Genomic DNA, 50836 nt, shown 5'->3' on the forward strand with positions numbered 1-50836 from the left:
CCACCACCGCCCTTCTGGGCCTCGGCGCCGCCCCGGCGCTGTCCCAGACCGTCGGCATCTCGATCCCCGCCGCCACGCATGGCTGGGCGGGCGCGCTGAACTTCCATGCCGAGCGCACCGTCGCCCGGCTGCAGGAGGCCAACCCCGACATGCAGTTCGTGCTGACCACCACCTCGGATCCCGGCCAGCAGGTCTCGGATCTCGAGGACATGGTCGCCACCCGCGGCATCGACGCGCTGGTCGTGCTGCCCTTCGAATCCGAGCCGCTGACCGGCCCGATCCAGCGCATCGCCGACAGCGGGGTCTGGGTCACGGTCGTCGATCGCGGCCTGGCGCAGGAGGGGATCGAGGACCTCTACGTCGCGGGCGACAATGACAGCTTCGGGCGCACCGCCGGCGGCTACTTCGCCGAGACCCTGGACGAGGGCGCGCAGGTCGTGGTGATGCGCGGCATCGCCTCGACCGTCGACAACGAGCGCGTGGCCGGCTTCGAGGCCGCGCTGGAGGGCTCGGGCGTCGAGATCGCCGCGATGGATCACGGCAACTGGAACCGCGACACCGCCTTCAACCTGATGCAGGACTGGCTGTCGCGCTTCCCCGAAATCGACGCGGTCTGGGCCGCCGACGACGACATGGCCGTGGGCGCGCTGGCCGCCATCGACCAGGCCGGCCGCACCGACGAGATGTTCGTCGTGGGCGGCGCCGGAATGAAGGAGATGGTCGACCGGATCCGCAACAGCGATCCCACCGTCCCGGTCAACGTCACCTACCCCCCCTCGATGATCTCCACCGCCATCGAGATGACCGTCCTCGGCCTCACCGCAGGCGCCCCCATGAGCGGAGACTTCATCATCGCCTCCGAACTCATCACGCCCGAAAACGCCGAAGACTTCTACTTCGAAGACAGCCCGTATTGAGAGAAAAAGCGCGCGGGGGGGGATACCCCCCGCGCGCGGGACCACCCGGCCCGGAGGAGGGTCGGTCCGCCCTGAGATGTCAACGGTTTCAGCCGTGATCCCGGGGCACGAGCATGAGGGAGGATACCATGACCGATTTGTCGGACCGGATGACTGCGGGCCAAGATCCTGCGGACCCGACGTCCAGGGGCCTGACGCGGCGAAGCCTGTTCCAGGGCGCGGGCGGGCTGGCGGTGGCCGGTGCCGGACTGGGCGCAGGCCTGTCAGGCCCCGCGATGGCGCAGGAGGCGCAGGGCGCCGGGCTGCGCGGCAACATCAACCATTCCGTCGCGCGCTGGACCTTCGGCGACATGGCCCTGGCCGATCTCTGCGTGCTGGGCACCAGCGTCGGGCTGCGGGCCATCGACCTCTGCGGTCCCGACGACTGGCCTACCTTGCGCGAGCACGGGATGGACAGCTCGATGTGCAACGGCGCCGAGATCAGCCTGGAGGATGGCTGGGCGGATCCCGCTAATCACGCCACGCTGATCGAGAACTATACCCGCCACATCGCGCTGGTGGCCGAGGCGGGCTACACGAACCTGATCTGCTTCAGCGGCAACCGGCGCGGCATGAGTGACGAGGAGGGCCTAGCCAACTGCGCCGAGGGCCTGGCGCATATCCTGCCGCTCGCGTCGGAGGCGGGCGTGGTCCTGCAGATGGAGCTGCTGAACAGCCGGGTGAACCACCCCGACTATCTGTGCGACCGCAGCGCATGGGGCGTCGCCCTGTGCGAACGCCTGGACAGCGAGAATTTCAAGCTGCTCTACGACATCTATCACATGCAGATCATGGAAGGCGACGTGATCCGCACGATCACCGAGCACAACCAATGGTTCGGCCATTACCATACGGCCGGAAACCCCGGTCGCAACGAACCGGACGACAGTCAGGAATTGAACTATCCGGCGATCTGCCGCGCGATCCGCGACACCGGCTATCAGGGCTGGCTGGCGCAGGAATTCGTGCCGCGCGATCCCAGCCCGGACGCCGCCGCGCAATCGCTGCGCGACGCGGTCCTGACCTGCGACGTCTGACAACGCCCCCAGCAAGACACCTGAGAAAAGGAACGCCAGATGGCAGAGAACATGCATTACGACGCGATCGTCGTCGGATCCGGCATCAGCGGCGGTTGGGCCGCCAAGGAGCTGACCGAGCGGGGCCTGAAGGTCCTGATGCTGGAACGCGGCCGCAACATCGAGCATCTGACCGATTACGTCCATGCCGAGAACGAGGCCTGGAACTATCCTCATCGCGGCACCGCGACGGTCGAGATGAAGGACAACTATCCGGTCCTGTCGCGCGACTATCCGCTGAACGAACAGACCTTCGGCATGTGGGCGAACGAGCAGGAGAACCCCTATACCGAGGCCAAGCGCTTCGACTGGTTCCGGGGCTATCATGTCGGCGGGCGGTCCCTGATGTGGGGGCGCCAGAGCTATCGCCTGTCCGACACCGATTTCGGCGCCAACGAGCGCGAGGGGATCGCGACCGACTGGCCGATCCGCTATGCCGACATCGCGCCGTGGTACGACCATGTGGAACGCTTCGCGGGCATCTCGGGCACGAACGAGGGGCTGGACATCCTGCCCGACGGGCAGTTCCTGCCGCCCATTCCGCTGAACATCGTGGAAAAGGACGTGGCCGCGCGCCTGCGCAATGCCTTCGGCGGCAAGCGCTATCTGATCAACAGCCGCGTCGCCAACATCACCGAGGCGCTGCCCGACCAGAATCGTGTGGCCTGCCAGTATCGCAACAAGTGCTGGCTGGGCTGCCCCTATGGCGCCTATTTCAGCACGCAATCGGCGACCCTGCCTGCGGCCATCGCCACCGGCAACCTGACGCTGCGCCCCTTCTCGATCGTCAAGGAGGTGCTGTACGACAAGGACAGCAAGCGCGCGACCGGCGTCGAGATCATCGATGCCGAGACGAACATGACCTATGAATACACCGCGAATGTGGTGTTCCTGAACGCGTCGAGCTTCAATTCCACCTGGGTGCTCATGAACTCGGCCACCGATGTGTGGGAAGGCGGGCTTGGGTCATCCTCGGGCGAGCTGGGCCATAACGTCATGGACCACCATTTCCGCGTCGGCGCCGAGGGCCGGGTCGAAGGATACGACGACAAGTACTATTTCGGGCGCCGCCCGGCGGGCTTCTACATCCCGCGCTTCCGCAACACGGATGGCGAGGAGCGGCCCTATACCCGCGGCTTCGGCTATCAGGGCTCGGCCAGCCGCCAGGGCTGGCGCCGCGACATCGCGGAACTGAACATCGGCGCCGACATGAAGGAGGCCCTGTCCAAGCCCGGCGACTGGACCATCGGCATGACCGGCTTTGGCGAGATGCTGCCCTATCATGACAACTTCATCGCGCTGGACCGGGGCACGACCGACAAATGGGGCCTGCCGGTCCTGTCGATCAGCGTGGACCTGCGCGAGAACGAGATGCGCATGCGCGAGGACATGAAGCAGGACGCGGTCGAGATCTTCGAGGCCGCCGGCGTCGTCGACGTGAAGCCCACCGAAAGCGACTATGCCCCCGGCATGGGCATCCACGAGATGGGCACGGCGCGCATGGGCCGCGACGCCGCGACCTCGGTCCTGAACGGCAACAACCAGGTCTGGGACGCGCCCAACGTCTATGTGACGGACGGGGCCTGCATGACCTCGGCGGCCTGCGTGAACCCCTCGCTGACCTATATGGCGCTGACCGCGCGGGCGGCGGAACATGCCGTCAACGCCCTCAAGAACGGAGATCTGTGATGAACCGCCGCCAGCTTCTGACGATGATCGCCGCCGTCACCGGCACGGCCATGATGGGCGGGCAGCGCGCCCTGGCCTATCTGCCGACCGAGGTGGGGACGAACATCTTCACCCCCGAGGATGCCGCCTTCCTGGACGAGGTGGCCGAGACGATCATCCCCGCCACCGACACGCCCGGCGCGAAGGAGGCGGGCGTGGGCGCCTTCATCACCCAGTTCGTCAGCGACTGCTATACCGACGAGGAGCAGGCGGCCTTCCGCGACGGCATGGAGACGCTGAAGGCGCAGGCGCAGGACCGGTTCGACCGGCCGTTCGAGGATCTGGACCCCGAGGAGCGCCGCGAGATGCTGCAGGCGGCCTCGGACGAGGCCCGCGACCAGGCCGCCGTCCTGGCCGAGGCCGAGGAGCGGCGCGAGCAGTCGCTGGACATCCAGCCCTCTGCCGACACCGCCGCCGACGAGCAGCCGGAAGAGGCGGCCGAGCCGGAGCTGCACTGGTTCACACCGATCCAGCAGCTGGTGCTGTTCGGCTTCTTCACCTCGGAGGTCGGCGCCACGCAGGTGCTGCGCTACGAGCCGGTGCCGGGCGAGTATATCGGCGATCTGGACTATGACGGCGGCCCGGCCTGGGCCACCTGAGATCCCGCAGGCCCCCGGTCCCGACCGGGCCGGGGGCCTTTTTGTATTTTGCACAAGGCTGATCCGTCATGACCCTGACTTCCCAAAAACTGACCCCCCTGATTGCCGCCGGCCTGATGCTGGCCACCCCCGCCTTCGCGCAGGATGCCGCGCCCGAGCCTACGCAGGAGGAACGCCAGGCCCAGTCCCGCGTGACCGAGGTGCAAGGCCCCGAGCCGCGCCTGGTCCAGACCCCCGAGGGCCAGCCCCCTTCTGATGCGACCGTCCTGTTCGACGGCTCCACCCTTGAGGGCTGGGAATCCGTCGATGGCGGCGAGGCAGAGTGGACCATCGAGGACGGCTCCCTGCATGTCGGGCGCGGCAGCGGCGACATCCGCACGACCGAGAATTTCTGCGACGTGCAGTTGCATGTCGAATGGCGCTCGCCCCCCAATGACGAGGGCCATGACAGCCAGGATCGCGGCAACAGCGGCGTCTTCCTGCAGGAACGCTACGAGGTGCAGGTTCTGGACAGCCATGAGAACCCGACCTATGCGAACGGTCAGGCGGGCTCGATCTACAAGCAGCACCTGCCGCTGGTGAACGCCTCGCGCGAGCCGGGCGAATGGCAGAGCTATGACATCATCTTCCAGGCGCCGATCTTTGCCGAGGATGGCGCGCTGCGCCGTCCTGCGCATCTGACGGTCCTGCACAATGGCGTCGTGGTGCAGAACCATGCGCAGCTGCAGGGCGCGACGGAATGGATCGGCTATCCCAGCTACGAGGCGCATGACTGCGCGCCGATCCGGCTGCAGGACCATGATGCCGATGTCAGCTTCCGCAACATCTGGGTCCGCCCGATGTAGGCTGCGGCCACCCATCTGCAGATGAAAAAAGGGCCGCGATGGATGTCGCGGCCCCAGTCACCTGTCCGGCAGGGAGGAGAATCAGCGCGTTGCGCTGTCCGGCAGGTTTTCGGTGAGGAAGGTAGCGCCGGTCATCACGACCTCGGCCGCGTCGATCGGCTGGTCATGCTCGATGATGTACCACTGCGCGCCGGCCTCTTCGGCGGCGGGCAGGATCGCATCCCAGTCCAGCGTGCCCTCGCCCAAAGCCTTGAAGCCGCGCTCGTCCTCGGCCTCGCCCTCGGGGGCGTTGTCCTTGGCATGGATCGCGAAGACGCGTCCGTCGAAGCGGCCCAGATATTCGACCGGGTCCAGGCCCCCGCGCGCGACCCAGGCCAGATCCAGCTCGGCCATCACGTCCTCGCCGGCGGCCTCCATCATGATCTCCAGCGCGGTGCGGCCGTCGAACTCGACCATCTCGAAATCATGGTTGTGATAGGCCAGCGTCATGTCCTCGGCCTGCAGCGTCTCGCTGAGCGCGGCCAGCTCCTCGCCAAGCGCGGTCCAGCCGGCGGCATCGGTCGGACGCGCCTCCTCGGCCAGATAGGGCACGGTGATCACATCGTTGCCGATGGCCTTGTTGAAGTCGATGACCGCCTGCGCATCGGCGCGCAGGTCGTCCAGCTGGGCATGGGTCGAGATCGCCTCGACGCCGTATTCGGCCATCATTGCGGACAGGTCCTCGGCGGTGCTGTCCTGCATGCCGACCGTCTCGACGGCGGTGATGCCGGCGGCCTGCACGGCGGCGAACTGCTCGTCCAGCGTGCCGTGATCGCGCAGCGTGTACATCTGCACGGCAATCGGCAGATCGGCGGTGGTGCGGGCATCCTGGGCGAAGGCGCCCGATGCCGTCATCGTCACGGCCACCAGTCCGCCCAGAACGGCGGGGGTTGCGAAAGTCATGTAAAGATCCTCCTCGGTCAGCACCCCGCTCCACCGGGGGCCTTGAGGAAAATGTAATGGGTTTCATTGGCCATGAAAAGGATTACATCGGCCCCTCTGCGGTTTTTGGCCGCAGCGGAAGGGTCAGGCGCCGTGGCGTCCGTCAGGCGGCGCCCAGATGGTCGCGGATGACCTGGCTGCGCTGCCGGAAGACCTCGGTGTCGGTGAAGGGGGCGCCGTCCGCCGCCGCGCGGGCGATCAGCTGCGCCAGGCGCGGGCGGTCGGCCTCCAGCCCGGCGATCACCTCGGCAAGCGCCGCCGTGTCGCCGCGCGGGACCAGCGCGCCGCCGCCATGGGTGGCGATCAGGTCCGAGGAATAGGCGCTGGCATAGCCCGCCAGCGGACAGCCCGAGGCCAGCGCCTCGATCAGGCAGCGCGGCGATTCGGGCGTCAGGTGGCAGAAGAGGAACAGATGCGCGTCGCGCAGCTCTTCCAGCACGGCCTCGCGGTCCACCAGAAAGCCCGGCATCTCGACCCGCGAGGTCAGCCCCGAGGCCTCCAGCCGCGCGATCATCGCGGGCCGGTCGGTGCCGTCCCCCAGCCAGCGGGCGCGGAAGTCCACCCCCCGGCGGTCCAGCTGTTCCAGCACCTCGATCCAGTCGAAGGGGCCCTTCATCGGATCGGCGCGCCCGGCATAGACGAGGCGCAGCGGACCGGTCAGCACCCCGGCCGTCTTGGCCGCCAGCCGGTCGGGGTCGATATGGTCGCCGGCCGAGATATGGATGTCATGCACGATCTCGGCGGGGCCGCGCGCATGGGGGGCATAGGTCTCGAAGGTCTCGCGCCCGTGAAAGAGGCCAAGCGAGGCGCGGCGCACGACGGCGCGTTCCAGCATCGCCATGGGCCGGTGCGTCAGACGGGCGCGCAGGGTCGTGCGCCAATGGCCGGTGCCGATCTCCTGCCGCACGACCTGCGATTCGACGCGGTCGGTCCAGGCGGCGAAGGGCCGGCCCATCCGGTGCGCGGTCAGCGCGGCCACCGCGCCCCAATCCCCGAACAGCCCGCCGATCGCGAAGCTGAGCCAGTCCGCCTCCGAGATCAGCTTGCGGATCCGGCGCTGCGTGGCGGGCAGATGGCGCAGGAACTGGTCGGGGCGATAGGCCATCGGAAGGGGTTCGAAGACCACCCGGTCCAGCCGGGGATCGTCGGGCAGGGCCGGCACCCAGCCCGGCGGCACCGGCCCGGGATCCAGCGGCATCATCACCACCACGCGCGAGAAATTGCGTGCCCAGAGCTGCAGGCCGTTGAGGGCCTGCGATTCGACGAACAACCCCCCCTCCGCGTCCTGATGCAGCGGGACGGGCGCATAAAGCAGCAGCGTGTCGTTCAAGGGCCGGCCCCGCGTCATTGGTAAACTTCCACGTTCAGGGGATATGTCAAAACGACCTGCAAGGCCATGTATACATATGACTATGCATGACTTGCCGCTGTGACCGAAGGCCGCACCGGGCCGGTCAGGCGGGAACGGCGACCGGAGGACCGTCGGGGCGGGTCAGCACCTCCATGCGCAGGCCATAGATCCGGTGCAGCGTCTCGGGGCGCATCAGGTCGGCGGGGCTGCCCTGCAGCACCACGCGACCGCCCTTCAGCGCGACGATATGGTCGCAGAAGCGGGCGGCCATGTTGACCTCGTGCAGCACGATGACGGCGCTGCGGCCCCCCTGGTGGCACATGCGGCGGACGAGGGCCAGAACCTCGACCTGATGGGCGATGTCCAGCGCGCTGATCGGCTCGTCCAGCAGCAGGGTCCCGGCCTGTTGCGCGACCATCATCGCCAGCCAGACGCGCTGGCGCTCTCCGCCCGACAGGCTGTCAACCAGCCGGTCGGCAAAGGCCTCGACGCCGCATTCGGCCATGGCGCGGGCGATGGCGTTGCGGTCGGCGGGGGTGACGCGGCCAAGCGCGCCGTGCCAGGGATAGCGGCCCAGGGCCACCAGCTCGCGCACCAGCATGCCTTCCGCCGGGGGCAGGGTCTGGGGCAGGAAGGCCAGCCTGCGGGCATGGTCGCGCGCGCGCCAGTCGGACAGGGGGCGGCCCTCGAAGCTGACCTGCCCCGTGGCCGCGCCTTGGCGCGCCAGCACCTTCAGCAGCGTCGACTTGCCCGAGCCGTTATGCCCGATCAGCGCGATCATCCGGCCCTGCGGCAGGTCCAGAGAGATGTCGTCCAGAAGGCGGCGCCCGGGCACGTCCACGGAGAGGTTGCGCAGGGAGAACAGGGTCATCGCGGCGTCCTCGTCATCAGCCAGATCAGCCAGGGCGCCCCGATCAGCGTCGCAAACAGGCCCAAGGGCAGCTCGTAGGGGAAACCCGCCATGCGCGCGCCGAAATCGGCGGCCAGCATCAGGCCCGCGCCGATCAGCGCGCTGCCGGTCAGGTGGTCGGCGGGCCGGGCCAGTCCGATCCGCCGGGCCAGATGCGGCGCCATCAGCCCCACGAAGCTCAGCGGCCCGGTGATCAGCGTCGCGGCCCCGGTGGCCAGCCCCGCCATGGCGACCAGCGCCAGCCGCACGCGCGGCAGGTTCAGCCCGGCGCCCACAGCCACGCCCGCGCCCAGGGGCAGCAGCGCCAGCCAGCGGCCCGCCGCCAGGGCCGCCAGCCAGACCACGCCCGCCAGCCCGGCCAGCGCCAGCGCGCCGGTCATCGTGACCGTGCCCGTCGCGCCGCTGAGCCAGGTCAGCACCGCCCAGGCCCGCGCGTCACCCACGGCCATCATCGCCGACAGCACCGCCGAGGCCAGCGCCGAGACGGCGATGCCCGCCAGCAGCACCCGCTCGGGCGGCATGTCGCGCCGGGTGGTGAAGGCGATGACGATGGCCAAGGCCAGCGCGCCGCCCGCCATGCTGCCAAGCGTCAAGGCCAAGGCTGCGGGGGCGGCCACCCCGAAAGTCACGGCGGCAAAGCCCAAAGCCGCGCCGCCCGAGACGCCCAGCACCTCGGGCGAGGCCAGCGGGTTCGCGGTCAGCCGCTGCAGGATCGCCCCCGCGAGGGCCAGCGCCGCCCCCGAGGCCCCCGCCGCGATCAGGCGCGGCAGCCGCATCGGCAAGAAGGCCGCCAGGCTGCCCGCGTCCAGCACCGCCCATCCGCCCGGCACGCGTCCGATCCACAGCAGTGCCAGCGCCATCACCAGCAGCCCCCCGGCCAGCGCCGCCAGCAGGCGCCGGGGGCGGGCGCGGCGCGGCGCCGGGCCCTCGCCCCGCTCGCGGCCCGGAGGGGTTGATCCGCGCAGGCGCGGCAGCAGCCAGATCAGCAGCGGCCCGCCGACCAGCCCGGTCAGGGCGCCGGTGGGGAAGGTCTCGCCCCCCAGACCGGCCACGGCCAGAACCAGCCCGTCGCAGAGCGACAGGATCAGCGCGCCGAGGACCGGCGACCAGACCAGCAGCGCCGGGATGCTTCTGGCGCCAAGGCTGCGGGCCAGCGCGGGCGCGGCCAGACCGACAAAGGCGATCAGGCCCAGTTCCGCCGCCACGCTGGCCGCGATCCAGACCGCCAGCACCACGGCAGCCAGCCGCATGGCGGCGACGTTCAGCCCCAGCCCCGCCGCGCCCTCGGCGCCCAGGGACAGCACCCGCAAGGGGCGCGCCAGCGCCGCCGCCGCCAGCCCGGCCAGCGTCAGGACAAGGGCCAGATTGCGCACCCCGCTCCAATCCTGCTGGACCAGCGAGCCGCCGTTCCAGATCACCAGCGACAGCAGGTACTGCCCCTGCGCCAGCGTCACCGCCGTCGCCACCGCCGAGGCGGTCAGCCCGACCAGCATCCCCGCGATCACCATCGTCACGGGCGCGAAGGCCCGCGCCGCGCCGATGGCCAGCACGACCGCCGCCGCCGCCAGACCTCCCGCCATGGCGATGGGCCAGCGCCCGCCCTCCAGCACCCCGGGCGCGAAGATCGTCGTCAGCACCAGCGCCAGCTGCGCCCCGGCGGAAATGCCAAGCGTGGTCGGATCGGCCACCGGGTTGCGCAGCACCACCTGCAGGATCGCGCCGGACAGGCCTAGCGCCGCCCCGGCCAGAGGCGCGATCACCCCGCGCGGCATCAGCCCGTATCCCATGCGGATCTGATCGAGGCTCATCGCCGCCGGGTCCAGCGGCCAGCCGGGCCAGGGCAGGCTGCGCGCCGCCATCATCCACAGGGCCAGCGCGACCAGCGCGCCCAAGGGCAGGACCATGCGGGCGGCGGGGCTCATCCTTGCGCCCCGCGCCCGTCCAGCGCCTCGGCCAGCAGCCCCGCGAAGCGCCGCGCCGAGGGGACGGCGCCGAAGGCATTGACCCGCGGCAGGTGATGGACCCGGCCCGCTGCCACCTGCGGCAGCGCCTGCCACAGCACGCTGCGCGCCAGCCCGCGCCGGGCCTCGGGCGGGACCGGGCCGATGATGATCAGCCGGGCCTCGGGCATCTCGGCCAGCCGCTCGAGGGGCACCGGGGCCATGAAGCTGAAGGCGGTGCGGCCCGTCCAGGCATTCGCCAGCCCAAGCCGGTCCAGCGTGCTGCCGAACAGGCTGTCAGGGCCGAAGGCGCGCAGATGGCGGGCATCGCCGATGTCGATCAGCGCCAGGGGCCGGTCGGCATGGGGGGCCAGCCGCACGGCCCACCGGTCCAGATCCGCCTCGGCCCGCCGTTGTGCCCCGGCGCCCGCGCGGGGATCGCCGATGCGATCCGCCAACACGGTCAGCGCGGACATCGCCTTTGGCAGGGGCGGTTCACCGGGCAGGTAGAAGGGCAGCGACAGGACCGGCGCGATCTGCGCCAGCCGCGCCTCGTAGCGCGTGTAATAGGGAGAGCTGAGGATCAGCATGGGCCGGACCAGCTGCAGCAGCTCGAAATTGGGCGCACCGCGCAGGCCCAGATCGGTCACCTCGGGCGGAATCTCGGGCGTGACGGCATCGGCGCGGAACCGGATCAGCTCGGCGGCGGCGACCGGCATGTGGCCCAGGGCCACGGCGGTCTCCAGCATCGCCCAATCGATCGCCGCCAGCCGGGGCGCGGCGGCCCCGGACGCCGCAGAGGCCCCCCATGCGGACGACGCCGCCAGCATCGCGCCGGCGGCGGTCAGAAAGCGGCGACGCGAGGGCCCGCGGGATGCGGCCCCGCCGCCTACCACCGGTAGGCCACCTTGGCGGCCAGCGTGCGGCCTTCACCGTAATAGCAGCCGAAGGCGCCGCAATTGGCCAGATAGACCTCGTCGGTCAGGTTCGCCAGATTGACCGAGGCCTCGACATTGCCGCGCGTATAGCTGGCGCCCAGATCGACCAGCGTGACGCTGTCCAGATCGAAGCTATTGCTGAAATCGCCCTTGCGCGAGCCGATATGGCGCAGGCCGCCCCCGGCGCGGATGCCATTGCCGAAATCGCGGTCCACCCACAGGCTGGCCAGATGGCGGGGGGCGTTGGGCATCTCCAGCCCGTCCTCGGGGCCGCCGACCTGTTCGGTGCGGTTATAGGCATAGCCCGCGCGGACGGCCCATCCCTCGGTCAGCTCGGCCGTGGCCTCCAGTTCCAGACCCCGGGAGGTGATCTCGCCCACCTGCCGGTTCACCCCGGCCCCCAGATTGCGGACCAGGTTCTCCTGCGTCAGATCATAGATCGCGGCGGTGAAGAGGGCGTCGATGGCGGCGGGCTGGTATTTCACGCCCAGCTCCCATTGCTTGCCGGTGGTGGGCTCCAGCGTCTCGCCGGTCGTGTCGTCCAGCCCGATCTCGGGGTCGAACGAGGTCGAATAGCTGACATAGGGCATCACGCCATTGGCCATCACATAGGACAGGCCCGCCCGCCCGGTCAGCGCGTCGTCGGACTGGTCCAACGTCGTTTCGCCGGTCGTGACCTCGGTGCCGGTCTGCTCGGTCCAGTCCTGGCGCAGGGCCAGCGATCCGCGCCAGTTGCCGACCGAGATCTCGTCCTGCAGATAGATGCCGACCTGCTTCAGCGTCACGTCGCTGCGGCTGACATACCATGCCGGCTGCAGGGGCAGGGCGCCATAGTCCGGCGCCCGCCAGTCCAACGGCTGGCCGAAGAAGAACTCGGTCGTGGTGTCGGCATCGTATTGGCGGATGTCCAGCCCGACCAGCAGATCATGGGTCACCGCGCCCGTGGTGATCCGGTTCGACAGCCGCGTGTCGAGGTTCAGCCCCGAGGTGCTTTCCTGCTGCCGGTTGGCGCCGCGCGTGACCGACAGCCCGTCCTCGGTCAGCCCATTGACGTAATGGCCGGTATAGTCCCAATCGAACCGCTCGGCGCGGAAGCCCTGCGACAGGGTCCAGCCATTGTCCAACTCCTGGCTGATCTCGATGCCGATATTGGCCATCTCGCGGTCGCTGTCGTCGAAGGAGGGCTCGCCATAGTAATCGTCGCGCAGATCCTCGCCCTCGCCGATCCGGGTCAGCGCGAAGGGCACACCCGGGGGCGAGATCGGCGCGTCCTTGGTGTAGGAGGCGATCAGGTCCACCGTGGTCAGCGCGTCGGGGGCATAGCGCAGCGCCGCGCCCAGATAGCCGCGCTGGTTGGTCAGCTCGTCGATCTGGGTCTGGCTGTCCCGGGCGATCCCGGTCAGGCGCCAGGACAGCACCTCGGACGGCGCGCGGTTCACGTCGAAGAACAGCTGGCTGCTGTCATTGCCGTCATAGCCCGCGCCGATCTCGGTGAAGTCGACAGCCTGCGCGCGCTTCTGGATCTGGTTGATGATCCCCGAGGGCGATCCGGCGCCATAGAGCGACGAGTTTGGGCCCTTGAGGACCTCGACCTGCTGGATGCCGTAGGTTTCCGAGGCCGGGGCGCCCAGATAGCGCAGCTGCCGCAGCCCGTTCACATATTGCGAGCTGCGCGCCTCGAAGCCGCGCACCGTGGGGCTGTCGAAGCGCGGATCGGCGCCGAAGGGCTCGCCCAGCACGCCGGCGGTATAGTTCAGCGCCTGTCCCAGGGTCTGGGCGTTCTGGTCCTCGATCTGCTGGCCGGTCACGACCGAGATCGACTGCTGCGTCTCGGCCAGCGGCGTGTCGGACTTGGTCGCCACCTGCCCATAGCCCGCGACATAGCCATCCGTCTGCGCGGCGGTGTCGGTCGTGGCCGTCAGGACGATCTCGTCCAGCAGGATGGGCGCGGGGCCGTCCTGCGACAGGGCGGGCGCGGTCGAGAGGGCCAGAAGACTTGCCCCGGCGAGGCAGGTCGAACGAAGGGAGGGGGACATGGGGACCTGCTGATTGACGAGGATGCGGGTAACTGACTAGTTTACTCGGATTCGTCAATCGGGGAAATGAGGACCCTGTCCTTTCAGGTCAGGTCCGGCGGCACCTGTCCCGTCAGCCGCGCGCGCAGCAGGCTGACGGCGCTGTCGGGAGTCGTCAGCACGGGGCGGTCCTGGGCCGCGCGCAGCGCCGGGGCGGCGCGGGCCAGGCTGAACTGGCCCAGCAGCAGCAGGTCCTGCGGGCCCAGATCGCGGCAGGCGGCGACCACCGCCCGATCATGGCCCGGCCCGTCGCCCGCCTGCAGCGCGGCCAGCGCGCCCTCGGCCAGCACAGGGGTGATCCGCACCGGCCGCCCCGCCGCATCGGCCATCTGCTGCAGCTCCACCGTCAGCGCCGGCAGGGACGGAGGGAACGTCACCACCAGCGCCACGTGCGGGCCCATCTGCAGGGCGCGGGCGAAGGCGGCCTCGTTGGGGCGCAGGACGGGAAGGGGCAGGTCGGCGCGCACCGCCTCGATGGCCGGCCCGAAGGCCGAGCAGGTGAACAGCACCGCCTGCGCGGGCACGGCGCCGCTGCCCGCCGCCGCATAGCGCCCAAGCGTCAGGAAGCGCGCGGTCATCGCCGCATCCAGCCGCCCCGCCGCCGCCAGATCCGCCGAGAGCGAGGCATCCAGCAGATCGGCGGTCCGCGCCTCGGGCCAGAGCCGGGCAAAGGCCTCGCGGATCGGCGCCACCGATTCGGGCAGGGCGTGGATCAGGGCGATGCGCGGGGCAGGGGTCATGCGGGAACCTTCGGGGCGTGAGGGGACCCGCCTCGGCGGATCAGGGGATCAGCGCAGGACCTCGGTCCAGATGCGGGTGTAGATGTCCTGCGTCGCAGGCTCGCAGAGCCGCGCGGTCTGCGCCGAGCCCTGCAGATCCTCGGGGATCACCAGTTCGGGCGCATCGGTCAGGTCGGGATCCATGAACGCCTCGGACCCCGCGATCGCATTGGCATAGCGCAGGTAGTTCGAGATGATCGCCGCATTCTCGGGGTCCATCACGAAGTTCTGGAACAGCTTCGCATTGTCGGGATTGCGGGCATCGGCCAGCACCGCGACATTCTCCATCCAGATCGGAAAGCCCTCGCGCGGATAGCCATAGGCAAACTCGGGGTTGGCCGCGCGAATGCGCCCCGAGGCGCCGTTCCAGAAGGTCGAGGCCAGGATGTCCTCGTTGATCAGCGTCTCGAAGGGGGGATAGTCGATGCCGGTCCAGAAGGGCTTGGCGGCCAGCATCCCGTCGCGGACCTGGCGCAGGATGTCCATGTCGGCGCTGCAGATCTCGCCGCCGTAATACATGACGGCCAGGTTCATGATGTCCTGCATCTCGGGGACGACATTGATGCGGCCGCGCAATTCCTCGGGCGGGTCGAGGAAGATGGCCGAGCTGTTGATGTCGCCCGCATAGCTGCCGGTATGGACCAGGATGCCGGTCGTGCCCCATTGCCAGGGCGCGGTATAGACGCGGCCCGGGTCCCATTCGGGATCGGCCCATTCGGGCAGGATGTTGGCGGCATTCTCCATCTGGCCCGGGTTGGTCTGCATCAGCAGGTCCTGCGCGATCCAGATCGGCAGGAAGCTGGAGGTCGGCACCACGATGTCGAAGCCGTGCCCGCCCGCGCGGATCTTGGCCAAAGCCGCGTCGTTGCTGTCATATTCGGTGACGGTCACGCGGACGTCGTAGGTGTCCTGGAACTTCTCGATCAGCTCGGGGGGCGTGTAATTGCCCCAGTTGAAGATGTGCAGCTCTCCCTCGGCCAAGGCCGGGGTGGCGGTCAGGGCGGCGAGGCCGGCAAGGAGCGGTTTCATCGGATTTCCTTCGGGCTGGGGCGGTCAGGGCCGCGTGCGGTTCACAAGAAAGGACAGGGTCAGGATCAGCAGGCTGAGGCCCACCAGCATCGTGGACACGGCATAGATCTCGGCCGAGATGCCGCGCCGCAGCTGGCCCAGCATGTAGGTGGGCAGCGTTTCCTGCCCGGCCGTCTTGATGAATTGCGAGATGACGACGTTGTCCAGCGAGATGACGAAGGCCAGCATGAAGCCCGCCAGGATGCCCGGGGCCAGCAGGGGCAGGGTGATGCGGCGAAAGACCGTCAGCGGGCTGGCGTACAGATCGGCGGCGGCGCGTTCGAGGTTCGCATCCATCCCCTCCAGCCGGGCGCGGACCGGCAGATAGGCGAAGGGGATGCAGAAGGTGACGTGGGCGGCCAGCAGATAGCCCATGCCCGACAGCCCGGTGGCCTGCCGCAGCATCGAGAAGAGCAGCAGCAGCGCCACCGCCATGACGATCTCGGGCACGACCAGCGGCTGGTTGATGACCGCGGCGATGGCATGGCGGGGGCGGAACTGGTCGGCCCGCGTCGTGGCCAGCGCGGCCAGCACCGCCAGCGCGGTCGACAGCGCCGCCGCGACCAGCGCCAGCACCAGCGAGCGCAGGGCCGCGTCCTGAATGGCGGCGTTGCTCAGCGCCTGCGCGTACCAGCGCCACGACAGCCCCTCCCACCGGCCGATCAGGTCGCCCGCGTTGAAGGAATAGGTGACCAGCACGATCAGCGGCAGATAGAGCAGGGCGAAGGCCAGCGCGGCGATGGCGCCGAAGCCCGGCAGGGTCTGGGGATCGAAGCGTCTAGCCATGGGGTGCCGCCTTTCCGCGCAGCAGCCGCGCGCAGGGGATCAGCGCCAGCCCGATCAGGATCATCAGCGTCAGGGCCAGCGCCGCGCCCAGGGGCCAGTTGCGGCCCTGCCCGAACTGCAGCTCGATCAGGTTGCCGATCATCAGGTTCGACCCGCCGCCCAGCACGCGCGGCGTGACGTAATCGCCAAGGGAGGGGATGAAGACCAGCAGCGATCCGGCGATCACCCCGGGCCGGATCAGCGGCAGGATCACCCGCCAGAAGGTCCGCGCCCGCGAGGCATAAAGGTCATAGGCGGCCTCCATCAGGCGCGGGTCCAGCCGCTGCACGGCGGCATAGACCGGCAGCACCATCAGCGGCAGATAGACATAGGTCATCCCCAGCCCGATGGCGAAATCGGTGAACAGCATCTGCAGCGGCTCGTCGATCAGCCCCATCTGCAGCAGCGCCGCGTTCACCAGCCCGTCGCGGCGGATCAGCTCTCCGATGGCGATGATGCGGATCAGCAGCGAGGTCCAGAAGGGCACGGTGATCGCGAACAGCCACAGGTTGCGGGTGTGGGCGGGCCGGGTGCCGATGAAATAGGCGGTGGGCACCCCGATCAGCAGCGTCAGCCCGGTGGTGATCAGCGCCAGCCGGATCGACCGCCACAGGATCGCCAGATGCGCGCCGGCCGGGGCGAGGGTGCCCTCGAAGATGTCGCGCTGGAAGAAGACCTCGATCCAGGCCTCGCCCGAGAGCGCCCACAGGATGCCGCCATAGCTGTCGCGCTCCAGCACCGAATAGAGGATGACAATGCACAGAGGCAGCAGCGACAGCGCCGCGATGGTCAGCAGCGCGGGCGTGGCCAGCCACCAGCGGGTGCGGGCCTCGCGGCGGGACTTGCGGGCCTCGGCCTGGCGGGCAGGGGGCGCCGCAAGGTCGGCGGGGCGGGCGTCGGCCAGGCTCATGCGGGCACCAGGCGCAACGCGTCGGAGGGCACCGCCAGCGCCGCGCGGGCGCCGGGCGCCAGACCCTGCAGGTGCGGGTCGCCATTGCCGATCCGGGCGGTGATCTGCGCGCCATCGGGCAGGCGCAGATGCAGATGCGTGTCGGTGCCGATATAAACCAGGTTCTCGACCACCCCCGACAGGTGCAGCCCGCCCGTCCCCCCGGCGGGGGCCAGCACGATCCGCTCGGGCCGCACCAGCGCCTGCATCTCTCCGGCCGGCAGGGTCTCGGCGGGCAGGGTCAGATCGGCGCCGGCGATGGTCACGCGGGCCAGGGCCCCGTCGCGCGACCGGACATGGACGGGCAGGAAATTCCCCTCGCCGATGAAGCCCGCGACGAAGCGGTTGGCGGGGCGGTCGTACAGATCGCGGGGGCTGGCCACCTGATGCAGCAGGCCCGCGCCCATGACCGCGATGCGGTCGGACATGGTCAGCGCCTCTTCCTGATCATGGGTCACGAAGACGAAGGTGATGCCGGTCTCGGCCTGCAGGCGCTTCAGCTCGATCTGCATCTGCCGGCGCAGCTTCAGGTCCAGCGCCGACAGCGGCTCGTCCAGCAGCAGGATGCGCGGCGCCGGCGCCAGCGCCCGGGCCAGCGCCACCCGCTGCTGCTGGCCGCCCGACATGGCGGCGATCTTGCGGTCCGCCAGATGCTCCATCGCGACCAGCGCCAGCATCTCGGCCACCCGGGCCTTGATGGCGGCGCGGGGCCGGCCAAGCGATTGCAGCCCGAAGGCGATGTTCTGGGCCACCGTCATGTGCGGAAACAGCGCGTAGTTCTGGAACACCGTGTTGATGGGGCGCCTGTTGGGCGGCAGATCGGCGATGTCGCGCCCGTCCAGCACGATGGCGCCCCGGCTTGGCACCTCGAACCCGGCCAGCATCCGCAAGAGCGTGGTCTTGCCGCAGCCCGAGGGGCCCAGCAGCGTGAAGAACTCGTTCTCGGCGATGGTCAGGCTGACATCGGACAGGGCGGTCACCGCCCCGGCGCCGGCGCCATAGATCTTGGACACGGAATGAAGCTGGATCATCGTCTGGCCTTTTCGCGACAGGCGGTCTGGTCCCAGATTGGTATTGACACAGAAATTTTAGTCAATAAAAAAGTTTACAGTGACAAATAATTTGATGGAGATGCCGGTGCAGCAGGCAACGGACAGGACCCCCCCGCCGGGCCTGCGCGACCGCAAGAAGGCCCATCGCCGCGCGCAGATTTTGCGCCATGCCGCGCGGCTGTTCGGCCAGAACGGCATCGACGCCACGACCATGGCCGAACTGGCCGAGGCCACGCAGGTCTCGCCGCCGACGCTGTTCAATTATTTCGGCACCAAGGACGGCATCCTGATCGCGATGATCGCCGAAGGCTCCCACCAGTTCCGCGAGACGGACACGGCCATGCATCCGCGCACGGATGCCGATTTCGGCACCATCCTGGTCGAGATGCTGGGCCAGGTGACAACGCGCACGCTGGAGATCGCCGGCAAGCGGGTCTGGCGCTATGCCGAGGCCTCGGTCATCCGGCACCCCGACACCGAGCTGTCGCGCGAATATTCGACCATCAACGACCAGCTGATCGGCGCGGTCGCCACCTTCATGGGGCAGTACGACCTGCGCCTGCGCTGCGGCGACGATCCCGATCCGGCGCAGCTGGGGCGGCTGGTCTTCGATGTCTGGAACGCCGCCTTCCTGGACCTGATCCGCACCGAGGACATGACGCTGGAGGCGCATCGGCAGACGCTGCAGGCGCGGATCGCCCCCCTGGCGCGGCAGCTCTTCGAGGACGGCTTTCTGGCCGCCCCCGCCCTGAAACACCGCTCTCCGTGACACATCCCCTGTGACCCCTCCCCTGTGAAAGATCCGATCATGGACAAGACCACCCTGGTGATCCGCAATGCGCGGGTGCTGACGATGGACCCCGACACCCCGCGCGCGCAGGCCGTCGCGGTGGCGGGCAACCGCATCGCGGCCCTGGGCACGGATGAGGAGATGCTGGCGCTGGCCGGCCCGGACACGCGCATCATCGACGCCGAAGGGGGCACGCTGCTGCCCGGCTTCGTCGAATCGCATCTGCACCTGTTCAGCGGCGGCGCCGGGCTGACGATGCTGCAGCTGGCCGAGGTCTCGGGGCGCGCGGCGCTGACCCGCGCCATCCGGGACTATGCCGCCGAGAAGCCCGACGAGGGGCTGCTGATCTGCCAAGGCGCGCCCTATGACATTCTGGGCGGTGACGCCGAACCCGACCGGCATGTGCTGGATCAGATCCTGGCCGATCGCCCGCTGATCGTCATGGCCTTCGATTTCCACACGGCCTGGGCCAACACGGTCGCCCTGGACAAGGCCGGCCTGCTGGACGGGGCCGAGATGGAGGACGGCAACGAGGTCGTCATGGGCGAGGACGGTCGCGCGACCGGCGCCCTGCACGAGAAGGGCGCCATCGGCCCGGTGCTGGACCTGCGCACCAGCGGCGGGCGCGAGATGCTGGGCATGTCGGGGCGCGAGCCTGCCAGCCCGCCCACGCCCGAGGAGCGCGCCGAGGACATTCAGATGATCCGCGCCGGCCTGCGCCATTGCGCGGCGGCCGGGATCACCTCGATCCAGAACATGGACGGCAACCATTACACGCTGGACCTGCTGCGCGAGATCCGCGCGGCGGGCGACCTGACCGCGCGGGTCGAGGTCCCCTATCACCTGACCGCCGACAAGCCCCTGTCCGCCCTGGACGAGGCCAGCGCCATGAGCGCCGAGTTCAATGACGAGATGCTGTGCTCGGGGCGGGTCAAGATCTTCGTCGACGGGGTCATCGAAAGCGGCACGGCGGTCTTCGTGCGGGATTACGCCACCCGCCCCGGCCACAAGGGCACGCCGCTGTTCTCGGCCCGGGCCTTTTGCGACGCCGCGATCGAGGCCGACCGGCGCGGGCTGCAGATCAGCGTCCACGCGATCGGCGACGGCGCGGTGCGCATCACGCTGGACGGCTATCAGGCCGCGGCCGAGGCCAATGGCCCGCGCGACAGCCGCCACCGGATCGAGCATATCGAGCTGATCACCGAGGAGGACCTGCCGCGCCTGGCGCAGCTGGGCGTGATCGCCTCGCTGCAGCCGCTGCATCCGCCCGGCGTGCGCGGCGAGGGGATCGAGCCCGCCGCCTCGGCCATCGGCAAGGACCGCTGGCCCCTGGCCTATGCCTGGCGGCGGATCCTCGATACCGGCGCGGATTACTGCTTTGCCTCGGACTGGCCGATCGTGCCGGTCGAGCCGCTGCTGTCCATCGGCACCGCCCTGCAGCGCAAGCCCTGGGGGCCCGACATGCCCGACCAGCGGGTCATGCTGGACGAGCTGCTAGAGGGCTATACTTGGCGCGGCGCCCGCGCGGGCTTTGCCGAGGACCGCGTGGGGCGCATCCGGCCCGGCATGCTGGCCGATCTGGTGCTGCTGCCCGAGGACCCCCATGACATGGCGCCCGAGGACATCGCGCGGATGACCCCGCGCCTGACCCTCTGCGACGGGCGCGTCACCCATGAGGCCGATGCCTGATTCTTGTGCGGGCGGTCTAGAGGACCGCCCGCCACAGCTCGATCCACACGTGATCGTCGTCATCCGCCGCCGCATGGGCGGTGCCGAACATGACCGCGTCGGTCAGCCAGGCCAGCGGACCCTCGGGCGCCTGCAGCTCGGCCCGCGTGCGCCCGTCGAAGGACCCGTCGGGCTGCGCCCACATCCGCCCGGCATTCAGGACCGACAGGGTGATCCCGTCCTCGGTCCGGGCGAAATAGCGCGCCTCGATCGCATAGCTGCCATCGGGCAGGCGGGTGGCGAAATCGGCGCCCCCGGGCAGGATGACGGCGCGCCAGCCCTCGCCCGCCACCTCGCCCCCGGTGATCGGGAACATGGCGCGGGTGATGCCGTGCGAGGTCGTGAACTCGACCGCCGGCCCCAGATCGGCCCGGATCGACAGGGCAAACTCCAGCCGGGGCTGCGGCAGATCCGCCTTGGCCCCGAGAGAGGTGATGCGCATGAGTAGGTCCCCTACAGCGCCAGCATCTCGGGCGTGGCGGCCTCCAGCGCCCTTGCATAGCGGGTGGTGGCCTCGTCGATCTGGCCCTCGGTGATCGACAGGGGCGGCGACATCGAGGTGACGGGCAGGAAGGGCAGGGCGCGGGTCAGCACGCCTTGGTTCATCGCATGAGCCGCCACCAGCTTGTGCGCGCCGACGGGCAGGCGGGCGCGGGTGGCGCGGTCGGCCACGAACTCGACCGCCGCCATCAGGCCCACGCCGCGGATGTCGCCCACCAGCGGGTGATCGCCGACCTTGGACCGCAGCGCCTCCAGCAGCACCGGCCCGAGGCGCGCGGCATTGGCGGGCATGTCCTCGGCCTCCATCAGGTCCAGGTTCGCCATGGCGATGGCCGCGCCGACCGGATGGCCGGAATAGGTGAAGCCGTGCATCAGGGCCCCCATCTTGGCCGAGGCGCCCTCCAGCACCTCCCAGATGCGGCGCGACACGATCGAGGCCGACATCGGGAAATAGGCCGAGGTCAGCCCCTTGGCCAGCGACACGATGTCGGGGCGGATGCCGTAGGTCTCGGAGCCGAACCACGCGCCGGTGCGGCCGAAGCCGGTGATGACCTCATCCGCGATCAAGAGGATGTCATGGCGGTCCAGCACCTGCTGCACCCGGTCGAAATAGCCCGCCGGCGGCAGGAAGACCCCGCCGGTGCCCATCACCGGCTCGGCGATGAAGGCGGCGACCGTGTCGGCCCCCTCGCGGGCGATCATCTCCTCCAGCTCGACGATCAGGCGGTCGGTGAAGGCGGCCTCGGTCTCTCCGTCCTGGGCGAAGGCGTAATGATGCGGGCAGCTGGTGTGCAGCACGCCCGGCATGGGCAGGTCGAAGGCGGTGTGATAGCCCTCGATGCCCGTCAGGCTGGCCGCCGCATAGGTCAGCCCGTGATAGGCCCCCTTGCGCGAGATCACCTTCTTCTTGGCGGGCAGACCGCGCAGGTTGTTGTAATAGATCACCAGCTTCAGCGCCGTGTCATTGGCGTCCGAGCCCGAGCAGCCGAAGAACACCCGCGCCATGTCGGCGCCTGGCACCGTCTCGTTGAAGAGGCCCAGCAGCCGGTCGGCCAGCCGGATCGTGGGTTCCGCCGAGGCGCCGCCGAAGAAGTGCTGAAAGCTCAGATCCTGCATGGCCTGCGCGCCCGCCGCCACCAGTTCCGGGCGGCCATAGCCCACGTTCACGCACCACAGGCCCGCGCCCATGTCGATCAGCGTCTGGCCCCCCTCGCGGGTGACCTCGACGCCCTGCGCGCCGGTATAGATCACCGGCCCCTTGGTCTGCAGGTCGTGGATCGAGGAGACGGGGTGGAACAGCGCCTCCCGGTCCAGGTCGGCAAGCGAGATATTGGCGCGGTCGTCCATGATGGCGGTCCTTTACAGATGTCCGGAGGAGGTGCGGGCCCTCAGCACGGCGATCAGCGCCGCGTCGCGGGTGTGTTCCAGGGTGGGGATGTCGCGGCCATCGGCCTCGGCCGCGATCCCGGCGGTCAGGGCGGCGCGGACCCCGGGCGTCAGCGAGGGCGTGCCCAGATCGGCCCAACGGCGTTCCTGGCTGGGGCCGAGATGGTCCAGATAGGCCGCCATGCCGCCGGGGCCTCCGCCCAGATGATAGGCCATATGCGCGCCCATCACCGACCAGCGCAGCCCCGGCCCATGGACAAGCGCCGCATCAACGGCGGGCACATCGGCGATGCCTTCGGCCACAAGATGCACCGCCTCGCGCCACAGCGCCGAGGCGAGGCGGTTGGCGATATGGCCGGTGGCGGGCTTTGTCAGCCGCACCGGCACGCGACCGGCGGCACGATAGATCGCCTCGGCCCCGTTCAGACGCGCGGGATCGGTGCCATAGGACTCGACCAGCGGCACCAGATGCGGCGGGTTGAAGGGATGCGCGGTGATCAGCTGCGCGGGGTCGCGCAGGGACGGCGCCAGATCGGTCCAGCAGAGGGCCGAGGCCGAGGAGGCGATGGTGGTGGCCTCCGTCAGCGCCTCGATCTGCGCATAAAGCGCCTGCTTCAGCGGGATGCTTTCGGGGGCGTTCTCCTGGATCAGCGCGGCGCCGTCCAGCGCGGCGGCAAGATCGCCGGTGACCGTCAGCCTGCCGCGCGCAGGCTGCCCGGTGATCTGTTCCAGTTGGCGCAGCGGCGTCGCCATGCGGTCGGCCAGCCCCTCGCGCGCCGCCGCCTCGGGGTCCCAGGCCGCGACCTGCGCGCCGTGATGGACGAACAGCGCCGCCCATGCGGCGCCGATCAGCCCCAGCCCCAGAATGGCGATCTTGGTGTCCTGCATCGGCACGTCCTGTCTGATGTGATCGCAGAATTGCAGCCCTTGAACCGGCAAATCAAGTGCTATTATGCGAATCCTCAAAGATCAATCTTGATTGCGATCGCAAAAAATGCGAGATCGGTCGCAAGACAGGGGGACATGATCGATGCAGCGAGGACATGCGGACAGGACTGCCGGGCAGGCGGAGCGGCCGGCAGCGCCCGGGCAGCCCGGCGCTGCCGGCCCGACGGCCCCGCTCACCCTCGGGCGGGCTGCCCGATGAGCGCGCGGCCCATGCCCCTCGGTCTGGACGCGCTGGAAACGGTGCCGGTCCATGAGCAGGTCTATCGCCAGCTGACCAGGGCGCTGATGGCCGGGCGCATCCCGCCGGGGCGCAAGCTGACCTCGCGCAAGGTCGCGGCCGAACTGGGCTGTTCCGACATGCCGGTGCGCGCGGCCCTGGCCCGGCTGCAATCGCTGCGCGCGCTCGAGGCGCTGCCCAACGGCTCGATGATCCTGCCGCGCATGGACCGGGCGCGCTTCGCCGACCTGATGGCCGCGCGCGTGACCTGCGAGGGGCGGGCGGCGGAACTGGCCGCAGGGGCGGCATCCGAGGCGCATCTGCGCGCCATCCGGCAGGCCGGTGCGGCGCTGACGCAGGCCGCGCTGGATCAGGACATCGACAGCTATCTGGAACAGAACTACGAGTTCAAGTTCCTCGTCCATCGCGCCTCGGGCTCGGACGCGTTGATCTTCCTGATCGAGACGTTGTGGCTGCAGGTCGGCCCCTTCCTGCGCCAGTTCGGCGGCAGGTTCGAAGGCGCGCTGTCGGGCATCCTGGAGATCGACTATCACGAGGAGCTGGCCGCCGCCCTGTCGCGCGGCGACGCGGCAGCGGCGGGCGACGCCATGCGCCGCGACATCGCGGCAGGGGCCGCGTTCCTGCTGGCCCATGGCGAATTCGAGGATGCGCCATGAGCGTCACCATCCTGACCGGCGCGAGTTCGGGCATCGGCGCGGCCCTCGCGGCGCTGCTGCCGGGGCCCCTGCTGCTGGTGGCGCGCCGCGCGCCCGCGCAGGACGCGGCCAACGCGCGGTTCCTGTCCGCCGACCTGTCCGATCCGTCCTCCGCCGACCGCATCCTGGCTGCGGCAGAGGCGATGGGCCCGGTGACCGGGCTGGTCAATGCGGCGGGCGTGCTGGGGCGGGGGCGGGCCGACCAGACCTTGGACGAAGATTGGGCGCGGGTAATCGACCTGAATCTGGGCGCGACGTTCCGCATGTCGCGCGCGGTGCTGGCGCCGATGCGCCGCGCGGGGGGCGGAGCGATCGTCAACATCGCCTCGGACTGGGGGCTGATCGCGGCGCCCGGCGCGGTGGCCTACGGCGTCGCCAAGGCGGGCGTCGTGCAGCTGACCCGCTGCATGGCGCTGGACCATGCGCGCGAGGGCATCCGCGTCAATGCCGTCTGTCCCGGCGACACCGACACGCCGATGCTGGCGCCGGGCCAGACCGGGGCCGCCCGCGCCGCCACGCTGGCGCGCTTCGGCGCGGCCATTCCCCTGGGCCGCGTGGCGCAGCCCCAGGACATTGCCTCGGCCGTGGCGTTCCTTCTGTCGGACGCCGCGCGCTTCATCACCGGCGCGGCCCTGCCCGTCGACGGCGGCAGCACGCTGGCCGCCCTTGCCCCCACAGGAGATCTGACATGACGCTGCTCAATTCGACCGAAAGCCTGCGCGCCATGGATGCGGCGCATCACCTGCACCCCTTCACCGATGCGAGCGCGCTGAATGCCAAGGGCGCGCGGATCATCACCCATGCGGATGGCGTGCATCTGACCGACAGCGACGGAAACCGGATCCTGGACGGGATGGCGGGCCTGTGGTGCGTGGCGATCGGCTATGGCCGCCCCGAGATCGCGGATGCCGTCGCCCGCCAGCTGCGGCAGCTGCCCTTCTACAACACCTTCTTCCAGACCAGCCACCCGCCGGTGATCGAGCTGGGCCACCTGCTGTCTCAGGTCACGCCCGACCACATCAACCGGTTCTTCTTCACCGGGTCCGGCTCGGACGCGAATGACACGATCTTCCGCATGATCGCGCATTACTGGGCGGTGATGGGCCAGCCTGACCGCACCATCATCGTCTCGCGGCAGGGGGCCTATCACGGCTCGACCGTGGCGGCCTCGGCGGTGGGGGGGTTCGGCTTCATGCATGCCCAGCCCGGCCTGCCGGTGGGCAACATCCTGCACGCGCCGCGCCCGGCCTGGTGGGCCGAGGGCGGCGAGCTGTCGCCCGAGGACTTCGGCCTGAAGGTCGCCCGCGACACGCTGGCGCTGATCGACGGCATCGGCGCGCATCGCGTGGCGGGCTTCATCGCGGAACCGATCATGGGCGCGGGCGGCGTCATCATTCCGCCGGACAGCTATTGGCCGGCGCTGTCGGCGGGGCTGACCGAGCGCGGCGTGATGCTGATCTCGGACGAGGTGATCTGCGGTTTCGGGCGCACCGGATCGTGGTTCGGCTGCCAGACCTATGGCACCACGCCCGACTTCATGACCATGGCCAAGGGGCTGACCTCTGGCTACATCCCGATGGGGGCGGTGGGCGTGTCCGACCGCGTGGCCGAGGTGCTGACGGCCAAGGGCGGCGAGTTCGCGCATGGCTACACCTATTCCGGCCATCCGGCGGCTTGCGCTGCGGCCATCGCCAATCTGGGCATCCTGCGGTCCGAAGGCATCGTCGACCGCGTGGCCGATGACATCGGCCCCTATCTGCAGGGCAAGTGGCGCGCGCTGGCCGATCACCCGCTGGTGGGCGAGGCGGTGATGACCGGCCTGATCGGCGCCATCCAGCTGTGCGCCGACAAGGGGGCGCGGCGGGCCTTCGACGAGGATCTGGGCGTCGGCATGATGTGCCGCGAGCATGCCTTCGCGAACGGGCTGATCATGCGGGCGGTGGGCGACCGGATGGTGGTCTCGCCGCCGCTGGTGCTGACCCATGCCGAGGCCGACGAGCTGGTCGAGAAGGCCTGGCGCGTGCTGGACCTGACGCAGGCGCAGCTTGGGCATCCGGGGCGGTGAGCGTGATGTCCCCGACCGGCGCGCTGGCCGATGCGGCGCAGGCCTTCCTCGACGCCCATCCGGCGGTCGAGGCCATCGACATCTCGCTGGCCGACCTGCACGGCATCGGGCGCGGCAAGATGATCCGCCGCCACGAGCTGGCGGGCCTGTTCCAGGGCGGGCGCGGTATGCCCGCCTCGCTGTTCGCGCAGGATATCGAGGGCAATGACGTCGCGGGCGCCCTTGCCACGCAGGATGACGGCGGCGGCGACAGCCTGTGCTGGCCGGTGGCGGGCACGCTTGGGGTGCAGCCGAACGGGCGGGGGCTGGTGCTGCTGCAGATGTTCGGGTCGGACGGCGCGCCCGTGCCCCATGACCCGCGCGGCGCGATGATGGCCCAGATCGCCCGCGCGCAGGGCATGGGCTTTCAGCCGATGGGCGCGCTGGAGCTGGAGTTCTACCTGCTGGATGCCGCAGGCGGCCCCGCCCGCGCGCCGATGGGGGGGCGGCGCATGTCGTCGACGAACTGCATGTCGGTCGACGAGCTGGACGAGATGTCGCCCTTCTTCGACGCCGTCTATGCGGCCGCCGCCAGCTTCGATCTGCCGCTCGAGACGCTGATCTCGGAATATGCGCAGGGCCAGTTCGAGCTGACCCTGCGCTATCGCGATCTGGCGCGGGCGGCGGATGACATCATGCTGGCCAAGCAGATCCTGCGCAGCACCGCGCGGCGTTTCGGGATGCGGGCCTGCTTCATGCCCAAGCCCTTTGCGGGGCGGTCCGGCTCGGGGATGCATCTGCATCTGTCGCTGACCGATCCGGTCGAGGGGGGAAACCTGTTCGCGGATCGGGACGGCGCGATCTCGCCCCTGATGCTGCACGCCATCGGCGGCGTGCGGGCGGCGATGGCCGACACGATGCTGGTGCTGGGCCCGACGCTGAATTCCTGGCGCAGGCTGGGAGGGGCGATCTATTCGCCCGCCTCCAATACCTGGGGCCGCGATGACCGCAACGTGGCATTGCGCATCCCGGGCGGCCGCCCCGCCGCGCGTCATTTCGAACATCGCGTGGCCGGGGTGGATGCCAACCCCTATCTGGTCGCCGCCGTGGTTCTGGGTACCGCGCTGGACGGGATCGCGGCCAAGGCCGATCCCGGCCCCGAAGCCTCGACCGAAGGCGCCCCGGCACTGCCCCTCAGCTGGGCCGACGCCATCGAGACCTTTGCGGCCTCGGCCCCGCTCTGCCGCATCCTCGGCCCCGAACTGCACGGCGCCCTGACCGCGATCAAGCGCGCCGAATCCGCGCGTCTGGCCGACCATGTCACCGAGATCGAATGGCAGCTTTACTCGGGCCTCTGACGGCACAAGGCACCCTGTAGCGGGCTGATGCCCGGCCGGCGCACCTACCAGCGCAGCAGCCGGCGCCCGGCCACAGCGCCCGCCGCCGTGCAGATGGCCATCGCCAGCCCGTACCAGAGGGTGAAGAACAGCGGCGAATCCTCGGTGCAATAGAGCGCATAGCCCGCCGTCGCGGCGGCCGAGGCTGCCAGCCCGACCAGCCCGCCGGTCAGGGCCGGGCGCAGGGCCGCGCCGCGCCGGAACAGGATCAGGCCCAGTAGAAGGGCCGGGGCCGACAGGGCGGTGATCGACAGAAGGCAGGCGGCAGCGCTGTGGCCCATGATCCCGGGCAGCACCAGCCCCGGGGGCGTCTGCACCAGCCGCGCCCCGAACAACCCCACCGCGGCCAGCGCCGGAAGCGCCAGCAGCCCCAGGGGCAGGCCTACGCCCGGACGCGCCGAGCGCAGCGCCAGCATCAGCGCCAGCGGCGCCAGGACCAGGGGCAGGATCAGCTTGGCCAGCACCTGCGGATCGGCCAGGGCGGGCAGCAGGTCGGCGCGGGGACCGGCCAGCGTCAGGAACAGGGCCAGCGCCAGGCCCACCGCGCCCAGCATCAGGCTGGCGGTGCCGCGCCCGGACAGTCGCGCCGGGGGCGGGGCCGTGGCCAGGCGGTGGATCAGATCCTCGGTCGAGGGTCGGTTCGTCATTTCATCCTCTCTGCCAGCTCGGACAGGCGTTTCATGGCCCGGTGCAGGGCGACGCGGGCGGCCCCCGCGCTCAGGCCCAACCCCCGGGCGGCGTCTTCGGTGCTGTGCCCCTCCAGCCGGACCGCGCGCACCAGCGCGGCCGAGCGGGCGTCGATCATCCCCAGCATCCGGTCGGCGTCATGCGCGGCCAGGGGCGCGGGATCGGCCTCGGCGGCCAGGACCTCGGCCACGTCCTCCAGCGGCAGATGCAGCCGGTGGCCGCGCCGCCGGAAGGCATCGACCACCTTGTGGCGCGCCACCGCATACAGCCAGGGGCGCACCGGATGGCCCGGCGTCCAGCTGTGCCGCTTGAGATGGATGGCCAGCAGCACCTCCTGCAGGATATCCTCGTGCAGGTCGGGTGGCAGGCCCCGCCCCCGCGCGCGGATCAGGCCGCGCAGGGGCGGCGTCACCTCGGTGAGAAACCGCAGGAAGGCGGCCGCGTCGCCCGCATTGGCCCGGGCCAGCAGCAGATCCCAGTCAGTCGTGCCGTCCAGGGCTGCCTCCTTCGCCGGATGCGCGCGCGCGGGCAGTCTAGCCCGGACTGCCGCCGCCGGGCAATGCCAGGCCTGCGCCAGATCCGGGCCAAGGCTCACGTCCTGGCGGCCAGCAGCGCGCGGTCCAGAAGCGCCGCGATGTCGTCCCGTGCGGTGCCCGCGACGATGCGGCCCAGTTCCTGCCGCCCCTTCAGCGCCACCAGGGTCGAGCGGCGCGGGATGGCCAGCGCCTGCGACAGCGCGCCGCGCCCGTGCTGGTCCCAATCGACGGTGATGAAGCGCAGATGCGCCTCGTAATCGGGGGTCTCGGCCTTCAGCGCCGCCAGGACGCGCTGCTGGGCGGCGCAGGTGCTGCACCAGTCGGTCCAGAAATCCAGCACGACGGTCTCGCCCGCCTCCAGGGCGGCCTCGGCCAGCCCCGGCGTGTAGAAGACGCGTTCAGAGGCATGGGCCGCGGGGGCCAGGGTCAAGGCTGCGGCCGAGATCAGAAGAGTGCGACGGTTCATGATGTCCTCGTGAGGGTCAGAAGGTGACGGAAAGGTCGATCAGCCAGGCGGGCAGCCAGGCGATCAGCAGCGCTTCGGCCCGGTGGTGCAGGCCGGTGGCGAGGGCCAGGCCCACGGCGACGAAGGCCAGGCCCAGGGCAGGGCGGGCGCGGGCGGCCAGTCCCGCCATCCGGCGCGCATTCCGGCGCAGCCAGCCGCGCAGGCCATAGGCCCCGGCCAGGATCAGGGTCGAGACGCCAAGCGCGAAGGCCGCCATGGTCGCGCCCGCGCGCAGCAGGTCCTGGCCGGTGCTGGCCAGCGCGATGGCGGCGCCCAGGGTGGGGCCGATGCAGGGGCTCCAGACCGCGCCCAGAAGCGCGCCGCCCGCGAATTCCTGCCGCAGCCCCCGGTCTTGGCCCCGGTCCTGGCCCCGCCCCTGCGGCATCCGGGCATCGGCGGCCTGGGCCAGCCCGGCCGTGGCGGTGGCGAAGCGCCGCCCCATGGCGGGGGTCAGCATCACCAGGCCGAAGCCCACCATCGCCAGCGCCGCGACCTGCGCCACATCCTCGGGGTAAAGCCCGATGGCCGGGCCCAGGGCGGCGACGCCCAGCCCCAGGGCCACGAAGGACGCCGACAGGCCCGCCGCCAGCGCCAGCGGACCGCGCGGATCGGCGCCCAGGCTGGCGGTCAGCACGATGGGCAGCACCGGCAGCACGCAGGGATTGATCAGCGTCAGCAGGCCGGCGAGATAGGCGAGGATCAGGTCCATCTCAGCGGTCCAGCCGCAGCAGATGGTCCAGCGAGATCCGCCCCGGTCCCCGGGCCGCCACCGCCAGCAGCGCCGCCGCCCACAGCCCATGCGTGATCCAGGCGCCGGGATAGACGAAGATCTGGATCACCACCGTCATCGCCAGCAGGCCGAGCGCCGAGAGCCGCGTCAGCAGTCCCAGGATCATCAGCACCGGCAGCGCATGTTCGGCCAGGGTCGCCAGCACCGCCGCCACCTCGGAGGGGATCAGCGGCAGGGCGTATTCATGTTCGAAGAGGAACCAGGTCTGGTCGCGGAGGCGCAGCCCCTCGACCTTGGTGCGGCCCGATTGCCAGAAGACCAGCGCCGGAAAGACCCGCAGCATCATCGCCACCAGATCGGCGGGAATGCGGGCGGGCAGGGCGTTGAGGCGGCTCAGCATGGCGCGCCCGCCTCGACGAGGGCACCCGCGCGCATCAGCGCCACCAGGCGCGGGCCGGGATCGTGGCCGGGCTGGACCTGCTCTGCGGCGCGGGCGGCGCGGGCCAGGGGGGCGCCTGCGGCCAGCGCCGCGATCAGGGCCGCATCGGCGGGGGGGATCGCCTCGACCGGCACCTCGCCGCGCGGATCGCGCAGGATCAGCGCGATCTGCGCCGTGCCGGGCAGGGGCGTCTCGGGCGCGCCGGGCTGGTGGCGCTGCCAGATCGACACGGCGGGATGGTCCAGCCGCAGCACGGCCAGCGAGGGATGCAGATGCAGGCGCAGCCGCGCGGGATCGGCCCCGGCCAGCGCCGCCGGATCCAGGGGCCGCGCATCGGCGGCGTGATAGGCCCGGCCCCGGGCGAACTCGATCCGCGCGACATCGGCGATCCAGGGCAGATGGGCCAGCGGCGCAAAGCCCGACAGGAAGGCCGCGAAGCCCGCCCCCCACTCCGCCAGCACCGGCGAGCGGGGCGGATCCTCGGCCAGATAGGCGCGGGCCAGCGCGGCGAAGAAGGGCGCGCCCACCAGCCGCTCGATTACCGGAAAGCGCCGGGCCAGCGCCCGGGACAGGCTGGTGGCCACGTTGTTGCGATAGACGTCGAAGCGGCGGGCGGCCTCGGCGGGATCGGTTGCGGTCACGCCGGGCGGCAGGGGGCCGCCGCGCAGGGCGGCCTGAAAGCGGGTCAGGATCTCAGCCTGCATGGGTGGGCGCCTTGGTCAGGATGCGGTCGGCGCGGGCGGCCTCGGCGGCCAGGACCGGCCAGGCGGGCAGGTCGTTGTCCCATTCGACCAGCGTCGGGCGGGGGCCGATCCGGGCGATCACCTCGGCGTAGAGCGTCCAGACCGGATCGGCCACCGCCGCCCCGTGGCTGTCGATCAGCAGGGGCCCCGAGGGCAGGTCCTCGGCATCGTGGCCGCCCAGATGGATCTCGCCCACGGCCGCCAGGGCGAAGTGGTCCAGATAGGCGCGCGGATCGCTGCGGTGGTTGGTGCAGGACACGAAGACGTTGTTGATGTCCAGCAGCAGCCCGCAGCCGGTGCGGAAGGCGATCTCGGCCAGGAACTGCGTCTCGGGGATGTCGGATTGCGCGAAAAGGACGTAGGTCGCGGGGTTTTCCAGCAGCAGGCGGCGGCCAAGCCGGTCCTGCACCTCGTCGACATGATCGCAGACCCGGTCCACCGTCTCCTGCGTGTAGGGCAGGGGCAGCAGGTCGTTCAGGTATTCCGTCCCGTGGCTGGACCAGGCCAGATGTTCGGAAAAGCTTTCCGGCTGATAGCGGTCGCAGAGCCGCCGCAGCCGCACAAGATGATCCGCGTCCAGCCGGCCCGCCCCGCCGATCGACAGCCCGACCCCATGCACCGAGATCGGGTAGTCGGCCCTCAGCGCGGTCAGCTGCGCATGGGGCGGCCCGCCCGCGCCCATGTAGTTCTCGGCATGGATCTCGAAGAACGAGACCGGCTGCGGGGCGCTGCGGATCGCGGCGAAATGCTCGGGCTTGAAGCCGACACCGGCGCGCGGGGGCAGATGCGTCATGGGGGCGTTCCTTCGGACCTGAAAGGGGGGCCGGGCGCGCGCAGGGACGCGCCCGGCCAGGGTCAGGCGGGAATGTCGCGGGTCAGCGGCTCCAGCGAGGCGGCGCGGGCGCTGCCATCGGGGGCGGCGGGAAGCTCCATCGACAGGCAGGTGCCGGCCGGGACCAGCGTCCAGGCATTGCCCTGATAATCGACGCTGGAGGTTCCGGCGCAGGTCGTGCCCGGCCCCGCCGCGCAATCGTTCTGCCCGGCGGTGGCGACGCCGTAGCATTTCTCCATCTCCTGGGCCTGAACGGGGGTTGCCGCCATGGCGCCGAGGGCGCAGGCCAGCGAGGCGCCGAAGGCCAGGCGCGAGGTCATTGCAGTCATGTCATGTCTCCCTGTCGCGGAAGGCAACCGCACCTTCCTGAAGGGCAGATCGCCGGGGGGGCCAGCTTTGTTACAGGGCCCTGCGGGATGATTTCCGGGCCGGGCCGGCGCGCGGCCTGCCCGCCGCAAAGGTTGACACGAGGCCCCCCGCGGGCCCATGACTGCTGCGCAAGGGCAGCCCGGCCCTCCGGAAAAGCGAGACACGTTGACAGATCCGACCGCGACCCATCCCGAATGGGGCTATGACGTGCTGCGGCGGGCGATCGATGCGGCGGGGATCAGCCTGTGGACCTGGAATGTCGACACCGACGCGGTCGCGATGGATGCCCGCGGCTATGACCTGTGGGGCCTGCCGGTCCGGGGCGCGCTGACCTTCGAGATCCTGTCCGAAAAGATCCACCCCGCCGACCGCAACCGGGTCGGGGCGGCCTTTGCCGCGACGCGGGCTGTGGTCGGGTCCTACGAGATCGACTTCCGCACCGTGCATGGCGAGCAGGTGCGCTGGATCTCGGCCCGGGGCACGGGCGACGATGTCGGGATCGAGAACCACACGCTGTCGGGGGTGTTCCTGGACATCACCGACCGCAAGCAGGCCGAAGAGGGCCACGAGCTGCTGGCCGGCGAGATGAGCCACCGGGTCAAGAACCTTCTGGCCATCGCGACCGGCCTGACGCGGATCACCTCGCGCTCGTCCAGCTCGATCGAGGACATGACGCGGCAGCTGATGACCCGGCTGACGGCGCTGGACCGGGCGCATGATCTGGTCCGGCCGCTGCCGGGCGGGCAGGGGCGCACGGCGCTTCTGGGCGACATCTTCACGGTGCTTCTGACGCCTTACGACGATGACGGGGCGTTCTCGGGGCGCATCCGCGTCGCGGTGCCGCGCATGGGGGTGGGCCAGGATACCGCGACGGCGCTGGCGCTGGCCGTGCACGAGCTGGCGACCAATTCGGTCAAGTACGGCGCGCTGTCGGTCGAGGACGGGACGCTGGACATCTCGGGCACGATGGAGGACGACATGGTGCAGGTCACCTGGACCGAACAGGGCGGCCCCCCGGTCCCGAAGGCCCCCGAGACCGACGGCTATGGCACCAGCCTGCTGCGGCAGACGATCGAGGGCCAGCTGGGAGGGTCGATCGTCCGCGACTGGTCCGAGAACGGCGCGATCATCACCCTGAGGCTGAGCACGGCGCGCATGGCGGGGTGAGGGGCGGCGCTCGGCGGGTCACGGCGTCGAGAGAAGGTATCCGAACCCCCGCTGGTTGTGGATCAGCCGCGCATCGCCGTCCTGATCCAGCTTCTTGCGCAGATAGGCGATATAGACCTCGACGATGTTCGTCTGCGGATCGAAGTTATAGCCCCAGACCCCCTTCAGGATATCCACGCGGGACTGCACCTTGTCGGGGCGTTCGGCCAGGAACCTCAGCAGCGCGAATTCGGTCACCGTCAGATCCAGATCGCGGTCGCGGCGCCTGGCCGTCTTGGCGTCCAGGTCCAGCCGCAGATCGCCGATCACGATTTCTGACTGCCGGTCGCCCCGGACCGGGGCCCGGCGCAGGAGGACGGCAATGCGGGCCAGCAGTTCCTCGAAGGCGAAGGGCTTGGTCATGTAATCGTCGGCGCCCGCGCCCAGACCCTCCAGCTTCTCGGACAGCGCGTCCTTGGCCGTCAGCATCAAGATCATCACGTCATGGCCCGCATCGCGGATCTGCCGGCACAGATCGGCGCCATCCGCATCGGGCAGCATCCGGTCGAGCACGACCAGACTGTAGACGTCGTCCCGCAGCCGCCGGTCCAGACCGGCGCCGCATTCGGCCAGATCGACGCGAAACCCCTCGGCCGTCAGCCCCCGGGCCAGCAGGCTGGCGATCTCGGCGTCATCCTCGACCACCAGGACGCGGTCGCCGGTCATGCCGCCGCCCCGGGTGCCAGCGGCATGGTGATCTCGACCACGGCGCCGCAGCCGGGCGCGCTGTCGATGCGGATCGTGCCGTCATGCTGGTCCACGATCCACTTGGCGATGGACAGCCCCAGCCCCAGCCCCCGGCCAGAGCGCGGGCGCGAGGGCCGCGCGCTGTAGAAGCGGGTGAAGGCGCTGCCCAATTCGTCACCGGTGAAGCCGGGCCCCTGATCGCGCACGCGGATCTGCGCATGCCCCGCGGTCTGCGCCAGCTCCAGAATGACGGTGGTGTCCTCGGGCGCCAGGCGAAGCGCGTTGTCCAGCGCGATCAGAACGGCCTGCCGCAGGCGGTCGGGGTCGCCCTGCACCTCGACGGGATCCTCGGGCTGGCTGGGATGGATGCGGACGCCGGGCTTCATCGTCATGGTCCGGCCGTCCAGCAGCACGTCGCCCACGATGTCCTGCAACACGACCCGCGTCCGGTTCACCATGATCGACCCGGATTCGGACCGGGCCAGGAACAGCAGGTCGTCGATCAGCCGGCCGATCTGGTCGGTCTTCTGCACGATGTCGGTCAGCGCGCCCTGCAGCGTGCCCGCATCGGCGGCGCGGTTGCGCAGCGCCATCTCGGCCTGACCGCGCAGGATGGTCAGGGGGGTGCGCAATTCGTGGCTGATATCGGCGAAGAAATTGGCGCGGCTGGCATCGACGGCGCGCAGGCGGTCGTTGCTGGCCGCCAGCGCCTCGGAGCGGTCGCGCAGCTCTCGGGTGCGTTCGTCGACCTGCTGGGTCAGGGTGGATTTCGCCTCGATCAGGGAATCCCTCTGGGCGCGGATCTGCGCCGTCATCTGGTTGAAGCGGCGCGACAGGTTGCCCAGCTCGTCCGAGGAGGGGGTGTCGATCCTGTGGGTCAGATCGCCCCGGCCCACCGCCTCGGCCCCCGCGTAAAGCGCCGAGACCGGGCGCAGGATCGTCCGGTTCATGATCACGATATTGCCGATGCCCAGCACGGCCACGACGACGATCAGCCCGATCGCCAGATCGACGGCCCGTTCGGACAGACGGGCGGAACTGGCCAGCGCGTCCTCGACCTCGGCGCGCTCGCGGACCGTCGTCCCCTCGACAAGCTCCAGAAGCACAAGCCCCAGCTGGTCGTAGACTTCCGTATTGAAGATCTCGAGCGCCTCGGCGCGGCGCCCGGAACTCAGATGATCCTGGATCAGCAGCCGCGCCTGATCGAGTTCCCGGACCTTGTCCTCCTTCAGGTCCACCCGATTCAGGCTCGCCCAGGGGGCGCCGGTCTCGTTCGCCAGCGTCTGCTCCTCGCGGATCAGTTCGCGCTGGCGGTCCAGCCGGGCCAGCAGGGAATCGCGGGCCTGCCGGATCTCGGCATCCTGATCGCCCACGATGAACAGTTCGGCGATCTGGGCGGACAGGCTGTGGGCGTCCACGGCGACCAGATTGATGTTGCGCAGCTGCTCGTACGAGGTGTGCAACTGCCGCCGGTCGTCGCGCGTGAAGCCCAGGCCCACGATGATGGCCAGACACACAAGTGTGACCGTCACCAGACCCGTCAGGTGGCTCAGCATGATTTTCGTGCGGATTCTCATGGTGTTCGGATCCTGACCGGCGGCGGCGCCGATGCCGTCTCGCCGACAGATTAGCCCAAGTCCGGCGCCGGCAAAACGTCGATGCGCGTCTCTAATGATCTTCTAATTTGCACCTTCCGGTCTGCGCCCAATACTTAACTTTTATGACAAGGGCGATGTTTGTGCAGCCATGGGCCGCACGATCCCCGCCCGGTCGCAGGCAGAGATGGCGAGGTTGACATGACCAAGATGAGCCCGGTTGATCCGCTGAGCTACAGGGCGGCCATGCCCCGGTCGCAGGCCCCTGGGCGACGTGCCCCGCGGGTGGTGCTGTATTCGCATGACACGCTTGGCTTCGGGCATCTGCGGCGCAACATGCTGCTGGCCTCGGCGATCCGCGACTGCGGCCATGCGCCCGAGGTACTGCTGGTCGCGGGGATGCGCGAGGCGGGGGCCTTCACCCTGCCGCAGGGCGTCGACTGCCTGACGCTTCCGGCCTATGCCAAGGCGACCGACGGCACCTATCACGCGCGGGATCTGGGCATTGGCGTCGATGCCCTGTGCGACATGCGCGCGGCGACCATCCGGGCGGCGGTCAAGAACTTCCAGCCCGACCTGATGATCGTCGACAACGTGCCGCGCGGGGCCCAGTACGAACTTGGACCGACGCTGCAGGCGCTGAAGCGCTCGGGCCGCACGCGCATCGTGCTGGGCCTGCGCGACATCATCGACCGCCCGGCGGTCATGCGCCAGCAATGGCTGCGCCAGCGCAACTTCGAGGCGCTGCACGATTATTACGACGGCATCTGGATCTATGGCGATCCCGATTTCTTTCCCACAGCCGAGGAATACGGCCTCGGGCCGGACCTGGCCAGGCGGGTGACCTATACCGGCTATCTGGACCAGCGCGCGCGTGTCAGCGCTGAGGCCCCCGGTGCCGACCCGCTGGAGGTGACGGGGGGCGACCGGCGGCCCTTCGTGCTGTGCCAGGTGGGCGGCGGGCGCGACGGCATGGCGCTCTGCACGGCCTTTGCCGGGGCGCCCATGCCCCCGGGCCATCAGGGCATCCTGATCACCGGCACGCAGATGGCCCCCGAGGCGCAGGCCCGCATCGCCGCGCTGGCCCGGGGCCGCAGCGATCTGACGGTGGTCGATTTCGTGGCCGAGCCGGTGGGCCTGGCCCGCCGCGCCGCCGCCCTGGTCGCGATGTGCGGCTATAACACCGCCTGCGAGATGATGTCCTTTGGCCGGCCCTCGCTGGTCGTTCCCCGTGTCCGGCCCCGCACCGAGCAGCTGATCCGGGCCGAGCGGATGCGCGATCGCGGCATCGCCGACATGATCCATCCCGACAGCCTGTCCGCCCCGGCGCTTGGCGACTGGCTGGCCGTGGCCGTCACGCCGGGGGCCGTCACCCCGGGGGCCGCCACCCGGGGGCCGGTGCCCGGGGCGGTCGATCTGGGCGGCTTGTCGCGCGTCACGGCGATGGCGGCCCGGATGCTGGCCCCCCGCAAGGGCAGGCTTCCGCAATCGGCCTGACCGCCGCGTCGCACCGACCAAGTCACAAGGAAACGGTTTCGCCATGTCCCCCACCTCCCTCCAGACCGCCCCCCCTCAGACCGCACCGCCCAGGATCGGCTACGTTCTCAAGCGCTATCCGCGCTATTCCGAGACCTTCATCGTCAACGAGATCCTGGCCCATGAGGCCGCCGGCCAGCCGCTGGAGATCTTTGCGCTGCGCCCGGTCGAGGAAACGCATTTCCAGGACAATCTGGGCAAGGTCCGCGCGCCGGTCACCCGCCTGACCGAACGTCTGAAAAACCCCGATGCGTTCTGGCGGCTGATGCTGAAGGCCCGGGCGGGGCTGCCGGCCTCGTCCTGGGCGCTGCTGGGCCGGATGACGACCAGCGGGGGGCAGGATGTCGCGCAGGCGCTGGAGCTGGCGCTGGCCTGCCGCGAGCGCGGCGTCGCGCATCTTCATGCGCATTTCGGCACCGTGTCGACCACGGTGGCGCGGCTGGCGGCGCAGCTGGCGGGGATCGGCTACAGCTTCACCGCCCATGCCAAGGACATCTATTTCGACTACGATGAAAACATCCGGCTGGACGAGAAGCTGCGCGACGCGGCCCATGTGGTCACCGTGTCGGATTACAACGTCGATTATCTGGATCAGCGCTTTGGCCCGGCGGCGGGGACCGTCAGCCGCATCTATAACGGGCTGGATCTGGACCGCTTCGCCTACGCCGCCCCGGCGCCCGATGCGACCGACATCCTCGCGGTCGGGCGGCTGGTCGAGAAGAAGGGCTTCCACATCCTGATCGAGGCGATGCGCCTCTTGCGCGACGGGGGCCGCACCACCCGCTGCCGCATCGTCGGCGGCGGGGACGAGGTCGCCTATCTGGCCGCGCAGATCGCCGCGGCAGGTCTGGACGACAGCGTCGAGATGCTGGGCCCACGCCCGCAATCCGAGGTGATGGCGATGATGCGCGCGGCGGCGGTCTTCGCCTGCCCCTGCGTCGTCGGCCGCGACGGCAACCGCGACGGGCTGCCGACCGTCCTGCTGGAGGCGATGGCCCTCGGCACGCCCTGCGTCGCGACCGCGGTCACCGGCATACCCGAACTGGTGCGCGACGGTGAGACCGGCCTCTGCGTGCCCGAGGGCGACCCGCAGGCACTGGCCACCGCGCTGGCCCGGATGCTGGACGATGCCGCCCTGCGCCAGCGCGTCTCGACCGCGGGCCGCGCCCTGATCGAGCGCGAGTTCGACCAGCATGTCAACGCCGCCCGGCTGCGCGCGATCTGGCAGGATGCCATCGCCGGGTCCGGCCAACCGCAGCAGAGGTCCGCCTGATGCGCATCGCCTATGTCACCACCGATCCGGGCATCCCGCCCTTCGGCACCAAGGGCGCCTCGATCCATGTGCAGTCGGTGCTGCGCGTGCTTTTGGCGATGGGGCATCAGGTCACGCTGTTCTCGCCCTGCCTGACCATCCCTCTGGCCCCGGAATTCGCGCCGGTGACGCTGCACCCGCTGCCCCCGGCCCCGCGCGGCGATGATGCCGAGGCGCGGGCCGCCTGGTCGCTGTCGTTGAACGAGACGCTTGCCAAGGCCCTCTCCGAGGCCGGTCCCTTCGATCTTGTCTATGAACGCCACGCCCTCTTTGCCCATGCGGCGATGGAATTCGCTATGGGTGCAGGCATTCCCTCGGCGCTGGAACTGAACGCACCGCTGATCGCGGAGCAGACGCGCCACCGCCGGATGGTCCGTCAGCCCGATGCCGAGGCCAGCGCCCGCCGCGCCTTCGCCGCCGCGCGTCTGGTGGCGGCGGTCTCGCCGGCGGTGGCGGACTATGCCCGGGGCTTCGGCGCCCCGGCGCCCCGCGTGGCGGTGATCCCCAATGGCGTCGAGGCCGGGCGCTTTGCCGACCGGCCCGCGCGGACCGGCCCCTTCACGGTGGGCTTCGTCGGCACGCTGAAACCCTGGCACGACACCGCGACGCTGATCGAGGCCTTCGCGCTGCTGAAGCGCGATCATCTGCCCGAGGCGCGCCTGCTGATCGTGGGTGACGGCCCGCAGCAGGCCCCGATCCGCGCCCGGCTGGACGAATTGTCGCTGACCGATGCCGCGCATCTGACCGGCGCGGTGCAGCCCGATCAGGTCCCCGGCTGGCTGGCCGCGATGCATGTCGCCACCGCGCCCTATCGGGGCGACCAGCCCTTCTATTTCTCGCCGCTGAAGCTGTACGAATACATGGCGGCGGCCCTGCCGGTGGTGGCCAGCGATGTCGGCGATCTGGCTCAGGTGCTGGATCACGGGCGCTTGGGCGTCATCGTCCCGCCCGACGATCCGGCGGCGCTGGCCCATGCTCTGGCCGGGCTGGCCCGCGATCCCGCTGCCGCCGCGCAGATGGGCGCCCGGGCACGCGCCGAAGTTCTGGCCCATCACGGATGGGACCGGATCGTGACGCAAATCCTCAAGCGCGCCTCCGCGCCGGGGCAGGAGGCCGCCTGATGGCCCGTTCCCGCCCCGACACGCTGACCGATGCCCTGCCGGGATTGCGCCGCGTCCTGCGCCGTTTCGCGCCCTATCTGCGCCCCCATCGGGCCGTCCTGACCGGCGCGACCGCCGCCCTGATCGGCGCCACGTTGATGCGCCTGCTGGAGCCCTGGCCGCTGAAATTTGTGATCGACCGCGTGGTGCCCGCCAGTCTGGCCGGGACCGGAGGATCGGGGGTGACGGCGCTGGATACGATGACGCTGCTGACCCTGTGTGCCCTCGGGCTGGTGGCGATCATCGGGTTGCGGGCGCTGTTCCAGTACCTGTCCACCATCGGCTATGCGGTCGTCGGCAGCCGCGTGCTGACCGAGGTGCGCAGCGACCTGTTCCGCCATCTGCAGGGCCTGTCGCTTGGCTTTCACACCCGGTCGAAGACCGGCGATCTGACCATGCGCCTGATCGGCGATGTGGGGATGCTGAAGGAAACCGCCGTCACCGCCGCCCTGCCTCTGGCGGCGAACGTGCTGGTCCTGCTGGGCATGATCGTCGTCATGCTGGTGCTGGACTGGCAACTGGCGCTGATCGCGCTTCTGCCGCTGCCGGTGCTGTGGCTCTGTTCGATCCGCGCGGGCAAGAAGATCCAGACGGTCAGCCGCAAGCAGCGCAAGGTGGAGGGCGACATGGCCGCCACCGCCGCCGAGGCGATGGCCTCGATGCGCACCGTGCAGGCCCTGTCGATCGAGGACCGCGCCGCCGAAAGCTTCGTCAGCGCGAATGGCAAGAGCCTGGCCGACGGCGTCAAGGCCAAGCGGATCGCCGCCGGGCTGGAGCGTCTGGTCGATCTGCTGGTCGCCTGCGCCATCGCGCTGGTGCTGTATTTCGGCACGCTGCAGGTTCTGCGCGGACGGCTGACGCCGGGCGACCTGCTGGTCTTCATCACCTATCTGAAGGCGACGTTCCGCCCGATCCGAAGCTATGCCAAGTATTCCTCGCGCCTGGCCAAGGCCAGTGCGGCGGGCGAACGGGTCGTGCAGCTGCTGGACGAAGAGCCCGAGATCCGCGACCGCCCGGGCGCCATGCCCGCCCCCGCCTATGCCGGGCGGATCGCCTTCGAGGGGGTGACCTTCGGCTATGGCGCGGACAAGCCGACGCTGGAGGGCTTCTCGCTGGACATCGCGCCCGGCACCAACGTGGCGCTGACCGGCCCCTCGGGGGCGGGAAAGTCCACGCTGGCGGGGTTGCTGCTGCGGCTTTACGATCCCTCGGGCGGGCGCATCGCGATCGACGGGCAGAACATCCGCGACGTGACCCTGACCAGCCTGCGCCGCCAGATCGGTCTGGTCCCGCAGGAAACCGTCCTGTTCCGGGGCAGCCTGGCCGAGAACATCGCGCTTGGGGCCGGGCGCGAGGTGTCGCCCGAGCAGATCGAGGCCGCCGCCCGGCTGGCCAATGCGCATGACTTCATCGCGGCCCTTCCCGACGGCTACGGCGCGCAGGTGGCGGAACGCGGCGCCAGCCTGTCCGCCGGCCAGCGCCAGCGCATCGCCATCGCCCGCGCGGCCCTGCGCGACTGCCCGATCCTGATCTTCGACGAGCCGACGACCGGGCTGGACAGCAGCAACGAATCCACCGTCACCGAGGCGATCTGGCGGCTGGCGCGCGGCAGGACCAGCCTCTTGATCACCCACGACCTGTCGCAGGCCGCCCGCGCCGACCGCATCCTGTTTCTGGAGGCCGGGCGGATCGCGGAAGAGGGCACCCATGCCGATCTTCTGGCGCGCGGGGGCCGCTATGCGCGGCTCTGGGCGCTGCAGGGGCGCGGGCAGGGCGGGGGGGCGTTGCGTGCTGTCGCCGGCTGATCTGCGCCTTTGTTCCCGCGATCCGGCGCTGCCGGGCCTGCCGCTGCTGCTGGATGCCGCCGCGATGGCGCAGGCCTTGGGCTGCGCGGCCCTGACCCCGGCCTATCTGCGCTACAAGCCCGGCGTCAGCTGCACGGCATCCTTCCTGACCGCCGAGGGGCAGGCGCTGGCCGTCCATGCCTATCCGGCGGATCGCTATGACGAGGAAAGCCGCCGCCCCCGCTGGCGGAGGGATCCCGCCGTCATCCGGCTGCCCCAGCATGGCGCGATCGCGATCCCCGCGCGGCTTGACCGGCATCTGCGCGGGCTGGACAGGCTTCTGGACCCCGACAAGGGCCCCCGGCATCTGCGCCGCATGGCCCGGGCGCGGTTGGACCTGGCCTCGTGCAGGATGGTCCTGCTGCGCTACAAACCCGGGCGTCGGCTGGTGGCGCGGATCGATCTGGACGGGCAGCCTTGGGCCGTCCTCAAGGTCATGGGCGAGGCCGATTTCGACCGCGCCCTGATCGGGGCGACGGCGGCCATGGCGCAGGGTCAGGCGCCGCTTCTGGGGGCGGACAGCCGGTTGCGCGCGATCCTGACCGCCTGGATCCCGGGCCGGCCCGTCTGCCCCGAGATGACCGGCCATGCCCCCGATCCCGCCGTCGTCGCGCAGATCGGCGCGGCGCTGGCGGCCCTGCACGGCGACCCGTTCCGCCCCGCCGCGGACTGGTCCGCAGAGGGCGATGCCGAGGCGGTTCTGACCGCCGCCGCCGATCTGGGGGCGCTGGACCCCGATCTGGGCGCGCGGGCCGGGGGCCTTGCCGCCGATCTGGCCGCGCGCCTTGGCCGGGCGCGCGTCACGCCCGGGCTGGTGCATGGCGACTTCAGCGCCGATCAGGTGGTGATGGCGGGCGACCGGCCGGTGATCCTCGATTGGGACAATGCCGGCTGCGGAGATCCCGCCCGCGATCTGGGCAGCTTCCTGGCCCGGCTGGATGCGCAGGTGGCCGATGCCCTGCTGACGCAGCCGCAGGCGGACAATCTGGGCGCGGCCCTGCTGCAGGGCTATGGCGCGGCGCCCGGGACGCTGCCCCTTCATCATGCCCGCGCCTTGCTGCTGCTGGCGGGCGAGGGCTTTCGCCTGCGCCGCGGCGACTGGCCCGCCCGGGGCCGAGCCCTGCTGGAACGGGTTGAGGCCATCCTCCACCGCCCCGGGGCGATCCCGACCGACCCCGACATGCCCCAGCTTGCGGCGGCCCTGGACCCCGTGCGGGTCCTGCCCGCCCTGCGGCGGGCCTCGGGTCTTCAGATGGCAGAAGGTGCCCCCGCCCTCCTCCGGCACAAGCCGGGGCGCCGGGCGCTGATCCGCTATCCCCTGGCCGGGGCGGATGGCGCGGCGCTTCTGGGCAAGCTGCGCGCGAAGGGGCCAGACCGGCGGATGCCGGCCCTGCACGCGGCGCTGCGCCGGGCCGGACTGGATGGCCGCGCCCCGCACCGGACGGGCATCCCGCGCGCGCGAGGGGCGGTCGATGCGCTGAACATGTGGCTGCAGGACGAGGTGCCGGGGGGGCCGCTGGACCCGGGCGACACTGCCGCCATGGCCCGCAGCGGCGCGGCCCTGGCCCGGCTGCATGCGGTCCCCGCCGTCACCGACAGACGCTGGTCCCATGCCGACGAGGGCGCGGTGCTGGACCATGCGCTGAGCCAGGCCGCGTCCGGGATGCCGGATCAGGCCGGGGCGCTGCAGGCGATCCGGGGCGCCGCGCAGGCGGCGCTGGCCGCGCTGCCGCCCGGGCCGGATTGCGGCATCCACCGCGATTTCTATGTCGATCAGGTCCTGATCGACGGGGATCGCGTCTGGCTGGTCGATCTGGACCTCTATGCCATCGGCGATCCGGGCATCGATCTGGGCAATTTCCTGGCCCATCTGGATGAGCTTGCCCTGCGCCGCACCGGCGATGCGACTGCGCTCAAGGCCGCCGGGCAGGCGTTCCTGCGCGGCTATGCCAGCATCCGCCCGCTGCCCGAGGCGCATCGCATCCGGGTCTTCCGTCACCTGTCGCTGGCCCGCCATATCTGGATCAGCACCCGCTTTGCGGACCGCCGCCACAGCACGCAGGCTTTGATCGAACTTTCGCTGAAGGCCCTGGCCGATGCGGACCCCCCAGCCCTCCTGACCCCTTGAAAGAAAGACTGCGCATGGTCCTCCCTCGCCGCCTTCTGCTTGCCGCCGCCCTGTCGATCCCCGCCCCTCTGCTGGCCGGGGAGGACCTGCCGCCGCTGATGGAATTTCGCCCCTTGCTGAAGGTCGATCTGGCCTATGAGCGTGAGACCGAGGAGGACGACCGCGCGGGCGAGGCCGGGGTCAAGCCCCTGGTCCGCCTGATCGCCGAGGTTGCGTCCGAACGCACCTGGTCGGGCTTCACCGAGATCGACCTCTTCTCGGAGCGGATCTGGGAACGGGGAGAGGACCGGGCCACCACCAACACCGCCCGCATCAATCAGGCCTATCTGCGCTATGACGGCGCCGTCGAGCTGCGGGTCGGGCGCTGGCTGTATCGCGACGAACGCGAATGGCTGATCGACGAGAACATCGACGGCGTGCTGGCGCGGGTCGAGATGGGCAAGGTCCGCGTGGATGCGCTGGCGGGGCGCGTGGGCTGGGTGCCGCGCGAACTGTTCGAGCCGGACTCGCGCGGCGACCGCATCGCCTATGCCGGGCTTCTGGCCGAGGTCGAGGCCGCCGACGACATCCATGTCGCGGGCTTCGCCCTTCTGGGCGACGACCGCGAGCGCGGCGGGGGCGAGCAGCTGTCTCTGGGGCTGCGATCCTGGGGCGAGCTGGACGCGGGCATCAGCTATTGGGCGGATGCGGGCCTGTCGCGCGGAGAGGCGGAGGGCCGCCGCCTGAAGGGATACGGCTTCGATCTTGGCGCCACGCGCCTGTGGGAGGATCACGACCTGCAGCCCCGCCTGACCCTGGGCTGGGCGCAGGGCAGCGGTGATGGCGATCCCTCGGACGGCACGGACCGGACCTATCGCCAGACCGGGCTGCAGTCGAACGAAGGGCGTCTTGGGGGCTTTGCCAAGCTGAAATATTACGGCGAGGCGCTGGACCCCGATCTGGGCAATCTTCGCATCGCGACGGCGGCGGTCGGGGTGACCCCGGGCGAGCATCTGTCCATCGATCTGGTCTATCACCATTACCGGCTGCTCGAGGCGGCGGGCGGGGAAGCGCATCTGGGCGACGCCATCGATCTGGTCCTGGGCTTTCGGCCCACCGACGCGCTGGAGGTGGACGCGGCCTTCGGCTGGTTCTCGGGCGGGGACGGTGACACCGCCCCGCAGCGCGCCTTCGCGGGCCGGATCGAGGTCGAATACGCGTTCTGACCACCTGCGGGCGGGATCACTCCGGGCTGGCCAGACGCGGAATAATCCACATTATGTCATGCTTGGCGATATCCCGTCCTTAGAACCGCACCACGGCGGTGGCGGCGATGCTGCGGCCGGGTTCGCGCTGGCCGACCACTTCGGTGAAATCGCCGCCATAGCTGGCGCGGTCCACATAAGCGCGGTCGAAAAGGTTCGTGACCTCGGCGCGCAGGGTGACATTGTCCAGGGCCGCCGGCGCGTATTCCGCGAAGACGTCCACGACGGTATAGCCCGGCCAGTCGCTGTCGGTGTCACTGGCCCGGGTCCTTTCGGTGATCGCGTGCTGGACGATGCCGCCAAGCGTCAGGCCGGGCCGGATCTCGTGGCGCGCCTCCAGCGTCACCATGGCGCCCGGCACGGTGCCCAGCTCGCGCAGATCGAAGCTGGAGGCCCCACGCCCGTCCAGCGTCACCTCGGTATCGCTGTAGCGCAGGGCCGCGAAGCCGCCCTGCCAGTCCTGCCGGGCGGACAGGCGGAAGCCCTCGCTGTCCAGCTCGCGGGCGGTCAGGCCCTTGCGCAGATTGCCGATGCGGGTCCGGAAGATCTCGGCCCCCAGGGTGGTGCCGCCCCGCTGCCATTCGGCCCCCAGCACCCCGTTCCGGCCCCGCGTCGCGCCAAGCGCGTCATAGGCGTCGGGCGCCGAGACATCGTCCAACTCGTAGACCGAAGCCAGCTGCGTGCCGCCGAAGACGCTGGAGGCGGCGGCCTTCACCGACAGCGCCTCGGTCACATGCCAGGTCAGCGCGCCGTTGACGCTGGCCCCGTCGGTGTCGACCGACTGCCCCGCGACCCCGGTGAAGCGGTTCTGATCATAGCGCAGGCCGGCGCTGTAATCGATGGGCCCGTGGTTGCCGCGCGCCTGCGCGAAGAGGCCGGCGGTGCGGCGCTCTTCGTCGAAGGCCAGCATCGCGCCGCGGAACTGGCCCGCATAGCGGCCCCGGCTGCGGGCCGCGTCCAGCCCGACCGTCACCTCGGCGCCGCCCAGCTGGAACCGGTTCTGCGCGACGAGGCTGAGGGTCCGGGCGCGGCCGGTGTTGAAATCGGGCGCGGACTTGCCGGGGGTGGCCAGATCGAACGTGTCGAGCCTGCTTTCGCTGCGGGCGATGCGGATCTCGGGGTCCAGCAGGCCATCGGCGGCGGTGCGGCGCAGGGTCAGGGTCCGGGTGGTCTGCTCCAGCGCATAGCGCCGCGTCTCGGGCGTGGGACGCCCGCCGATCACGCCGCCCAGATTGGCGCGATAGGGGCGCAGCGCATCGTCCTTGAACCCGAGCGCGCCCAGCTCGGCCCGCCAGTCGCCCATCTGCAGGCCCAGCTTCAGCGCATGGCTGGTCATGTCGGCCCCGGTGCGCGGCACGACCGTTCCGTCGCCATCCGCGTAGGCGTTGCCCGTCGCGCGCTTGCCATAGACCAGCGCATCGACCGGCCCCTGCCGCCCGTACAGCGCCAGCGCGCCGGTCGCCGTGTCGCCGTTGCCGGCATATCCGAGCGTGGCCTGACCGCCGAAGCTGCGGCCCGGCTCCAGCAGGTCCAGCGCCGATTTCGTCTCATAGGCCAGACTGCCGGCCAGGGCCGCGAAACCTGCATCCGCAGGGGCCACGCCCGCATCGACGCGCGCGGCCTTCAGCAGGTTCGGGTCGATGATGTTCGTGCCGGTATGGTGGAACATGCGGTTGTTCTGCGCCGCCCCGTCCACGCTGACGGCCAGCTGCTGCTCGTCGATGCCGTTGACGAAGACGCGCTCGGCGATGGCGATGGCGCCGCCCACGGTCACGCTCGGTTCGGCGCGGAACACATCCTTCAGCGTGCCGGTGCGGGCATCCTCGATCTGCGCCCCGGAGACGGCGATCGGGCCGGAGGGATCCTCGGCGGTCAGGGGGATCGGGTCCAGCAGGATCGCTTGCGCAAAGGCCTGGACGGGGCAGAGGGCAGAGCCGAGCAGCAGGGCTGCCAGCGACAGGTTCGACATCACAGACTCCATCATGAGAAACGAAGGGGCTTGCGATGGCGGGAAGGGCGCAATGGCTGGCGGTGGGACCGTGATAGCCAGAACCGATCACGATGGGAAGCGGGCATCCGCGCCTTCACGGCCCCTTGCGCCCAGGCAGGGGCGTGGTCTGCCGGCGTTTGGTCCCAAAAATGCGGCAGGTTCCTGCTGAACATGCGCGGGGAGTCTTTCGTCGGGCGCCGGTTCATGACACACGGACATGCAACAAGAGCGGTGCGTCCCCGAGTCGCGATCCGTCCCAAAGCAGGAGCAGAGTTTCGACGTGTCAGAACGGAACGCCCGGACGCGGCATGATCCCATGCCGGCAACCGTCGCCGCTTTCCAGGTGCGCGGCCGCTTCCTGACCGCGCTGGCCATCCGCATCGATACCGACGCCGTGGGCGAGGCCTTCTATGCGCAGCTGGACGACCAGCTGCGCCGGACGCCGCAGTTCTTCGCGGGTGCGCCGGTGGTGCTGGACCTGATCAATGCCCCGGGTTTCCGGGATGCCGACCGCATGCGCGAGCTGGTGGGCAATTTGCGCCAGCGCGAGCTGCGCGTCTTCGGCGTCCAGAGCGCGCGCGGCATGGACGACGCCGCCCTGCAGCAGATGGGCCTGATCCCGGTGATGACCGGCCGCGACGCGCCCCTGCCGCGCGAGGGCGTCCCGGCCCGCACCGCCGCCGCCACGGGCGCTGCGGCCGCGGCCCCGGCACCCGCGCCGCGCCCGGTCCAGAACAAGGTCATCCGCTCGCCCGTCCGCTCGGGCCAGATGATCGTGGCCGATCAGGGCGACCTGACGGTGATCGGCTCGGTCGCCTCGGGGGCCGAGCTGGTCGCTTCGGGCAACATCCATGTCTACGGCCCCCTGCGCGGCCGGGCCATGGCCGGCTGCCACGGCGACGAGAGCGCGCATATCTTCTGCCAGAGCCTGGACGCCGAGCTGGTAGCCATCGCGGGCCTCTACCGGACCAGCGAGACGCTGGAGGATGCCGCCCGGCAACGCTGCACGCATATATACCTGGAGGATGAAAAACTTCGCATGGAGGTGATCGCATGACGACAGAACCCAAGAACACGCCGCCCCTCGGGCGGGTCATCGTGGTCACGTCGGGCAAGGGGGGCGTGGGCAAGACGACCTCCTCCGCCGCGATCTCGGCGGGGCTGGCCAAGGCGGGTTTCCGCACGGTCGTGATCGACTTCGACGTGGGCCTGCGCAACCTGGACATGACCATGGGATGCGAACGCCGGGTCGTCTTCGACTTCATCAACGTCATCCAGGGCGATGCGCGGCTGAAACAGGCGCTGATCAAGGACAAGCGGCTTGAGACGCTGTTCATCCTGCCGACCTCGCAGACCCGCGACAAGGACGCCCTGACCAAGGACGGCGTCGAGAAGGTCCTGACCGAGCTGAAGACCGAGTTCGACTATATCATCTGCGACAGCCCCGCCGGGATCGAGCATGGCGCCCAGATGGCGATGCATTTCGCCGACGAGGCGGTGGTGGTGACCAACCCCGAAGTCTCGTCCGTGCGCGACAGCGACCGCATCCTTGGCCTTCTGAGCAGCCAGACCCACCGCGCCGAATCCGCCGGCGCCGAGCCGATCAAGGCGCAGGTCCTGATCACGCGCTATGACCAGGCGCGGGTCGACATCGGCGAGATGATGACCGTGACCGACGTGCTGGAGATCCTGGCCGTGCCGCTTCTGGGCGTGATCCCGGAAAGCAAGGCGATCCTGAAGGCCTCGAACGTGGGCACGCCCGTCGTGCTGGACGGCCCCTCGGCCGCGGCGCAGGCCTACGAGGATGCAGTGTCGCGCCTGACCGGCACCCAGGTCGAGATGCGCATGCAGGGCGAGCGTCGTCCGGGCCTCTTCCAGCGCCTGTTCGGACGTGCGTCATGAACCTGTTCGGATTTGCCCGCAAGAAGCCCCCGATCCCAAGCGCGCACACGGCCAAGGATCGCCTGCAGATCCTTCTGGCCCACGAGCGCAGCAGCAGCGGCACCGCCGAGGCGGATTACCTGCCGATGCTGCAGCGCGACATCGTAGCCGCGATCCGCAAGCACGTCCCCATCGGGGACAAGGATGTCGAGGTCCGCATGGAACGCGGCGACCAGATGTCCAGTCTTGAGATCAACATCGAACTGCCCGCCGCCGCCGCGTCGAAGGCCGGCTGACAGCTTGGACTGACCGCCCTGCCAGCAACCCCGGCCTCCGGGGTTGTCTTGCGTTGCGGGGCCATGGGGCGGAATCGGTCATCGAACCCGATATCGACGCTAAGCGTCGAAATCTGAAGCCCACGCCAAGCTGTCCCGCATACTCCCTCAATCCCGCCCGCGCAGCACCTGCGCGGGGCGGGCGGCCAGCGGGCGCCAGGCGAAGGCCAGCCCGGCCAGCAGGGTGACCAGGATCCCGCCGCCCACGATCATCATCGCCGATCCCAGGTCCAGCCGGAACGGCACCTGCATGACGAAGCGGCTGACGGCCCATCCGGCCAGCCCCCCGGCGATCAGCGCGACCAGCCCCGCCGCCGCCCCCAGGATCCCCGAGCGCAGGGCAAAGCTGGCCAGGATCCGCCGCCGGGTGGCGCCCAGGGTCTTGAGGACCGCAGCCTCGTAGACTCGGGCGGGCTCTCCGGCCGCCGCCGCGCCGATCAGCACGACGAAGCCCGTCACCAGCGTCGCCGCCGCCGCCCAGGAGGTCGCCGCCGCGATCCCCGCCAAGGCATCGGCGGCGCGGTCGATGGCCTCGCGCACCGGGATGGCGGTGACATTGGGAAAGCGCGTGCCCAGGTCGCGCAGGATCCGCGCCTCGGCCTCGGGGCCCGCATGGACGGTGGCGATATGGGTGTGCGGCGCGCCCTGCAGCGCGGCAGGGTCCAGCGCCATCACGAAGCCGATCCCCGCATCCGAGAAATCGACCTCGCGCAGGCTGGCGATGGTGGCGGTCAGGTCGCGGCCCAGGATGTTGACGGTGATCGTGTCGCCAAGGCTCAGGCCGATCTCGGTCGCGATCTCGTCGGAAAAGCTGGCCAGCGGGGGCCCTGCATAATCCTCGGGCCACCATTCGCCTTGGGTGATCTGCGTGCCGGGCGGCGGGGTGGCGGCATAGGTCACGCCCCGGTCGCCGCGCAGCACCCAGTGATCGCCCGCCACCTCGCGAGCGGGGCGGTCGTTGATTTGGGTGATGACGCCGCGCAGCATGGGGGCGGTCTGCACGTCCGAGACCAGCGGATCGTCGGTCAGGCGGGCGCGCACGTCCTCCAGCTGGTCGGGCTGGATGTCGAGGAAGAAATAGGTGGGCGCGCGGTCCGGCAGCTCGGTCGCGATGGCGCGGCGCAGGTTCGAATCCACCTGCCCCACGGCGGCCAGCACGGTCAGGCCCAGCCCCAAAGACAGGATGACCGACAGCGCCTCGTCGCGCGGCCCGCCGATGGCCGACAGGGCCAGCCGCAGCGCCGGGCGGCCCTGCAGCGTGCGCGCCCGGCCCGCCCG

Annotated in this window: 47 protein-coding genes; 21 read left to right on the forward strand and 26 right to left on the reverse strand. The window is 70.3% G+C overall.

Annotated features, from left to right (window positions below; all coding sequences use genetic code 11):
- The 5 genes from FA743_RS17255 to FA743_RS17275 form a co-directional block, all read left to right on the forward strand.
- Positions 1–917, forward strand: a 917-nt coding sequence (locus tag FA743_RS17255; RefSeq protein ID WP_342774418.1) for an ABC transporter substrate-binding protein, incomplete at its 5' end; no start/stop codon positions are given.
- Between the two features lie 128 nt (positions 918–1045).
- The gene (locus tag FA743_RS17260) at positions 1046–1993 is read left to right on the forward strand and encodes a hydroxypyruvate isomerase family protein (RefSeq protein WP_246055024.1); all 948 of its coding nucleotides are present in this window, start codon (positions 1046–1048) and stop codon (positions 1991–1993) included.
- Positions 1994–2032: 39 nt separating this feature from the next.
- A complete protein-coding gene (locus tag FA743_RS17265) occupies positions 2033–3721 on the forward strand; it encodes a GMC oxidoreductase (RefSeq protein WP_136887327.1) in 1689 nt (562 codons plus the stop codon).
- A complete protein-coding gene (locus tag FA743_RS17270) occupies positions 3721–4359 on the forward strand; it encodes a gluconate 2-dehydrogenase subunit 3 family protein (protein ID WP_136887328.1) in 639 nt (212 codons plus the stop codon). The genes FA743_RS17265 and FA743_RS17270 overlap by 1 nt, the downstream gene beginning before the upstream one ends.
- Before the next feature lie 68 nt (positions 4360–4427).
- Positions 4428–5204 carry a 3-keto-disaccharide hydrolase gene (locus FA743_RS17275; protein WP_169308927.1) on the forward strand — a complete coding sequence of 259 codons (777 nt, stop codon included), beginning with the start codon at positions 4428–4430 and terminating at the stop codon, positions 5202–5204.
- An 81-nt stretch (positions 5205–5285) separates the two neighbouring features.
- Here the strand turns inward: FA743_RS17275 and FA743_RS17280 are convergent, their stop codons facing one another.
- The 11 genes from FA743_RS17280 to FA743_RS17330 form a co-directional block, all read right to left on the reverse strand.
- A complete protein-coding gene (locus FA743_RS17280; RefSeq protein WP_136887329.1) occupies positions 5286–6146 on the reverse strand; it encodes a sugar phosphate isomerase/epimerase family protein in 861 nt (286 codons plus the stop codon).
- A gap of 142 nt (positions 6147–6288) precedes the next feature.
- Positions 6289–7515, reverse strand: coding sequence for a glycosyltransferase (locus FA743_RS17285; protein WP_246055025.1), 1227 nt, complete (start codon positions 7513–7515; stop codon positions 6289–6291).
- Positions 7516–7639: 124 nt separating this feature from the next.
- On the reverse strand, positions 7640–8407 hold the full coding sequence (locus FA743_RS17290; protein WP_136887331.1) for an ABC transporter ATP-binding protein: 768 nt from the start codon (positions 8405–8407) through the stop codon (positions 7640–7642).
- Entirely contained in the window at positions 8404–10368 is a 1965-nt protein-coding gene (gene fhuB / locus FA743_RS17295; RefSeq protein ID WP_136887332.1) for a Fe(3+)-hydroxamate ABC transporter permease FhuB, read from the reverse strand. The genes FA743_RS17290 and fhuB overlap by 4 nt, the downstream gene beginning before the upstream one ends.
- The gene (locus FA743_RS17300) at positions 10365–11282 is read right to left on the reverse strand and encodes an ABC transporter substrate-binding protein (protein WP_169308928.1); all 918 of its coding nucleotides are present in this window, start codon (positions 11280–11282) and stop codon (positions 10365–10367) included. The genes fhuB and FA743_RS17300 overlap by 4 nt, the downstream gene beginning before the upstream one ends.
- On the reverse strand, positions 11276–13360 hold the full coding sequence (locus tag FA743_RS17305; RefSeq protein ID WP_136887334.1) for a TonB-dependent siderophore receptor: 2085 nt from the start codon (positions 13358–13360) through the stop codon (positions 11276–11278). Before FA743_RS17305 ends, FA743_RS17300 begins: the two co-directional genes overlap by 7 nt.
- Before the next feature lie 83 nt (positions 13361–13443).
- A complete protein-coding gene (locus FA743_RS17310; protein ID WP_136887335.1) occupies positions 13444–14139 on the reverse strand; it encodes an aspartate/glutamate racemase family protein in 696 nt (231 codons plus the stop codon).
- Positions 14140–14187: 48 nt separating this feature from the next.
- Complete coding sequence (locus tag FA743_RS17315) at positions 14188–15207, reverse strand: extracellular solute-binding protein (protein ID WP_136887336.1); 1020 nt, start codon at positions 15205–15207, stop codon at positions 14188–14190.
- A gap of 24 nt (positions 15208–15231) precedes the next feature.
- Positions 15232–16032 (reverse strand): ABC transporter permease, encoded by an 801-nt coding sequence (locus tag FA743_RS17320; protein WP_136887337.1) that lies wholly within the window; start codon positions 16030–16032, stop codon positions 15232–15234.
- Positions 16025–16981 carry an ABC transporter permease gene (locus FA743_RS17325; RefSeq protein ID WP_136887338.1) on the reverse strand — a complete coding sequence of 319 codons (957 nt, stop codon included), beginning with the start codon at positions 16979–16981 and terminating at the stop codon, positions 16025–16027. Before FA743_RS17325 ends, FA743_RS17320 begins: the two co-directional genes overlap by 8 nt.
- Positions 16978–18051 carry an ABC transporter ATP-binding protein gene (locus FA743_RS17330; protein ID WP_136887339.1) on the reverse strand — a complete coding sequence of 358 codons (1074 nt, stop codon included), beginning with the start codon at positions 18049–18051 and terminating at the stop codon, positions 16978–16980. The genes FA743_RS17325 and FA743_RS17330 overlap by 4 nt, the downstream gene beginning before the upstream one ends.
- Before the next feature lie 106 nt (positions 18052–18157).
- Here FA743_RS17330 and FA743_RS17335 point away from each other — a divergent pair, with 106 nt between their 5' ends.
- Entirely contained in the window at positions 18158–18841 is a 684-nt protein-coding gene (locus FA743_RS17335; protein WP_169308929.1) for a TetR/AcrR family transcriptional regulator, read from the forward strand.
- Between the two features lie 39 nt (positions 18842–18880).
- Positions 18881–20551: an amidohydrolase gene (locus FA743_RS17340; protein ID WP_136887341.1), complete on the forward strand. Its 1671-nt coding sequence runs from the start codon at positions 18881–18883 to the stop codon at positions 20549–20551.
- A gap of 16 nt (positions 20552–20567) precedes the next feature.
- Here FA743_RS17340 and FA743_RS17345 read toward each other — a convergent pair whose 3' ends face one another.
- From FA743_RS17345 to FA743_RS17355, 3 genes are read right to left on the reverse strand one after another with little or no spacing between them, the layout of a single operon-like run.
- Complete coding sequence (locus tag FA743_RS17345) at positions 20568–21032, reverse strand: DUF3237 domain-containing protein (protein ID WP_136887342.1); 465 nt, start codon at positions 21030–21032, stop codon at positions 20568–20570.
- Between the two features lie 11 nt (positions 21033–21043).
- The gene (locus FA743_RS17350) at positions 21044–22438 is read right to left on the reverse strand and encodes an aminotransferase family protein (RefSeq protein ID WP_136887343.1); all 1395 of its coding nucleotides are present in this window, start codon (positions 22436–22438) and stop codon (positions 21044–21046) included.
- 12 nt (positions 22439–22450) lie between these two features.
- A complete protein-coding gene (locus FA743_RS17355; RefSeq protein WP_136887344.1) occupies positions 22451–23365 on the reverse strand; it encodes a 3-hydroxyacyl-CoA dehydrogenase NAD-binding domain-containing protein in 915 nt (304 codons plus the stop codon).
- Positions 23366–23620: 255 nt separating this feature from the next.
- On the opposite strand from FA743_RS17355, the gene FA743_RS17360 reads away from it, so the two are divergent.
- From FA743_RS17360 to FA743_RS17375, 4 genes are read left to right on the forward strand one after another with little or no spacing between them, the layout of a single operon-like run.
- Positions 23621–24319 (forward strand): GntR family transcriptional regulator, encoded by a 699-nt coding sequence (locus FA743_RS17360; protein ID WP_211242312.1) that lies wholly within the window; start codon positions 23621–23623, stop codon positions 24317–24319.
- Complete coding sequence (locus FA743_RS17365; protein ID WP_136887345.1) at positions 24316–25050, forward strand: SDR family NAD(P)-dependent oxidoreductase; 735 nt, start codon at positions 24316–24318, stop codon at positions 25048–25050. Before FA743_RS17360 ends, FA743_RS17365 begins: the two co-directional genes overlap by 4 nt.
- The gene (locus FA743_RS17370; RefSeq protein ID WP_136887346.1) at positions 25047–26423 is read left to right on the forward strand and encodes an aspartate aminotransferase family protein; all 1377 of its coding nucleotides are present in this window, start codon (positions 25047–25049) and stop codon (positions 26421–26423) included. The genes FA743_RS17365 and FA743_RS17370 overlap by 4 nt, the downstream gene beginning before the upstream one ends.
- Positions 26424–26428: 5 nt before the next feature.
- Entirely contained in the window at positions 26429–27760 is a 1332-nt protein-coding gene (locus tag FA743_RS17375; RefSeq protein WP_136887347.1) for a glutamine synthetase family protein, read from the forward strand.
- Positions 27761–27804: 44 nt separating this feature from the next.
- Here FA743_RS17375 and FA743_RS17380 read toward each other — a convergent pair whose 3' ends face one another.
- The 8 genes from FA743_RS17380 to FA743_RS17415 all read right to left on the reverse strand — a co-directional run bounded on the left by FA743_RS17380 (position 27805) and on the right by FA743_RS17415 (position 32591).
- Positions 27805–28446 (reverse strand): NrsF family protein, encoded by a 642-nt coding sequence (locus FA743_RS17380; protein WP_136887348.1) that lies wholly within the window; start codon positions 28444–28446, stop codon positions 27805–27807.
- Positions 28443–29081: a sigma factor gene (locus tag FA743_RS17385; RefSeq protein ID WP_246055026.1), complete on the reverse strand. Its 639-nt coding sequence runs from the start codon at positions 29079–29081 to the stop codon at positions 28443–28445. Before FA743_RS17385 ends, FA743_RS17380 begins: the two co-directional genes overlap by 4 nt.
- Positions 29078–29488, reverse strand: a complete 411-nt coding sequence (locus FA743_RS17390) for a thioredoxin family protein (protein WP_136887349.1) — start codon at positions 29486–29488, stop codon at positions 29078–29080. Before FA743_RS17390 ends, FA743_RS17385 begins: the two co-directional genes overlap by 4 nt.
- Positions 29489–29504: 16 nt before the next feature.
- A complete protein-coding gene (locus FA743_RS17395) occupies positions 29505–30236 on the reverse strand; it encodes a cytochrome c biogenesis CcdA family protein (RefSeq protein ID WP_136887350.1) in 732 nt (243 codons plus the stop codon).
- A gap of 1 nt (position 30237) precedes the next feature.
- Complete coding sequence (locus tag FA743_RS17400) at positions 30238–30657, reverse strand: DoxX family protein (RefSeq protein ID WP_136887351.1); 420 nt, start codon at positions 30655–30657, stop codon at positions 30238–30240.
- Positions 30651–31400, reverse strand: a complete 750-nt coding sequence (locus FA743_RS17405) for an HvfC/BufC N-terminal domain-containing protein (protein WP_136887352.1) — start codon at positions 31398–31400, stop codon at positions 30651–30653. The genes FA743_RS17400 and FA743_RS17405 overlap by 7 nt, the downstream gene beginning before the upstream one ends.
- The gene (bufB, locus tag FA743_RS17410) at positions 31390–32232 is read right to left on the reverse strand and encodes an MNIO family bufferin maturase (RefSeq protein WP_136887353.1); all 843 of its coding nucleotides are present in this window, start codon (positions 32230–32232) and stop codon (positions 31390–31392) included. Before bufB ends, FA743_RS17405 begins: the two co-directional genes overlap by 11 nt.
- Positions 32233–32294: 62 nt before the next feature.
- Complete coding sequence (locus FA743_RS17415) at positions 32295–32591, reverse strand: BufA1 family periplasmic bufferin-type metallophore (RefSeq protein ID WP_425467206.1); 297 nt, start codon at positions 32589–32591, stop codon at positions 32295–32297.
- 214 nt (positions 32592–32805) lie between these two features.
- Here FA743_RS17415 and FA743_RS17420 point away from each other — a divergent pair, with 214 nt between their 5' ends.
- Positions 32806–33807 (forward strand): sensor histidine kinase, encoded by a 1002-nt coding sequence (locus tag FA743_RS17420; protein ID WP_211242313.1) that lies wholly within the window; start codon positions 32806–32808, stop codon positions 33805–33807.
- An 18-nt stretch (positions 33808–33825) separates the two neighbouring features.
- Here FA743_RS17420 and FA743_RS17425 read toward each other — a convergent pair whose 3' ends face one another.
- On the reverse strand, positions 33826–34512 hold the full coding sequence (locus FA743_RS17425) for a response regulator transcription factor (protein WP_136887356.1): 687 nt from the start codon (positions 34510–34512) through the stop codon (positions 33826–33828).
- Positions 34509–36110, reverse strand: coding sequence for a sensor histidine kinase (locus FA743_RS17430; protein ID WP_136887357.1), 1602 nt, complete (start codon positions 36108–36110; stop codon positions 34509–34511). Before FA743_RS17430 ends, FA743_RS17425 begins: the two co-directional genes overlap by 4 nt.
- Before the next feature lie 219 nt (positions 36111–36329).
- On the opposite strand from FA743_RS17430, the gene FA743_RS17435 reads away from it, so the two are divergent.
- The 6 genes from FA743_RS17435 to FA743_RS17460 are packed head-to-tail and all read left to right on the forward strand — an operon-like array spanning position 36330 to position 45313.
- Positions 36330–37625 carry a glycosyltransferase family protein gene (locus FA743_RS17435; protein WP_136887358.1) on the forward strand — a complete coding sequence of 432 codons (1296 nt, stop codon included), beginning with the start codon at positions 36330–36332 and terminating at the stop codon, positions 37623–37625.
- 43 nt (positions 37626–37668) lie between these two features.
- Positions 37669–38937, forward strand: coding sequence for a glycosyltransferase family 4 protein (locus FA743_RS17440; protein WP_136887359.1), 1269 nt, complete (start codon positions 37669–37671; stop codon positions 38935–38937).
- Positions 38937–40097 carry a glycosyltransferase family 4 protein gene (locus FA743_RS17445; RefSeq protein ID WP_136887360.1) on the forward strand — a complete coding sequence of 387 codons (1161 nt, stop codon included), beginning with the start codon at positions 38937–38939 and terminating at the stop codon, positions 40095–40097. Before FA743_RS17440 ends, FA743_RS17445 begins: the two co-directional genes overlap by 1 nt.
- A complete protein-coding gene (locus FA743_RS17450; protein ID WP_136887361.1) occupies positions 40097–41941 on the forward strand; it encodes an ABC transporter ATP-binding protein in 1845 nt (614 codons plus the stop codon). The genes FA743_RS17445 and FA743_RS17450 overlap by 1 nt, the downstream gene beginning before the upstream one ends.
- Positions 41925–44108 carry an aminoglycoside phosphotransferase family protein gene (locus FA743_RS17455; protein ID WP_136887362.1) on the forward strand — a complete coding sequence of 728 codons (2184 nt, stop codon included), beginning with the start codon at positions 41925–41927 and terminating at the stop codon, positions 44106–44108. The genes FA743_RS17450 and FA743_RS17455 overlap by 17 nt, the downstream gene beginning before the upstream one ends.
- Positions 44109–44122: 14 nt before the next feature.
- Positions 44123–45313, forward strand: coding sequence for an alginate export family protein (locus tag FA743_RS17460; RefSeq protein WP_136887363.1), 1191 nt, complete (start codon positions 44123–44125; stop codon positions 45311–45313).
- 79 nt (positions 45314–45392) lie between these two features.
- On the opposite strand, the gene FA743_RS17465 is transcribed toward FA743_RS17460, so the two are convergent.
- Positions 45393–47321, reverse strand: a complete 1929-nt coding sequence (locus FA743_RS17465) for a TonB-dependent receptor domain-containing protein (RefSeq protein ID WP_169308930.1) — start codon at positions 47319–47321, stop codon at positions 45393–45395.
- A gap of 337 nt (positions 47322–47658) precedes the next feature.
- Here FA743_RS17465 and minC point away from each other — a divergent pair, with 337 nt between their 5' ends.
- From minC to minE, 3 genes are read left to right on the forward strand one after another with little or no spacing between them, the layout of a single operon-like run.
- Positions 47659–48399 (forward strand): septum site-determining protein MinC, encoded by a 741-nt coding sequence (minC, locus tag FA743_RS17470; protein ID WP_136887365.1) that lies wholly within the window; start codon positions 47659–47661, stop codon positions 48397–48399.
- On the forward strand, positions 48396–49244 hold the full coding sequence (gene minD / locus FA743_RS17475; protein ID WP_136887366.1) for a septum site-determining protein MinD: 849 nt from the start codon (positions 48396–48398) through the stop codon (positions 49242–49244). Before minC ends, minD begins: the two co-directional genes overlap by 4 nt.
- Positions 49241–49519 carry a cell division topological specificity factor MinE gene (minE, locus tag FA743_RS17480; RefSeq protein ID WP_211242314.1) on the forward strand — a complete coding sequence of 93 codons (279 nt, stop codon included), beginning with the start codon at positions 49241–49243 and terminating at the stop codon, positions 49517–49519. The genes minD and minE overlap by 4 nt, the downstream gene beginning before the upstream one ends.
- Positions 49520–49666: 147 nt before the next feature.
- Here minE and FA743_RS17485 read toward each other — a convergent pair.
- Positions 49667–50836 (reverse strand): ABC transporter permease (locus tag FA743_RS17485; protein WP_136887367.1); only part of this gene is annotated, 1170 nt, incomplete at its 5' end.

The sequence above is a fragment of the Paracoccus gahaiensis genome (assembly GCF_005048225.1).
GTDB classification, from domain to species: Bacteria; Pseudomonadota; Alphaproteobacteria; order Rhodobacterales; family Rhodobacteraceae; genus Paracoccus; species Paracoccus gahaiensis.

What these genes read in the sequence shown, in the direction of transcription:
- FA743_RS17260 (WP_246055024.1), top strand. Translation starts at nt 1,046, where the DNA reads ATGACCGATTTGTCGGACCGGATGACTGCGGGCCAAGATCCTGCGGAC.
- FA743_RS17265 (WP_136887327.1), top strand. Translation starts at nt 2,033, where the DNA reads ATGGCAGAGAACATGCATTACGACGCGATCGTCGTCGGATCCGGCATC.
- FA743_RS17270 (WP_136887328.1), top strand. Translation starts at nt 3,721, where the DNA reads ATGAACCGCCGCCAGCTTCTGACGATGATCGCCGCCGTCACCGGCACG.
- FA743_RS17275 (WP_169308927.1), top strand. Translation starts at nt 4,428, where the DNA reads ATGACCCTGACTTCCCAAAAACTGACCCCCCTGATTGCCGCCGGCCTG.
- FA743_RS17280 (WP_136887329.1), bottom strand. Translation starts at nt 6,146, where the DNA reads ATGACTTTCGCAACCCCCGCCGTTCTGGGCGGACTGGTGGCCGTGACG.
- FA743_RS17290 (WP_136887331.1), bottom strand. Translation starts at nt 8,407, where the DNA reads ATGACCCTGTTCTCCCTGCGCAACCTCTCCGTGGACGTGCCCGGGCGC.
- fhuB (WP_136887332.1), bottom strand. Translation starts at nt 10,368, where the DNA reads ATGAGCCCCGCCGCCCGCATGGTCCTGCCCTTGGGCGCGCTGGTCGCG.
- FA743_RS17305 (WP_136887334.1), bottom strand. Translation starts at nt 13,360, where the DNA reads ATGTCCCCCTCCCTTCGTTCGACCTGCCTCGCCGGGGCAAGTCTTCTG.
- FA743_RS17310 (WP_136887335.1), bottom strand. Translation starts at nt 14,139, where the DNA reads ATGACCCCTGCCCCGCGCATCGCCCTGATCCACGCCCTGCCCGAATCG.
- FA743_RS17315 (WP_136887336.1), bottom strand. Translation starts at nt 15,207, where the DNA reads ATGAAACCGCTCCTTGCCGGCCTCGCCGCCCTGACCGCCACCCCGGCC.
- FA743_RS17320 (WP_136887337.1), bottom strand. Translation starts at nt 16,032, where the DNA reads ATGGCTAGACGCTTCGATCCCCAGACCCTGCCGGGCTTCGGCGCCATC.
- FA743_RS17325 (WP_136887338.1), bottom strand. Translation starts at nt 16,981, where the DNA reads ATGAGCCTGGCCGACGCCCGCCCCGCCGACCTTGCGGCGCCCCCTGCC.
- FA743_RS17330 (WP_136887339.1), bottom strand. Translation starts at nt 18,051, where the DNA reads ATGATCCAGCTTCATTCCGTGTCCAAGATCTATGGCGCCGGCGCCGGG.
- FA743_RS17340 (WP_136887341.1), top strand. Translation starts at nt 18,881, where the DNA reads ATGGACAAGACCACCCTGGTGATCCGCAATGCGCGGGTGCTGACGATG.
- FA743_RS17345 (WP_136887342.1), bottom strand. Translation starts at nt 21,032, where the DNA reads ATGCGCATCACCTCTCTCGGGGCCAAGGCGGATCTGCCGCAGCCCCGG.
- FA743_RS17350 (WP_136887343.1), bottom strand. Translation starts at nt 22,438, where the DNA reads ATGGACGACCGCGCCAATATCTCGCTTGCCGACCTGGACCGGGAGGCG.
- FA743_RS17355 (WP_136887344.1), bottom strand. Translation starts at nt 23,365, where the DNA reads ATGCAGGACACCAAGATCGCCATTCTGGGGCTGGGGCTGATCGGCGCC.
- FA743_RS17360 (WP_211242312.1), top strand. Translation starts at nt 23,621, where the DNA reads ATGAGCGCGCGGCCCATGCCCCTCGGTCTGGACGCGCTGGAAACGGTG.
- FA743_RS17365 (WP_136887345.1), top strand. Translation starts at nt 24,316, where the DNA reads ATGAGCGTCACCATCCTGACCGGCGCGAGTTCGGGCATCGGCGCGGCC.
- FA743_RS17370 (WP_136887346.1), top strand. Translation starts at nt 25,047, where the DNA reads ATGACGCTGCTCAATTCGACCGAAAGCCTGCGCGCCATGGATGCGGCG.
- FA743_RS17375 (WP_136887347.1), top strand. Translation starts at nt 26,429, where the DNA reads ATGTCCCCGACCGGCGCGCTGGCCGATGCGGCGCAGGCCTTCCTCGAC.
- FA743_RS17380 (WP_136887348.1), bottom strand. Translation starts at nt 28,446, where the DNA reads ATGACGAACCGACCCTCGACCGAGGATCTGATCCACCGCCTGGCCACG.
- FA743_RS17390 (WP_136887349.1), bottom strand. Translation starts at nt 29,488, where the DNA reads ATGAACCGTCGCACTCTTCTGATCTCGGCCGCAGCCTTGACCCTGGCC.
- FA743_RS17395 (WP_136887350.1), bottom strand. Translation starts at nt 30,236, where the DNA reads ATGGACCTGATCCTCGCCTATCTCGCCGGCCTGCTGACGCTGATCAAT.
- FA743_RS17400 (WP_136887351.1), bottom strand. Translation starts at nt 30,657, where the DNA reads ATGCTGAGCCGCCTCAACGCCCTGCCCGCCCGCATTCCCGCCGATCTG.
- FA743_RS17405 (WP_136887352.1), bottom strand. Translation starts at nt 31,400, where the DNA reads ATGCAGGCTGAGATCCTGACCCGCTTTCAGGCCGCCCTGCGCGGCGGC.
- bufB (WP_136887353.1), bottom strand. Translation starts at nt 32,232, where the DNA reads ATGACGCATCTGCCCCCGCGCGCCGGTGTCGGCTTCAAGCCCGAGCAT.
- FA743_RS17415 (WP_425467206.1), bottom strand. Translation starts at nt 32,591, where the DNA reads ATGACCTCGCGCCTGGCCTTCGGCGCCTCGCTGGCCTGCGCCCTCGGC.
- FA743_RS17425 (WP_136887356.1), bottom strand. Translation starts at nt 34,512, where the DNA reads ATGACCGGCGACCGCGTCCTGGTGGTCGAGGATGACGCCGAGATCGCC.
- FA743_RS17430 (WP_136887357.1), bottom strand. Translation starts at nt 36,110, where the DNA reads ATGAGAATCCGCACGAAAATCATGCTGAGCCACCTGACGGGTCTGGTG.
- FA743_RS17435 (WP_136887358.1), top strand. Translation starts at nt 36,330, where the DNA reads ATGACCAAGATGAGCCCGGTTGATCCGCTGAGCTACAGGGCGGCCATG.
- FA743_RS17440 (WP_136887359.1), top strand. Translation starts at nt 37,669, where the DNA reads ATGTCCCCCACCTCCCTCCAGACCGCCCCCCCTCAGACCGCACCGCCC.
- FA743_RS17445 (WP_136887360.1), top strand. Translation starts at nt 38,937, where the DNA reads ATGCGCATCGCCTATGTCACCACCGATCCGGGCATCCCGCCCTTCGGC.
- FA743_RS17450 (WP_136887361.1), top strand. Translation starts at nt 40,097, where the DNA reads ATGGCCCGTTCCCGCCCCGACACGCTGACCGATGCCCTGCCGGGATTG.
- FA743_RS17460 (WP_136887363.1), top strand. Translation starts at nt 44,123, where the DNA reads ATGGTCCTCCCTCGCCGCCTTCTGCTTGCCGCCGCCCTGTCGATCCCC.
- FA743_RS17465 (WP_169308930.1), bottom strand. Translation starts at nt 47,321, where the DNA reads ATGTCGAACCTGTCGCTGGCAGCCCTGCTGCTCGGCTCTGCCCTCTGC.
- minC (WP_136887365.1), top strand. Translation starts at nt 47,659, where the DNA reads ATGCCGGCAACCGTCGCCGCTTTCCAGGTGCGCGGCCGCTTCCTGACC.
- minD (WP_136887366.1), top strand. Translation starts at nt 48,396, where the DNA reads ATGACGACAGAACCCAAGAACACGCCGCCCCTCGGGCGGGTCATCGTG.
- minE (WP_211242314.1), top strand. Translation starts at nt 49,241, where the DNA reads ATGAACCTGTTCGGATTTGCCCGCAAGAAGCCCCCGATCCCAAGCGCG.